This is a genomic window from Pseudomonas sp. LFS044, from assembly GCF_047978245.1.
Classification (GTDB): domain Bacteria; phylum Pseudomonadota; class Gammaproteobacteria; order Pseudomonadales; family Pseudomonadaceae; genus Aquipseudomonas.
Window position 1 is genome coordinate 57129 of record NZ_JBFPFX010000016.1, and the last position, 57671, is coordinate 114799.

Below are 57671 nucleotides of genomic sequence, written 5' to 3' on the forward strand. Positions count from 1 at the left end.
TATTGCACCAGCTCAAGCAGCTGGGGGTGCAACTGGCGATCGACGACTTCGGTACCGGCTACTCGTCACTGAGTTACCTCAAGCGCCTGCCGCTGGACATTCTCAAGATCGACAAGTCATTCATCCGCGGCCTGCCAGACGACCCTCACGATGCCGCCATCGCCCGCGCCATCATCGCCCTTGGGCGCAGCATGCAGCTGACCATCATTGCCGAAGGGGTGGAGAACCAGGCACAGCAGCGCTTCCTGGCTGCCGAGGGGTGTGAGCAGATTCAGGGTTACATCGTCAGCCTGCCGCTACCGCCGGACGAATTTGCAGCGACGTTTCTTCGTTTAGCACTATCCGATCTTTCGGATGGCACGCTTTCGAAACCCTCGTTATAATCCCGGCACTTACTGAGGGCCTATAGCTCAGTTGGTTAGAGCAGAGGACTCATAATCCTTTGGTCCACGGTTCGAGTCCGTGTGGGCCCACCAGACATGAAAAAGCCGCGCAAATGCGCGGCTTTTTCATGTCTGGTGTTCGGCAACCCTATCAGGCTTGCCCGGCCCTTGGCTGTAACGTGGTTTGGCGCGGGTTGTAGAAGGTGTTGTTGGCCGGAATATCCCGCGTTACCAGGGACATGGCGCCGATCACCACGTTGTCGCCGATGCTGATCCGGTCGGCCACGATGCAGCTATTGGCGCCCAGACTGACGTTGTCGCCAATGCGCAATGCATACTGGTCCAGGCCAAGCGTCTTGATGCCGATCGAGCAGTTCTGGCGAATGAAAAAGTTGCGCCCGATGTTCACGTGGCGGGTTATCACGACGCCCGGCAAGTGGGCAATGCGCAGGCCTGGGGCGATTTGCGCGCCAATGTCGATGTCCACCGCGTACTTGAGGTTGAGACGTTGCTGCATGCGCCGGGCATGGCGCCTGCCCAGGCCGCCGCGGGCATCGAGGTATTGGGCCAGGCGGTAGGCGAAGAGAAAGCGCAGCTTGTTGTCCTTGCGCGCTCGGCGCAGGACGTTGAAAAACAGGCTGACGCGGCGCCCGGGCCTTTTCTTGTTGGAGACTTCCTGTCGCCAGCATTCCAGCAAGGTTTCGAAGTTCACGCGGTGGGTCCAGTACAGTCGGCCGGTTATCATGCCGCATTAAAGAGGGCGGCGCAGCACGCTTTGCCTTGCCCTGCCTGCCACCGGCTGGCTAGGCTAGCAAGCCCCCTGTAGAGACTTGCCATGTCGGACTCCCGCGCCATCACCCTCGACGAAACCGATCGCCAGCTGATAGCCCTGCTGCAGATCAACGCCCGCGAAAGCGTCGCCACCCTCGCCCGCCAACTGGGCATCGCTCGCACCACCGTCAACTCGCGCCTGGCCCGGCTGGAGAAAGGCAAAATCATCACCGGCTATGGCGTGCGCCTGGGCCAGCGCCTGATCGACGGCGGCCTGCAGGCTTATGTCGGGATCAAGGTGCAACCGCGCTCCGGCAAGGAAGTAGTACGACGCTTGAGCGCCATGGGGCAGGTTCAGCAATTGTGCGCAGTGAGTGGCGAATTCGATTATGTGGCCTGGCTGCGGACCGATTCACCGGAGCAATTGGACCAACTGCTCGATCAGATAGGCAGCGTCGAAGGTGTGGAGAAGACGACGACGTCGATCATCCTCAGCAGCAAGGTGGATCGCGGGTAGCCCTACAGAAGGATGCATCGTCGAAATGCGCCTTCAATTAGTCATTTCGACCAAAAAAGCTGCGATTAGCCGATACTTTTCATCTTAATTACGAGCGCCGCGCTTCATAAAATGACCACCAGGCATCTCCTATACTCAGGCTCCGCCCTCCGCGCAGCCGCTCTGGCAAGGTCACTTCATGAACAAGAACAACCGCCACCCCGCCGACGGCAAAAAACCCATCACCATCTTCGGCCCGGACTTCCCCTTCGGCTTCGATGACTGGCTGGAGCATCCGGCCGGGCTGGGCAGCATCCCGGCCGAACGGCACGGTGAGGAAGTCGCCATTGTCGGTGCCGGCATCGCGGGGCTGGTGGCGGCGTACGAGCTGATGAAGCTGGGCCTCAAACCGGTGGTGTACGAAGCGTCGAAGCTGGGTGGGCGGCTGCGTTCACAAGCCTTCAACGGCACCGACGGGATCATCGCAGAGCTGGGCGGCATGCGCTTTCCGGTTTCTTCAACGGCCTTCTACCACTATGTGGACAAGCTGGGCCTGGAGACCAAACCCTTCCCCAACCCGCTGACACCGGCCTCGGGCAGCACGGTGATCGACCTGGAAGGCCAGACCTACTACGCCGAGAAGGCCGCCGACCTGCCTGAGCTGTTCCACGAAGTGGCCAACGCCTGGGCCGACGCGCTGGAGAGCGGTGCTCAATTTGCCGAGATCCAGCAGGCAATCCGCGACCGTGACGTACCGCGCCTCAAAGAACTGTGGAACACGCTGGTCCCCCTGTGGGACGACCGCACCTTCTACGACTTCGTCGCGACTTCGCGCTCGTTCGCCAAACTGAGCTTCCAGCACCGCGAGGTGTTCGGCCAGGTCGGCTTCGGCACCGGGGGGTGGGACTCGGACTTCCCCAATTCGATGCTGGAAATCTTCCGCGTGGTGATGACCAACTGCGACGATCACCAGCACCTGGTAGTGGGCGGCGTGGAGCAGGTGCCGCAAGGTATCTGGCGGCATGTGCCCGAGCGCTGCGCCCATTGGCCAGAGGGCACCAGCCTCAGCTCACTGCACGGGGGCGCGCCGCGCACCGGGGTCAAACGCATCGCTCGCGCCGCAGATGGCCGGCTGGCGGTCACCGACAACTGGGGTGATACCCGCCATTACGCCGCCGTGCTCGCCACCTGCCAGACCTGGCTGCTGACCACCCAGATCGACTGCGAAGAATCGCTGTTCTCGCAGAAGATGTGGATGGCCCTGGACCGCACCCGCTACATGCAGTCGTCGAAAACGTTCGTGATGGTCGACCGGCCCTTCTGGAAGGACAAGGACCCGCAAACCGGCCGCGACCTGATGAGCATGACCCTCACCGACCGCCTCACCCGGGGTACCTACCTGTTCGACAACGGCGACGACAAACCCGGGGTGATCTGCCTGTCCTACGCGTGGATGAGCGACGCCCTGAAGATGCTCCCGCACCCAGTGGAAAAACGCGTTCAGCTGGCACTCGATGCCTTGAAGAAGATCTACCCGAAGACCGATATCGCCGGGCACATCATCGGCGACCCGATCACCATTTCATGGGAAGCCGACCCGCACTTCCTCGGCGCGTTCAAAGGCGCACTGCCGGGCCACTACCGCTATAACCAGCGGATGTACGCGCACTTCATGCAACAGGACATGCCTGCCGAACACCGCGGCATGTTCATCGCCGGCGATGACGTGTCGTGGACCCCTGCCTGGGTCGAAGGCGCGGTGCAGACCTCGCTGAATGCGGTGTGGGGTATCATGAACCACTTCGGTGGCCAGACCCACCCGGACAACCCCGGCCCGGGCGACGTGTTCGACGAAATCGGGCCTATCGCCCTGGCCGACTGAGACAAGGAGGCAACATGCGCATCGCTCTGTTCCAGGGCACACCCAACCCGCTGGACGTGCCTGGCAACCTGCAACGGCTGCGCCACCAGGCGCAACGGGCGGCTGAGCGCGGGGCACAGTTGCTGGTGTGCCCGGAGATGTTCCTCAGTGGTTACAACATTGGCCTGGAACAGGTCGAGCGGTTGGCTGAGGCCGACGATGGCCCGTCAGCCATGGACGTGGTAGAGACTGCCCAGGCGCACCGCATCGCCATTGTCTACGGCTACCCAGAGCGTGCCGACGACGGGGCAATCTACAACAGTGTGCAACTGATCGATGCCCATGGCCGCAGCCTGTGCAACTACCGCAAGACGCACCTGTTCGGCGAGCTGGACCGCGCGATGTTCAGCGCCGGCGCCGATCACTTCCCGGTAGTGGAGCTGGAGGGCTGGAAGGTCGGGTTGTTGATCTGCTACGACATAGAGTTCCCGGAGAATGCCCGGCGCCTGGCGCTGGGCGGGGCCGAGCTGATCTTGGTGCCGACGGCGAACATGACGCCCTACGACTTTGTTTGCCAGGTGACCGTGCGCTCGCGGGCGCAGGAAAACCAGTGCTACCTGGTTTACGCCAACTATTGCGGGGCCGAGGGCGAGATCCAGTATTGCGGGCAAAGCAGCATCATCGGGCCCGATGGCAGCTTGCTGGCCATGGCTGGGCGCGAGGAGTGCCAGTTGCTGGCAGACCTGGAGCATGAGCGGGTGCACAAGGGGCGCGAGGCGTTTCCGTATCTGGCTGATCTGCGCCAGGAACTGCACCTGCGCAGGGGCTGAGTGACGCCCCATGCCAGACGCCACACGTCACCTCACCCTGGCCAACGGCCTGCAACTGCGCCTGCGCCATGCCCCGCGGCTCAAGCGCTCGGCCGCAGCGTTGCGGGTGCATGCTGGCAGCCACGATGCCCCGGCACGATGGCCGGGGCTCGCGCACTTTCTTGAACACCTGTTCTTCCTCGGTACCTCTCGTTTTCCACTGGATGACGGCCTGATGCGCTACGTCCAGGCCGCAGGCGGCCAGGTCAACGCCAGTACCCGCGAACGTACTACCGATTTCTTCTTCGAAGCCCCCCCTGCGGCCCTGGCCGGAGGGCTGGAGCGGCTGTGCCAGATGCTTGCCGAACCGGACCTTGGCATCGAGCGCCAGCGCCGCGAACGGGACGTCATACACGCAGAATTCATCGCCTGGTCGCGCAACCCGCAAGCGCAGCAGCAATTTGCACTGCTGCAGTCGGTTGCACCCGGCCATCCGCTGAGCGCCTTCCAGGCCGGCAACCGGCATACCCTTGCCCTGCAAAACCCAGCCTTCCAGCAAGCCCTTACAGGCTTTCATGAGCATTTCTACCAAGGTGGCCAGATCACCTTGAGTGTGTGCGGCCCGCAGCAACTGGATGAACTGGAGCAGCTCGGCAGGCAGTTCGCTAACGTGTTCGCCTATGGGGAGCGTGCTCGACAAAGCTTGCCTGCAGCCCTCCCACCGACGGGCACGGGGTGGGTGTTCACCCACCAAAACCTGCCCCCCTGTGCGGAGCAAGCGCTGGAGCTGTTGACCGCCTGCCTGAGCGACAGCAGGCCGGGCACTTGGCTGGATGCCCTGCGCCAGCGCGGCTGGCTACAAGGGTTCAAGGCGCAGATGCTGTATGCCTTCGCGGGGCAAATGGTCTGGCATATCGACCTCAAACTCAGCCCGGACGCTTGCCCAGGCGAAGCAAGTGCCTTGCTGCACGGTTGGTTCGGCTTCATCAGGCAACTGGACCCGGCCCAACTCAACGCCGAGTTCGGGCTGCTGCAACAGAGCCACGAGCGCAATGCCAGCCCGCTTGAGCTCGCCCGTCGCGACTGTGCAGGCCGGCCCTTTGCGGCATTGGATGCTCAAGCGCTGCATGCGCTTGGCGCATTGCTCGATGGCCTGCAGTGCACGCAGCATGGGCTATGGCAACTTCCACCGGCCGACCCTTTGCTGCTGGCCGGCTTGCCCGCCGCCACGGCCTGGCCTTTACCGGCGGCGCTGAAGGTCAGCCAGCAACTGCCCCCGATACGCCAATACGCAGCAGTTTATCTACGCTGGCAGCTACCGTCGGCACTGCGTCAGCGCTTGTATAGAGTGCTCGCGCGGGCCCTGCTGCCGCTGCAGGAACGGTGCGAGCGCGCATCCTTGCAACTGCAATTCAGCGCCGCGGGCGAGCACTGGCAACTGCGCTGCGCCGGCCAGCCAGCCGCTGTGATCCGCGCTGTCGAGCATGCCATGACGTGCTTGCATTCACCCGGTAACTGGCAGCTGCCTTGCGAACAGGAACCCGCGCTGATCCCGATCAGGGCCTTGCTCAAGCAACTACCCGAGGCAGTGCTCGGCACTGCGCCAATGCCGCTGGCACCCGGCACACTTGATCAAAAGGCACTGGATGACGCCTGGCAACACAGCCAATGGCAGGGTCTTGCCGTTGGCTTCGACGCCGCCGCCCTGCTGTCTTTAGGCGCGGTGCTGCGGGGCTGCCCAGGGCATGCAGGCTCAGCACCGCCTGATCCCAGCTGGCGCGGCCATCGCTGGCACCACGCCAAGGTGCCGGGCAGCGAGCATGCATTGCTGCTGTTCTGCCCATTACCCGCCAGGCAACAAGCCTGCGGCCGCCTGCTTGCCCAGTTGCTGCAGGGCCCTGTGTACCAGCGCCTGCGGGTTGAACTGCAACTCGGCTACGCGGTTTTCAGTGCCTTTCGTCAGATAGAGGGCATCGGGGGCCTTCTGTTTGGCGTGCAATCGCCCCACGCCAGCCAAAGCGAAATTCTCGAGCATCTGCTGACTATTCTGCGTCAGGGCGTAACCCTCGACCCTGCAACCTGCCAGGCGTTGGCCGGGCAATTTGATGAGAACGCCATGCCTGACGCCGACGTCGCCGAATGGGTATGGCAGACATGTCTCGCTACACAACCCGACGATCTGCAGGCGTTACGCTGTTCTATGCTGGGGGTGCGCCAAGCTGATCTGGACGACCTGTTACGCGGCATGCTCGACACCGATAGCGCCTGGCTGTGCCTGGCAAATGCCGCCGCACCCAATGGGTCATGGCAATGATGACAAGAGGATTATTACGTTTCACGAAAGGGCGCTTATCGAATAATTAACCTTTCGGTACATAATTTTCTTGTAAGATAACGCTATCTCAGCCACTGGAACCTCTTGCGCGAGGTGACGCCAAACAAAGTAGCTGAACCCTCTACCTTACCCAGAAGGAGCAAAACCATGTGGACCAAACCTGCATACACTGATCTGCGTATCGGCTTCGAAGTGACCATGTACTTCGCCAGCCGCTAAGCCCTGCTTGCGTTACGACGCCTCGGCCCGCCGGGGCGTTGTCGTTTTTTGCACCAGGCTTCAGCACAGTTCGGATAGAGAGCAGCCATGTACATCCAGATTCTCGGCTCCGCCGCCGGCGGCGGCTTCCCGCAGTGGAACTGCAACTGCGTCAACTGCAAAGGCTTTCGCGATGGCAGCCTGCGCGCAACGGCGCGTACCCAGTCGTCGATAGCCCTGTCCGATGACGGTGTGCACTGGGTCCTGTGCAATGCCTCGCCAGACATCCGCGCCCAACTCCAGGCCTTCGCGCCGATGCAGCCGGCCCGCGCGCTGCGCGACACGGGCATCAACGCCATCGTCTTGCTCGACAGCCAGATCGACCACACCACCGGCCTGCTAAGCCTGCGCGAAGGCTGCCCGCACCAGGTGTGGTGCACCGACATGGTTCACCAGGACCTGAGCACCGGCTTCCCGCTGTTCAACATGCTCAGCCACTGGAACGGTGGCCTGCAGTGGAACCGCATCGAACTCGAAGGCAGCTTCGTCATCGACGCCTGCCCCAACCTCAGGTTCACCCCCTTCCCCCTGCGCAGCGCCGCGCCGCCGTACTCGCCGCACCGCTTCGACCCACACCCGGGCGACAACCTCGGCCTGCTGGTCGAAGACACCCGCACCGGCGGCAAGCTGTTCTATGCCCCAGGCCTGGGCCAAGTCGACGAAAAGCTGCTGGCGATGATGCACGGCGCCGACTGCCTGCTGGTCGACGGCACGCTGTGGGAGGATGATGAAATGCAGCGCCGCGGTGTCGGCACCCGCACCGGCCGTGAGATGGGCCACCTGGCGCAGAACGGCCCCGGCGGCATGCTCGAGGTGCTGGACGGCTTCGCGCGCCAGCGCAAGGTGCTAATCCACATCAACAACACCAACCCGATCCTCGATGAAGACTCCCCGGAGCGCGCCGAAGTACAGCGCCGCGGTGTAGAAGTCGCCTTCGACGGCATGAGCATCGAGTTGTAAGGAGGGTCGATGAGCGACGCACTGCCACTGTCGCCTGCCGAGTTCGAGCAGGCCCTGCGCGCCAAGGGCGCCTACTATCACATTCATCACCCGTACCACGTGGCGATGTACGAAGGGCGCGCTACCCGCGAGCAGATTCAGGGCTGGGTGGCCAACCGCTTCTACTACCAGGTGAACATCCCCATGAAGGATGCCGCGATCCTGGCCAACTGCCCGGACCGTGAAGTGCGCCGCGAGTGGATCCAGCGCCTGCTCGACCACGATGGCGCTCCCGGCGAGGATGGCGGCATCGAAGCCTGGCTGCGCCTGGGCCAGGCAGTCGGGCTTGATCCCGACCAGCTGCGCTCCCAGGAGCTGGTGCTGCCCGGTGTGCGCTTTGCCGTCGACGCCTACGTCAACTTCGCCCGCCGAGCCAGCTGGCAAGAGGCCGCCAGCAGCTCGTTGACCGAGCTGTTCGCCCCGCAAATTCACCAGTCGCGGCTGGACAGCTGGCCGCAGCACTACCCGTGGATCGACCCGGCCGGCTACGAATACTTCCGTACCCGCCTGGGCCAGGCCCGGCGTGATGTGGAACACGGCCTGGCCATTACCCTGCAGCACTACACCACCCGCGACGGCCAGGAGCGTATGCTGGAAATCCTGCAGTTCAAGCTGGATATCCTTTGGAGCATGCTCGATGCCATGAGCATGGCCTACGAGCTGAACCGCCCGCCGTATCACACCGTCACCCAGCAACGGGTATGGCACAAGGGGATCGCCCTATGAGTTTTGATCGCAAGCTAGTACCGAACTGGCGCCCTGGCTACCGTTTCCAGTACGAACCGGCGCAGAAAGGCCACGTGCTGCTGTACCCCGAAGGCATGATCAAGCTCAACGACAGCGCTGCGCTGATCGGTGGCCTGATCGACGGCAAGCGCGATGTGTTGGCGATCATCGCCGAGCTCGAACAGCAATTTCCTGGTGTGCCCGAAGTCGCTGATGACATCGAGCAATTCATGGAGGTGGCCCGTGGCGAACACTGGATCACCCTCGCCTGAGGTGCCGGTCGGCCTGCCGCTGTGGCTGCTGGCCGAGCTCACCTACCGCTGCCCGCTGCAGTGCCCGTACTGCTCCAACCCCCTGGATTTCGCCCAGCAGGGCAAGGAGCTGAGCACTGAACAGTGGTTCAAGGTGATGGCCGAAGCCCGGGAGATGGGCGCAGCGCAGATCGGCTTTTCCGGCGGTGAGCCGCTGGTACGCCAGGACCTCGCCGAGCTGATCGGCGAAGCGCGGCGCCTGGGTTACTACACCAACCTGATCACCTCCGGCATCGGCCTGACCGAAGCGCGCATTGCCGCCTTCAAAAAGGCCGGCCTGGACCATATCCAGATCAGCTTCCAGGCCAGCGACGAGCAGGTCAACAACCTGCTGGCCGGCTCGAAGAAGGCCTTTGCACAGAAGCTGGAAATGGCCCGGGCGGTGAAGGCTCACGGTTACCCGATGGTGCTCAACTTCGTCACCCACCGGCACAACATCGACAAGATCGACCGTATCATCGAACTGTGCGTCGCGCTGGAAGCGGACTTTGTCGAGCTTGCCACCTGCCAGTTCTACGGCTGGGCGCACCTCAACCGCCTTGGCCTGCTGCCAACCCGCGAGCAACTCGAACGTGCCGAGCGCATCACCAACGAGTACCGCGCCAAACTCAAGGCCGCTGGCAACCCGTGCAAGCTGATCTTCGTTACACCCGATTACTATGAAGAGCGCCCCAAGGCCTGCATGAACGGCTGGGGCAGCCTGTTCCTGACCATCACCCCGGACGGCACCGCCCTGCCCTGCCATAGCGCGCGCCAGTTGCCCGTGCAGTTCCCCAATGTGCGCGACCACGACCTGCACCACATCTGGTACGACTCGTTCGGCTTCAACCGTTTCCGTGGTTACGACTGGATGCCCGAGCCCTGCCGCTCGTGCGACGAAAAGGAGAAGGACTTCGGTGGCTGCCGCTGCCAGGCCTTCATGCTCACCGGCGATGCCAGCAACGCCGACCCGGTGTGCGCCAAGTCGGCCGACCACGGCATCATCCTCAAGGCCCGCGAGGAGGCAGAGACTGCAAACCTCGCCATCGAAGAGATGACCTTCCGTAATGAGCGCAACTCCCGTGTCATCGCCCGCGGCTGAACTCACTGCCGCCCAGGCGGTAGCCGCCGGCACCGACTTTGCCGAACTCAAGGCAGGCACCATGGGCCTGTTCTGGAACGAATTCCGCCCCGCCGATGGCGCCTGTCGGGTCTGGCACTGGCGTGACCAGCAGGCCCGCTGCCTCACGCCCGATGGCTTCAGCGTGCGCAGCCGGGTGTACGAATACGGGGGTGGCAGCTTCTGCCTGAGTGATGACGGGATCATCTTCGTCAACGAGAAGGATCAGCAGGTCTACCGCAAAGGGCTGGACGCAACACCACCATTACCCTTGACCCACAATGAACAGTGCCGCTACGGCGACCTGCAATGGCATGAGGGCCAGGTACTGGCGGTCGAGGAGCGCCATGGCGAGGGTGTCGAGCATCGCCTGGTGGCCTTGGTCGAAGGCAGTGCTGAAGTACTCGCTGAGGGTGCTGATTTTTATGCATCGCCGACGATCAGTGCCGATGGCCAACGCCTCGCCTGGGTCGAATGGGATCGCCCCGCTCAGCCCTGGACGGTCACCCGGCTGATGTGTCGCGCACGGCAAAGCGACGGTAGCTGGGGCGCGGCACGCTGCATCGCGGCGCACGACGAGTCCCTGCAACAACCGCGCTTCGACGCGCAGGGGCGCCTGTACTGCCTGTCCGACCGCAATGGCTTCTGGCAACCCTGGGGCGAGCTCGATGGCGGTTGGCAGCCCTTGCCCGCCAAACCTGCAGACCACGCCGCCGCGCCCTGGCAACTGGGTACCTGCACCTGGCTGGCCCTTGGGCCGCAAAGCTACCTGGCCAGCTGGTTCGAAGGTGGCTTCGGGCAACTGGGGCTGCGTAATGTCGACGGCCAGGTGGAACGTTTCGCCAGCGCCTATAGCCGCTTTCGCAACCTTGCCATGGATGCCGAGTACATCTATGCCATCGCCGCCTCGCCGATCAGCCCGCCAGCGGTCATTGCCATCGACCGGACCAACCACGAGGTGCACATTCTGGCAGGGGGCGCCGAGCTGCTGCCGGCCGAGTGCATAAGCCTGCCGCAGTCGATGCTCTACGAAAGCGCTGGCGCATTTGCCCGCGGGTTCCTCTACCCGGCTGTGGGTGCCAAAAGCCCCACGCCGTTGGTGGTGTTCATCCACGGCGGCCCGACCTCCGCTTGCTATCCGGTGCTCGACCCACGCATCCAGTACTGGACCCAACGCGGCTTCGCCGTCGCCGACCTGAACTACCGGGGCAGCACCGGCTATGGCCGCGAGTATCGCCAGGCATTGCATTTGAGCTGGGGCGAAAGCGACGTGCAGGATGCCTGCGCGGCGGTCCAGCATCTGGCCGAACGTGGCTTGATCGATGCCGGCAAAGCCTTCATTCGCGGTGGCAGTGCCGGCGGTTACACCACCCTTTGCGCCTTGGCTTTCGCTGATGTATTTCGCGCCGGTGCCAGCCTTTACGGGGTCAGCGATCCGGTTGCATTGGGCCGTGCCACGCACAAGTTCGAAGGCGACTATCTGGACTGGCTGATCGGCGACCCGCAACAGGATGCCGAGCGCTACCGCCAACGCACGCCGCTGTTGCATGCCGCGCAGATCAATGTACCGGTGATTTTCTTCCAGGGTGAACTGGATGCGGTGGTGGTGCCGGAACAGACTCGGTCGATGCTGGACGCATTGAAGTTGAATGGCATTGAAGCCGTGGGGCATTTCTATGCCGGGGAGCGGCATGGGTTCCGCAAGGCCGAGAACCTGGCGCATGCACTGGAAGAAGAATGGAAGTTCTATTGCCGGGTGCTGGGTGAATAACAGGCCGGGGCCGCGTTGCGGCCCCGGCATTTCACCGCTTGGCGATGATGTACACCGCATGCACGATGCCTGGAATGTAACCCAGCAAGGTCAGCAGGATATTCAGCCAGAATGCCCCGCCGAACCCCACTTGCAGAAACACGCCCAGCGGCGGCAGAAGGATGGCGATGATGATGCGAATGAAGTCCATGCGTGTCTCTCCTGAAAGGGTCTAAACAGAGACTAGCTGGGCATCACAGAGGTTCCACAGGTAAGCGCCAGGCAAAAAAAACGCCCCGGGCCAAATGAAACAGGCCAGGGGCGATGCGCAGAAACGCCAGACGGTTCGTAGAATTCGTTACGCCGATACTTCGCGGCGGGCATGCTGCTGCGCATGCAAGCGGGCAAAGGCCCGGGCCAGGCGCAGCAGCATTTCATCGATGTTGCCTTTGCTCACGGTCAGCGCAGGCGAAAAGCGCACCACATCCACCTGCGGCGCATTGAGCAGCAGGCCCTCATGCAAGGCTGCCTGCACCAGGTCCTTGGCCAGGTGCTCCTGCAACTGCAAAGCCCACAGCAGGCCTTGGCCACGCACTTCGCCTTGGCCGTAGCGGCCAGCCAGCCGGCTCAAGCCATCGCGCAGGTGCCGCCCGCTGTCTTGAACCTGCTCGAAGAAGCCCGGCTCCAGCACGGTATCCAGCACGGCCAGGCCAGCAGCGCTCATCAGCGCATTGCCATGGTGGCTGCCTTCCAGTTCGCCCGGCTCGGCGCAGCAGGCAGTACCGCGGGCAAGCAAGGCAGCCAGCGGAACGCCTCCACCCAGGCCCTTGCCCAAGGTGATGATGTCGGCGCGCACACCATAGGTTTCTTCGGCCAGCAGCGCGCCGCAGCGGCCAATGCCGGTCTGTACTTCGTCAAGGATCAGGAGGATGCCCAGTTCGCGGCACAGCTTCTCGACGCCTTGCAGGTAGTCCCGGGTAGCGGGAATGACCCCGGCTTCACCTTGAATGGGCTCCAGCATGATCGCCACGGTGCGCGAGTCCACTTCGGCATGCAGCGCCGCCAGGTCGTTGAACGGAACCTTGCTGAAACCCGGTAGCCCCGGCTCGCAGCGGTTGCAGGGCAGCGGGTCGGATGCCGACAAGGCGCCCAGGCTGCGGCCATGGCAGCCCTGGCTGGCGGTGATGATGTGATAGGCGCCGCCGCGGTGCAGCTGGCCCCATTTGCGCGCCAGCTTGATCGCGCCTTCGCAGGCCTCCGCACCACTGTTGAGCAAGTACGCCTGCTCGCTGCCCGTGCTCTGGCACAGCCGGTTGACCAGCGCCAGCAGGCCCCGGCTGTGAAAACCTGCCCCTGGGTTGAGCAGCGCCTGGGCCTGGTTGCCCAGCGCCTTTACCAGCACCCCAGGGCTGTGGCCGAGGCTGTTGACCGCACAACCCTGGGTGAAATCCAGGTAGGCGTGCCCTTCGTCGTCCCACAACCAGGAACCTTGACCACGCACGAACACTTGGGCGGCACGTTCGGTGCTCGGCATCAGGCGCTCGCGTGACAGCAGCGGCGCGTCCGCCACAGGCACCGGGGCGCGCTTGGGCTCGGCCACTTCGGCAGGGGCCGAGCGACGCAGGTTGAACAGGTTCATCGGGGCTCCAGCCAGGCACGGTAAGGGGGGCCAGCATCCGGTCTTTGCGCCGGCGCTTGATATTTTGTCTTGCCTATCAAAAGTGTTTTTCAAACGGAGTAACAATGCGCTGATTGACTGCTGTAACCCGTTGGAATACGGCGATAGACTAGGCTTCGGCGGCGCATGCGGCCATTCCGTTTTTCCAGCTTTTTCGATAAGTGTTACTTATGGATTTTCGCCAACTGCGTTATTTCGTCGCGGTGTATGAAGAAGGCCATGTCGGCCGGGCGGCCGAGCGCCTGTCGTTGTCCCAGCCAGCGCTCTCGCAACAGATCCGCCAACTGGAGCACAGCCTCGACCTGAGCCTGTTCGAGCGCAGCAACAAGCGCCTGCTGCCCACCCTGGCCGCCCACACTTTGTACAACCATGCCCTGCCCCTGCTTGACGGCTTGCAGCGCGCCCATGAGGCGATGCGCAACTTCAAGGGCCAGTCGCTACGCACATTGGCCATCGGCGTGCTGCAGACGGTGCGCCCGAGCTTGGTGCCGCAGTTGCTGGAACGGGTGCGCAAAGCCCAACCGCACCTTGTGGTGCAGATCTATGAGTTGTCAGGGCTGGAAATCGAGCGGCGCCTGCTCAATGGCAACCTCGACATCGGTATCAGCTACCTGCCGCCGCGCCAGCCGGGGCTGCATGGATTGCTGCTGTACGAAGACGAACTGCAGTTGGTCATCCCGGACACTCATCCCTTGAAGGATTTCAAGAAGGTGTCGATCAGGCAGGCTGCAGAGTTGCCGATGCTGATGCTCGGCGAGGAATTCCAGATCCGACAGATCTGGAAGGAACAGTTGGCCAGCCAGGGGCGTCGGCCGCAGGTTCAAGCGGAAATGAACAATATGGGCGGCATTCTCGACAGCCTGGGCCACACTGCGCTGGCCACTATCTTGCCTGGCCGGGCCAAGGATGCCGCCGAAGATGACCAGGGTTTGCTGTGGAAGCCATTGAGCGAACCGCGCGTGCCACTGAAAGTGGGCCTGGTGTTCCGCGACGCTCAGCGTCAACAGGCATCGGTGGAGTTGCTGCGCACGCTGCTCGAGGAGGAGACTGACGCCAGGCAACTGAGCGCCTCGCCACTGGATGTGCTTGGCTGAAAAAGACGCGCACAAAGAAAACCCCGCCTAAGCGGGGTTTTCCAGACTGTTTCCCTGTGACATCCCTATCGCCCCGCCATCCTGGCAGGAAATCCTTCGTTGTCCCTGTTCTGTCCTTTGCGCTTCCTGCGCAACGTCCATGTGGAAATAGTAGCTATGGATCCAATCTGATACCAGTGGCGAAAAGTCACCGCGTCACGTAGGAAAATGCTTACAGGCAATATGGTGGCATATCAAAACTGCTCGGCGTCCAGCAAGTACAACGACTCGCTGCCTGCCTTCACCGAAGCCACCAGCGAATCCACCCGTGGCAACAGGCGCGCAAAGTAGAAGCGAGCGGTGCCCAGCTTGGCAGAATAGAACGCTTCATCGCCCTCACCGGCCTTGGCAGCACGTGCCATCAACGCCCACATGTAGGCATATGCCACATAGCCAAAGGCGTGCAGGTACTCCACCGATGCCGCACCGATCTCGTTCGGGTTGCCCTTGGCCTGTTGCAGCACCCACTCGGTCAGCCCGTCGAGCTGGTCGAGGTAAGCCCCCAGCGGCTTGGCAAACTCATCGAGTTCTCCATGCGCAGTGGCAATGAACTGGCGAACCTCGTCGGAAAACACCTTGTAGTAAGCGCCACCGCTGGCCACCACCTTGCGCCCCATCAGGTCCAGGGCCTGGATACCGTTGGTGCCTTCGTAGATCTGGGTAATGCGCACGTCGCGCACCAGCTGCTCCTGGCCCCACTCGCGGATGTACCCATGACCACCGAACACCTGCTGGCCATGCACCGCGCACTCCAGGCCCAGATCGGTGAGGAACGCCTTCGCCACCGGGGTCAGCAGCGCCACCAGCTCTTCACTGCGCTTGCGCGTGGCGGGCTCCTCGCTGTACTTGGCGCTGTCCAGTTGCATGGCCACGTAGGTGGAGAATGCACGGCCACCTTCAATCAACGCTTTCATGGTCAGCAACATGCGGCGCACATCGGGGTGGACGATGATTGGGTCGGCAGCCTTGTCCTTGGCTTGCGGGCCGGTGGGGGCGCGGCTTTGCAGGCGGTCCCGTGCGTACTCGACGGCGTTCTGGTACGAGCGCTCGGCCGTGGCCAGGCCCTGAATACCCACACCCAGGCGCTCGTAGTTCATCATGGTGAACATCGCCGCCAGGCCTTTGTTCGGCTCGCCGACGATGTAACCGACGGCGTCGTCGAAGTTCATCACGCAGGTCGCCGAGGCCTGAATGCCCATCTTGTGCTCGATCGAGCCACAGGTAGCCGGGTTGCGCGCACCGAGGCTGCCATCATCGTTGACCATGAATTTCGGCACCAGGAACAGCGAGATACCCTTGGGCCCGGCCGGTGCGTCCGGCAGCTTGGCCAGCACCAAATGGATGATGTTCTCGGTAAGGTCGTGCTCGCCACCGGTGATGAAAATCTTCGTGCCGCTGACCTTGTAGCTGCCATCGGCCTGGGGCTCGGCCTTGGTGCGGATGATCCCCAGGTCGGTGCCGGCATGCGGCTCGGTCAGGCACATGGAGCCGGCCCACACGCCGGCGTACATGTTCGGCAGGTACTTTTCCTTCAGTGCCTCGCTGGCATGGGCATTGATCGACAGGCAGGCGCCGGCGGTCAGCATCGGGTAAAGGCCGAAGGCCAGGCTCGACGCGTTGACCATTTCTTCGACCTGAGCCGAGATTGCCTTGGGCATGCCCATGCCGCCGAACAGCGGGTCGCCGCCCACGCCCACCCAGCCACCTTCGGCGTAGGTGTTGTAGGCCTCGATAAAGCCCGCTGGCGTGCGCACTGCGCCGTTGTCCCAGTGGCAGCCCTCTTCGTCAGCCGCGCGGCTGAGCGGGGCGATGGACTTGCTGGTGACTTTGCCAGCCTCTTCAAGTACGGCAATGGCCGTCTCGGCATCGACTGCCTCGGCCAGCTCGGGCAGTTGCGCCCACAGTTCTGCCACGTTGAAGACTTCATTCAGAACGAAGCGCATGTCGCGCAGCGGCGCTTTATAGTCAGCCATGACAACCTCTCGCTAGTCGGGTCGGGGCGGTCTCCAGGGACCGCGGCACGGGGTTGAATCCAGTGTAACCGAACAACTTTTGCGAGACATAGGGTCATCACGCGACCATATAGTCAATTACGGTCACGCGGTACGTACCGCCCCGCGCCGTGATTGTTGCCCATGAACCATGACACAGTTGCGCCCAGCACCCTTGGCGCTGTACAGCGCCTGGTCGGCGCACTTGAGCACCTCTTCGGGGTTGCGGTGCTCGGCCAGGCGTTCGGCGACGCCGATGCTGATGGTCACCGACACGGTGCCACTGGCACTGCCACTGCGCCGCTGGCGGCCGGCGGAGTCATCCTGCGGGCGATTGTTCTGGTCACGCAGGTGCATGGTGTAGTTGGCGATCATCTCGCGCACCGCTTCCACATGGGGCACGCATTCTTCGGCCGTCTTGCCGGCGAATACCAAGGCAAATTCTTCGCCGCCATAGCGGTAGGCGCGGCCACCGCCTGTCACCTTGGCCAGCCGGCTGGCCACCAGGCGCAGCACCTGGTCACCGACGTCATGGCCATGGGTGTCGTTGAATTTCTTGAAGTGGTCCACATCGGTCATGGCAATCACGTAGTTGCGCCCCAAGCGCTGCATGCGCTCATTCAGCGCGCGACGCCCGGGCAAGCCAGTCAACTCATCGCGAAACGCCATCTGGTAGGCCTCGTGGGAAACCGCCGCAGCGATCATCAGCATCACCTGGCTGCACATGATGTTCAGCGTGAAAGGCAGGATGAAGGTTTTGGGCAGCATCCAGAAGATGCCGATCAAGCCAATGATCTGCGCCGCGTGCAAAGGCCTTGGCTCCCGCAGGTACTGCACCACCAGCAGGATGAACACACCGATGAACAACGGGTAGACCATCTGTATCAGGCTCATCCACTGGCCATGCAGCGACGGCCAGCGGATTTCCGCCAGCCACCCCAGCAACGCTTCGGGAAAACTCTGCTCAAGGGCCACGGCCACGCTACCGACGGCGAACAGCACGGCAAAGCGGGCGAGCAGGTCCTGGGCCAGGTGGGTACGCTCTTGCCAGGCGCCGAACAGCCCGTACAACGCGGGCAACAGCAGGCACACCAGGTGGAAGATTACCGCGGCGTCCTCGCGCACGCGGCCGTTGTCGCGGTAGTAGTCAGTTTGGGTATCGAGCAGAAAGTAGGCAATGTACACCGCGACCATCAGAAACAGCTCGCGCTGGCGCCGATACACAGCGCAATAGGCGCCGCCCAGCAGCAGGACCAAGGTGGGCAAGACGTTGAACAGTGACGTGAAGAAGACGCTGAGGTCTCTTACGTAAGCCGCCGCAAGCCCTGCCAGCAATAGAATCAGCGAAGGCAGGAAGTGGCTCGCGCGTACAGCGTTTAAACGAAACAAGGGTAATCTCCGACCCGGCAGATCAATAATGGCATTGTGCCTTTACTTCATCGGCAGCGCACATGAATTGATGAATACACCGGTGTGTTAACGGCAGCGGGGGCGGAGGGCTTGAGCTTTTCTTGTAACCGGTTTTTGGGGCCGCTACGCGCCCCATCGCCGGCAAGCCGGCTCCCACAATGTCCGCGGCGCTGCAAAACCAGTGGGCGCCGGCTTGCCAGCGATGGAGCGCGAAGCGGCCCCCAAAAACGCGAAAACCCGCCTGCCCACAAGGCAGACGGGTTTTCGACGGGCTGAAGGCTTAGATCGACAGACCGAAGTCTTCTTCTTTCATCGCCATCAGGTTGCCGGCACCGGACAACATGGTTGCCACGTGAGTGCGGGTGCGCGGCAGGATACGCTGGAAGTAGAAACGCGCAGTCTGCAGTTTGGCGGTGTAGAACGCCTCTTCGGAAGTACCGGCAGCCAGCTTCTCCGCGGCCAGGCGGGCGATGTCGGCCCAGAAGTAAGCCAGGCACGCATAACCCGAGTACATCAGGTAATCCACCGAAGCGGCGCCCACTTCCTCGCGGTCCTTCATGGCAGCCATGCCCACTTTCATGGTCAGCTCGCCCCACTCCTTGTTGATCGCAGCCAGCGGCTCGACGAACTCCTTGATCGCCTCGACACCTTCCTGCGCCTGGCAGAACTTGTGCACGATCTTGGTGAAGCCCTTGAGCGCTTCGCCTTGGGTCATCAGCACTTTACGGCCGAGCAGGTCGAGCGCCTGGATGCCGGTGGTGCCTTCGTACAGCATGGAGATACGGCTGTCGCGCACGTTCTGCTCCATGCCCCACTCGGCGATGAAGCCGTGGCCACCGTAGATCTGCACACCATGGTTGGCCGACTCGAAGCCGACTTCGGTCATGAAGGCCTTGGCGATCGGGGTGAGGAAGGCCAAGAGGGCGTCGGCCTTCTTGCGCTCTTCCTCGTCCTGGCTGTACTTGACGATGTCCACCTGCTTGGCAGTGAAGTAGACCATGGCGCGGTTGCCTTCGGCGAAGGCCTTCATGGTCAGCAGCATGCGGCGCACGTCCGGGTGCACGATGATCGGGTCGGCAGCCTTGTCGGGCGCTTTAGGGCCGGTGAGCGAGCGCATCTGCAGGCGATCACGGGCGTACTTGAGGCCACCCTGGAAAGCCACCTCGGCATGCGCCAGGCCTTGCAGCGCCGTGCCCAGGCGAGCGGTGTTCATGAAGGTGAACATGCAATTCAGGCCCTTGTTGGCTGGGCCGATCAGGTAGCCGGTGGCGCTGTCGAAGTTCATCACGCAGGTCGCGTTGCCATGGATGCCCATCTTGTGTTCCAGCGAGCCGCAGCTCACACCGTTGCGCTCACCTACGCCGCCTTCGGCGTTGGGCAGGAACTTCGGCACGATGAACAGCGAAATGCCTTTGGTGCCGGCCGGGGCATCGGGCAGGCGGGCCAGAACGATATGGACGATGTTGCCCGCCATGTCGTGCTCACCGGCAGAGATGAAGATCTTGGTGCCCGACACTTTGTACGAACCGTCGGCCTGCGGCTCGGCCTTGGTGCGCAGCATGCCAAGGTCGGTGCCGCAGTGCGGCTCGGTCAGGCACATGGTGCCGGTCCACTCGCCGCTGACCAGCTTGGTCAGGTAGGTGTGCTGCTGCTCCTCGGTGCCGTGCGCCGAAATGGTGTTCATCGCGCCATGGGACAGGCCTGGGTACATGCCCCACGACCAGTTCGCCTCACCCACCATCTCGCTCAGGGCCAGGCCCAGCGACTCGGGCAGGCCTTGGCCGCCATGGGCAACGTCATGCGCCAGGCTCGGCCAGCCGCCTTCGACGAACTGCTCGTAGGCTTCCTTGAAGCCGGTCGGGGTCTTAACGCCGGACTCGCTCCAGGTACAGCCTTCCAGGTCACCGACACGGTTCAGCGGGGCCAGCACCTGCTCACAGAATTTCGCGCCTTCTTCGAGGATCGCGTCGACCATGTCGGGCGTCGCGTCCTGGCAACCCGGCAGGCTCTGATAGTGCGCCTCATAGCCGAGCAGCTCGTCGCGAACGAAGCGAATATCACGCAAGGGGGCTTTGTAATCAGGCATTGCGATGAACCTCTGTGATGAGTCCGGTGGGGAGACCGCTGATACCGACCAGCTCTTGCCGGCTTTCGGTCAAACAGTTGTTTGAAACTTACGTTTAGCACTGACGGATGTCAAGGAGGGACTATGGTGCCATTTATGCCGCGAAAGATGGCATTTACGCCATCGGCCTTTTTCGAGGCCATTTACGACTGTGGGAGCGGCCTCGCCCCGCGAATGCGTCAGCCCGGAACAGATTGCCTGTTCTGACACATTCGCGGGGCAAGCCCGCTCCCACAGAGGTTGCAGCGTGATAAGTCGATATCAGGCGTAGGTGTCGATGAACCGACCGAGCATTTCGTCGGAAGCCTTGGCGACCTTCGCACCCAGTTCGACTTCGGTTTTGCCCAGCGACAGTTGCACAGTGCTGGTGGCGAGGTCCATCTGCTGGCTGCGATCGACCGCGCGCAGGCGCTCGGCCTGATAGTCGCTCGACTGGCTGGTGGCGGCGCGCTCGACACTGTTGTTGGCGATCTGGCTGGCCGCCTGGTCGATGCGGTTGTGCCCGCTCTGGATGGCGCTGAGGCCCGCGTAGTACGCGGAGCTACCGGTGATTTCCATGTCAGGACTCCAATGACGCTGGATGTGATCAGTGGCAATTAAAGCAGGCCAGGGCACAAAAGGCCCGTTTAAATCCCTAATAGCTCAGTGCCAGCCAATAGACATGAGGCATGCTGCCTCAGTCCAGCAAGTCCAGTTGCAGGTGTTCGGCCACCGCATCGGCCGTCGCCACCTTGAGCTTGGGCACCCGCCCCAGGCACGGCGCGGGCAGCCGCTCGGCCAGGCTGGCCAGGTTCTCCTCCAGGCGCGCAGTACGCGGCTCGATGATATTGGCCACCCACCCCGCGAGCTGCAGGCCATCACGGGCGATCGCTTCCGCGCTGAGCAAGGCGTGGTTGATGCAACCAAGGCGCACGCCCACCACCAGGATCACCGGCAGTTTCAGGGCAATCGCCAGGTCGGACAGGTTGGCGTGATCGGAAAGCGGTACGCGCCAGCCACCTGCACCTTCGACCAAGGTGAAATCCGCATCCTGGTCCAGCACATGGCGCATGGCCTTCAGCAAGGCCGGCACTTCCAGTGCAACACCCGCCTCGCGCGCGGCCACATGCGGCGCGATGGCAGGTTCGAAGGCGAAGGGGTTGACCGCTTCATAGGCCAGCTTGACCGAGCTTTCGTCGATCAGCGCCAGGGCATCTGCGTTGCGCAGCCCTTTGGCAGTTGCGCTACAGCCGGACGCCACCGGCTTCGCGCCCAGCGTACTCAGGCCTTGCAGCCGCGCTGCATGCAACAGCCCGGCGGCAATGGTGGTCTTGCCGACATCGGTATCGGTCCCCGCGATGAAATAGGCCTGGCTCATGTCGCTCCTCTTACGCCTGTGGCTTGCGCAACACACCATAGACCACCTGATAGGTGGCTGGCAGCCCTTGCGGTTGACGGAATGCTTCGTAAGCCTGCAACAGCCCCTGCATACGGGCGCGGCCAGTCAGGCCTGATGGCCGCCCGGGGTTGAGATTGTGCGCACCAAGGGCCTTGAGTTCATGGGTCAGGCCACGGACATGCGGGTAGTGCAGCACATGTGCCTGCTGCTGCAGGCCGAGTTGTTCCAGGCCACTTGCCGCGCACAGGCGCTGATAGTCCTCGAAGCGGCGGAAGCGATTGACGTGCACCATGCCATCCACGGCCTGCCAACTGGCACGCAGCTCATCGAGGGTGCCGACACACAGGCTGCTGAAGGCCAGCACGCCACCTGGGCGCAATACCCGCCGGGCTTCTTCCAGCACGCTGGCGAACTGCCCGCACCACTGCACCGCCAGGCTGGAGAACACCAGGTCGACGCTATCATCGGCCAGCGGCAGGCGCTCGGCATCGCCCGCTACGTGATACTGCGCCCCGCCCTGCTCGTCACGGGCATGGCGTAACATGCCTTCGGCAATGTCCACAGCCAAACCACTGGCGGGTGCGAAGCGCTGAGCCAGCACGCGGCTGAAATAGCCGGTGCCACTGCCCAGGTCGAGCCAGCGCGATGGCGCCAGTTCGTCCGGCAGCTGCTGCAACAGGCTCACACCCACCGCACGCTGCAGGGCTGCCACGCTGTCGTAGCTGGCCGCTGCGCGGGAAAACGAAGCCGCTACCTGGCGCTTGTCCGGCAGTGCGCCGGGCAGGGTTGGACGGGAAAGGTCAGTCATCGCCACTCTCATGCAGGAAAATCTTGATGCCCGCCGCCAGTTCCTGTGGGTATTCCAGCAGGAAGGCGTGGGAACTGTCTTCAACCAGCCCGACCTCCACGTCGGGTAGCAACTCGCTCAGGGCTTTCGCCGCCTCGGCCGGGACCAAGGCATCGCTGCCAGCGAACAAGTGCAGTTGCGGCCCCCCATAGGCCTGCAGTGCCTCGCGGGTATCCAGCTGGGCCAATACTTCCAGCCCGTTGGCAAGGTAAAGCGGGTCTGTCTCCGGCACACCAACGCCCAGTTGGCGCAGCAGGGTGCGCGGTTGCTGGGCGCCGTCGCTGCACAAGCTGCGAAAGCGCTTGAGGGTCACGGAGGTATGGCTGCGGCACCCATCCAGGAAGGTCCCGAAGGTGTCATTGGCCATGCCGTATGGCCAATCGGCACGGGCCACGAAGCTTGGGTTGCTGGCCAAGGTCAACAGCCCGCAACAATGGTCGCCGCGCTTGCGCGCAAGTTCGCTGGCGAGCATGCCGCCCAGCGACCAGCCGCCCAGCCAGGTATCGCTGGGCAACGTGCGGTCAAGGTGGTCGACCCAAGCCTGAACATCGGCTTCGGCCAGCTCCGGCAGGGGCATCAGCTCGACCTGCAGGCGGGCGTCCTGGGCGCGCAGGCTGGCCGCCAGCGGCTCCAGGGCCGCAGTACCCAGCCCCCAGCCCGGTAAAAGGATCAGTCGGTTACGCATCGGCGGCCTCCAGCTGTGGATAACACTCGGCCAATGCATTCAACAATAGCTGCACCTGCGCCTCGCTGTGCGCGGCGCTCAAGGTAACCCGCAAGCGTGCGCTGCCGGCAGGCACGGTGGGCGGGCGAATGGCGGTAACCAGCAGGCCACGTTCGCGCAACATCTGTGACAGCCGCAGCGCCTGTGCGCTGTCGCCAATCAGGATCGGCTGGATCGGCGTCGGGCTGTCCACCAGCGTCAGGCCGATCGCTTCGGCACCCAGGCGGAACTGGCGGATCAACGCGCCCAGGTGCTCACGGCGCCAGGTTTCGCTGCGCAGCAGTTGCAGGCTCTTGAGTGTCGCGCAAGCCAGAGCCGGTGGCTGACTGGTGGTGTAGATGTAGGGCCGGGCAAACTGCACCAGCGCTTCGATCAGCTCCTCGCTGCCGGCGACAAAAGCACCCGCCGTACCGCAGGCCTTGCCCAGCGTGCCGATCAGCACAGGCACGTCTTCGATGCCCAGGCCGAAGTGCTCGACGATACCCCCGCCCTGTGCTCCCAAGGTGCCCAGGCCGTGTGCATCGTCGACCATCAACCAGGCACCGCGAGCCCGCGCGACCTCGGCCAGTGCGGGCAAGTCGGCAAGGTCGCCGTCCATGCTGAACACGCCGTCCGTGACCACCAAGGTATTGCCGGTGGCTTTGTCCAGGCGCTTGGCCAGGCTGGCCGCATCGTTGTGCAGGTAACGATTGAAGCGGGCACCACTGAGCAAACCGCCGTCCAGCAGCGAGGCGTGATTCAGGCGGTCCTGCAGCACCGTGTCGCCCTGCCCCACCAGCGCGGTAATAGCGCCAAGGTTGGCCATATAGCCGGTGGAAAACAGCAGCGCCCGGGGGCGACCGGTCAACTCGGCGAGCGCTTCTTCCACCTGGTGGTGAGGGGTGCTGTGGCCGATGACCAGATGCGAAGCGCCGCCGCCTACCCCCCAGCGCTCGGCACCCGCCTGCCAGGCGGCGATCACCTCGGGGTGGTTGGCCAGGCCCAGGTAGTCATTGCTGCAGAAGGCCAGCAATGGCTGGCCATCGACCACCACGTGCGGCCCTTGCGGGCTCTGCAGCAGTGGCCGCTGCCGGTAGAGGTCTGCGGCGCGCCGTTCGGCCAGGCGCGCCGCCAGATCAAAGGCCATGTCAGGCAGACGCGGCGTTATAGAACAGCTCGCTGCTGCGTTGCTCGACCAGCGCCTGCTCGATGGCGGCCTGGTGCACTTCGTCAGCATGCTCTTCGCGCGCTTCGGGCTTGATGCCCAGGCGAGCGAACAGCTGCATATCCTTGTCGGCCTGCGGGTTGGCGGTGGTCAGCAGTTTTTCGCCGTAGAAAATCGAGTTGGCGCCGGCCATGAAGGCCAGGGCCTGCATCTGCTCGTTCATCTGCTCGCGGCCAGCGGACAGACGCACGTGCGACTTGGGCATCAGCAACCGCGCGACCGCCAGCATGCGGATGAAGTCGAACGGGTCGACGTCTTCTTCATCAGCCAGCGGCGTACCGGCCACCTTCACCAGCATGTTGATCGGCACCGATTCCGGGTGCTCGGGCAGGTTGGCCAGCTGGATCAAGAGGCCCGCGCGGTCGTCCAGCGACTCGCCCATGCCGAGGATGCCCCCAGAGCAGATCTTCATGCCGGCATCACGCACATAGGCCAGGGTCTGCAGGCGCTCACTGTAGGTGCGGGTGGTGATGATGCTGCCGTAGAACTCCGGCGAGGTGTCGAGGTTGTGGTTGTAGTAGTCGAGGCCAGCCTGGGCCAGGGCCTGGGTCTGATCCTGATCGAGCTTGCCGAGGGTCATGCAGGTTTCCAGGCCCATGGCCTTGACCCCTTTGACCATCTCCAGCACGTAAGGCATGTCTTTTGCCGATGGGTGCTTCCAGGCCGCGCCCATGCAGAAGCGGGTCGAACCGATGGCCTTGGCCCTTGCGGCCTCCTCCAGCACCTTCTGCACTTCCATCAGCTTCTGTTTTTCCAGCCCGGTGTTGTAGTGGCCAGACTGCGGACAATATTTGCAATCTTCCGGGCAGGCGCCGGTCTTGATCGACAGCAATGTCGAAACCTGCACGCGGTTGGGGTCGAAATGCGCGCGATGCACGGTCTGCGCCTGGAACAGCAAGTCATTGAACGGTTGCTGGAACAGTGCCTTGACCTCGGCCAGTGTCCAGTCGTGACGTGTTGTTGCAGTTGTGCTGGCGCTCATCGGCGTTTCCTTGTTTAGGCTGTAGCTGGCGCCGGGACAGGAATGCCCACCAGCGCATCACGGATAGCTCGCATAGTCATGGAAGGCCTATGAACTGTCAACCTTGGTTAAAAGCACTGGTTTACAAGTGCATAAATATTAACCAATCGTGCTTGCTGTGCGATGGAGCTGCGCTGGCAGGACGCCTACCATCAATTCAGCGCCGCGGAGAACGAGCAGCAGCTCTTCCAGCGGATCGCCGCGTATTCGAAGCGCCTGGGCTTCGAATACTGCTGTTACGGAATCCGGGTGCCGCTGCCCGTGTCGAAATCGGCCGTCGCGATCTTCGACACCTATCCGGACGGCTGGATGGCGCACTATCAGGCGCAGGACTACATCAAGATCGATTCGACGGTCCGCGACGGTGCGCTCACCACCAACATGATCGTCTGGCCGGACGTCGACGAGGTCGCGCCATGCCCGTTGTGGGAAGATGCGCGCGAGGCCGGGTTGTCGGTCGGCATCGCGCAGTCGAGCTGGGCCGCGCGCGGCGCGTTCGGCCTGCTGAGCATCGCGCGCCATGCGGATCGCCTCACGCCTGCCGAAATCGACATGCTCACGCTGCAGACCCACTGGCTCGCGAACCTGTCACATTCGCTGATGAGCGGCTTCATGGTGCCGAAGCTCGCGCCAGCGGCAAGCGTCGTGCTGACGGCGCGGGAACGCGAAGTGCTGTGCTGGACCGCCGAAGGCAAGACGGCATGCGAGATCGGTCAGATCCTCGGCATCGCGGAGCGGACGGTGACTTTTCACGTCAACAACGTCCTCGTGAAGCTTGGCGCGACCAACAAGGTGCAGGCGGTCGTCAAGGCGGTCTCGGCGGGGCTCATCGATATGTTCTGATGAGCTGGCCGAACAGCCCTACCCTTTATGCGTAGCCTGCGAGCAGGAGCTGCCGTGGTTGAGTGAATACTGCCTGCGCTGTGCGCTGCCGCTACCCATGGGCGGGCTCACCTGCGGCCAGTGCAGCCGCCGCGCGCCGGCCTTTGAGCAGGTCGTCGCGCTTTGGCATTACGGCTTCCCCGTGGATACGCTGATCAGCCGTTTCAAGCACAACCGCCAATGGCCGCTGGGCCGTTTGATGGCCGAAATGTTGAGTTCTGGCCTGCAGCATCGCTATGCCGAAGGGCTGGCCAGGCCTGACCTGCTGTTACCAGTACCCCTGGCCAGGCGTCGACAGCGTGAGCGCGGCTTCAACCAGGCCGGCCTGTTGGCGCGCTGGCTGTCGAAGCGCCTGGCAATCGCCCTCAACGAACGTTTGCTGCAGCGCACCCGCGAGACACCGGCGCAGCAAAGCCTGGATGCCAAGGCGCGTCGGCGTAACTTGCAGCGGGCATTTGCCTTGGTCGACGAGGGCGTTATCGACGGCCTGCACGTGGCCGTGGTCGATGACGTACTGACCACCGGGGCCACCGCACAGGCCATTGCCGCACTGCTGCGCGGGGCCGGTGCGCGGCAGGTCGATGTGTATTGCCTGGCACGCACGGCAAAACCGGGGCAAGCTTGACGGGTCAGTCCCAGATAGGCGCCATCATGTCCTTGCCCGCTCTGCTCACCCAGCACATCGCCCGCCGCCCGCAACGCATCGCCCTGCTCCAGCACATCGCCGAGCAAGGCTCGATCACCCGCGCCGCCAAAGCCGCCAGCATCAGCTACAAAGCGGCCTGGGATGCCATCGACGAGCTCAACAACCTGGCCAGCCAGCCTCTGGTCGAGCGCAGCACCGGCGGCCGTGGGGGCGGCGGCGCACGCTTGTCGGCCGAAGGCGAACGCGTGCTGCGCCTTTATCAACGCCTGCAAACACTGCAGGCGCAAATCCTTGAAGCCGCCGAAGAGTCCAGCGACCTCGACCTGCTCGGGCGCCTGATGCTGCGTACCAGCGCGCGCAATCAGCTGCAGGGCAAGGTCAGCGGCCTGCGCCGTGAAGGCCGGCATGATTGCGTGAGCCTGGCGCTGGGCGGTGGCCTGCAGATCGAGGCGCTGATTACCCACGACAGCACCGCACGCCTGGAGCTGACCCTGGGTACAACGGTGGTGGCGCTGCTCAAGGCCGGGTGGGTTCAGCTGGTTGGGGCAGATGATGTACCAGAGCCAGGCAGTAACTGCCTCCCGGTCTGCATTGAAGAAGTGCTGGCGGATGAAAGCGGCCAGAGCGAGCTGCGATTGGCGCTGGGCAACGGCCAGACGTTGTGCGCACTTGCCGACACCGATTGGCTGGCCCAGCAGGGCCTGAAGGCGGGTAACGAGGCCAGGGTGCAGTTTCACCCGTCCTTCGTCCTGCTGGGCGTGCCGATCTAGGTCAGGGTGCATGGCTGAAGAGCAGGACAGTAACCAGCAGCATTTCTTGCGGGTACTGGCAGAACTGCTAATACCCAGCAGGCCTGCGCGACACTGCGATCGCTTGCGCCTGCGAACCGATTGGGGGAGGCTGAACGCTCAGAGCGTCATTACAATGCGGGCTCGATGCCCCATTCCCCTTGCGGAGCTTTCATGTCCCACCCTTTCGATACCCTCACCCCAGACCTGGTCCTGGATGCCGTTGAAAGCATCGGCTTTCTCAGCGATGCCCGGATCCTGGCGCTGAACAGCTACGAAAACCGCGTGTATCAGGTGGGCATCGAAGGCGAACAACCGCTGATCGCCAAGTTCTATCGCCCCGGGCGCTGGAGCGATGAGGCGATCCTTGAAGAACACCGCTTCACCGCCGAGCTCGCCGACTGTGAAGTACCCGTGGTCGCCCCCCTGCAGCACGATGGCCGCACGCTGTTCGAGCACCAGGGTTTTCGCTTCACGCTGTTCCCCCGCCGCGGCGGCCATGCACCGGAACCCGGCAACCTCGACCAGCTCTACCGGCTCGGCCAACTGCTTGGCCGCCTGCACGCAGTTGCCGCGACAAGGCCGTTCGAGCATCGCGAAGCGCTGGCTGTGGACAACTTCGGCCACGCTTCACTGCAAACCCTGCTGGAAGGCAACTTCGTCCCGCGCGAATTGCTGCCCGCATTCGAGTCCGTAGCCCGCGACTTGTTGGAACGGGTCGAGGACATCTACGCACGCACGCCACACAAGGTGATGCGCCTGCACGGCGACTTGCACCCAGGCAACCTGATGCATCGCGACGAGGTGTATCACGTGGTCGACCTCGACGACTGCCGGATGGGCCCGGCGGTACAGGACCTGTGGATGATGCTCGCCGGCAGCCGTGAAGAACGCCTCGGCCAACTGGCAGAGCTGATCGACGGCTACAACGAGTTCCACGACTTCGACCCGCGCGAGCTGCCACTGATCGAGCCCTTGCGCGCCCTGCGCCAGCTGCACCACTGCGCCTGGCTGGCACGGCGCTGGGATGACCCGGCATTCCCCCGCAGCTTCCCCTGGTTTGGCCAGCCGCGTTACTGGGGCGATCAGATCCTTGCCCTGCGCGAGCAAATGGCGGCGCTCGACGAGCAACCGCTGAAATTGTTCTAAATGCCCGCGAGGGTCTGTCTACAATAGGCGTCGCTGTATTTAGCTACCTAAGCAAGGATTCTGCATGCACGCCGCAAACCCGCGTCGCGGGTACATTCTTGGCCTTTCGGCCTACATCATCTGGGGCTTGTTCCCGCTGTATTTCAAAGCCATCCAGAGCGTCCCCGCGGTGGAAATCATCGTCCACCGGGTGCTTTGGTCGGCACTGTTCGGCTCGCTGTTACTGCTGGTCTGGAAGCACCCAGGCTGGTGGCGGGAGCTGCGTGACAACCCACGCCGGCTAGCCGTGCTGGCCCTGAGCGGCACCTTGATTGCCGGCAACTGGCTGACTTACGTCTGGTCGGTGAACAACGGGCGCATGCTCGAAGCCAGCCTGGGTTACTACATCAACCCGCTGGTCAACGTGCTGTTGGGCATGCTCTTGCTGGGTGAGCGCCTGCGCCGCCTGCAATGGCTGGCGGTGGGGTTGGCTGCGCTGGGTGTGGCGCAACAGGTATGGCAGGTCGGCAGCCTGCCATGGGTGTCACTGGTGCTGGCGCTGACCTTTGGTTTTTACGGGCTGATCCGCAAACAGGCACCGGTTGCGGCACTGCCGGGGCTGGTGGTGGAAACCTGGATGCTGGTGCCTCTGGCGCTTGGCTGGCTGTTGCTGCACCCCACCGCAATGAGCGCGCAGGGCGCCTTCTACACCAGCAGCGAGGCGCTGTGGCTGATGGCTGCGGGGCCGGTGACGCTGATCCCGCTGGTGTGCTTCAACGCCGCAGCCCGGCATTTGCCCTACACCACGCTGGGCTTCCTGCAGTACCTGGCGCCTACCCTGGTGTTGCTGCAGGCAGTGCTGTTGTTTGATGAGCATTTGTCTTCGAGCAGCCTGGTGGCATTCGTGTGCATCTGGGCGGGTTTGGCGCTGTACAGCGTCGATGCCTGGCTGAATTTACGCAAGCGCGCCTGATCAATAAATGATCAAAACTCTGCAGGCCACGCCGTTCGTGGCCTGGCAGAACATCTCCAGAGGTTATCCACACCCTCGTCCCCGTGGTTTGTGCACAAGCGACTGATTAGTGGACGTTTTTTGCTCAAATCGCCAGGAGCCTCGCCGTTATTGGGCTGGCGAGGTGCACCCCCAGCTTATCCACAGGGCCGTCCCCGTAAAACCGGGATAACGCGGCGGGCCGCTTCGCGCCCCGATCGCTGCCCAGCCGACGCGTCTGCGCAAACCCTGTGGGAGCCGGCTTGCCGGCGATAGGGTCGCGCAGCGGCCCCGCCCACAGCTCAATCCTCCGGCCGCAACTTCAACTCCACCATCAAATCATCCGCCAGGCTCTCCAGCTTCTGCTGCAGGTCATCCAGCGACAGGGTCAACGGCAGCGCCAGCAAGGCATCGGCATGGAACAGCGGCTCGCTGCTCATGGGCGCAGGGCGCACTTCGGTGGTAAAGCGCTCCAGGTTCACACCCTGCTCGGCCAGCAAACGGGTAATGTCACGCACGATGCCGGGCCGGTCATTGCCCACCAGCTCCATGGCAATCGGCTTCCAGGTACACGAAGGCTCGATGCCGCTCTCGGCGATCAACACGCGAATGTCGTATTGGCCCAACGCCTGCAGCGACTTCACCAGCTCATCGTAGTTTTCTGCAGGCACCGCCACCCGCAGGATTCCGGCGAACTGGCCGGCCATGCGCGACATACGGCTCTCCAACCAGTTACCGTTGTGGTCGGCGATGCACTGGGCAATGCGTTCTACCTGGCCGGCCTTGTCAGGGGCGATCACGGTCAGTACAAGATGATCCACAGGGGCTTCCTCTGCGTCGAGCCGCCCAAAGCGGCGCAAATAGGGGGATCGACTCAGTATAGGCAAGGCGCGGCAACCTGCCGCAGGGCCGTCCGCTGAACTAATCGTGTACTGTTTCAAGATTTATCTGGAACAATCCACCGGTTTTTTGCGAACATACCCACTCCCAGCGTGACCCGAAGCGACCACCCGGTCGCAGAGCGACGCTTTTAGTCTGATGTTTACCAGCCTGCTGCTTCATGTAGTATGCGCTGGCGCGGACTACAAAACGTCGTTTCGATGTCTGCCAAGGCGCCTGTGAAAATACGCCAACCGCCCGCCAGCCTGCCTGGCGAGCCGCACCCAGCCGCTCTCGTAGTGGCGAGAGCATGAACTGGTGCCGTGTTTAGAGAAGCGCTACAGGCTTAATACAGAAGAGCGAAAGCGAAATAGCTGAGCAAAGGTGAGGCAAGCAATGACTGGATACGTTCAAGTCGGTGGCCTTCAGGTCGCCAAGGCCCTGTACGACTTCGTCAACAACGAAGCGATCCCTGGAACCGGCGTCAAAGCTGATGCGTTCTGGGCCGGGGCAGAAAAGATCATCAACGACCTCGCCCCCAAGAACAAAGCCCTGCTCGCCAAGCGCGACGAGCTGCAAGCCAAGATCGACGCCTGGCACCAGGCACGCAAAGGCCAGGCCCACGACGCCGTAGCCTACAAGAGCTTCCTCCAGGAAATCGGCTACCTGCTGCCACAAGCCGACGATTTCCAGGCCACCACCCAGAACGTGGACGAAGAAATCGCCCACATGGCCGGCCCACAGCTGGTCGTGCCGGTGATGAACGCGCGCTTCGCCCTGAACGCCGCCAACGCCCGTTGGGGTTCGCTGTACGACGCGCTGTACGGCACCGACGCCATCAGCGATGAAGGCGGCGCCGAAAAAGGTCAGGGCTACAACAAGGTGCGTGGCAACAAAGTCATCGCCTTCGCCCGCGCCTTCCTCGACGAAGCCGCGCCGCTGGCTGCAGGCTCCCACGTTGACTCCACGGCCTACCGTATCGAGGGTGGGAAGCTGATCGTCGCCCTGAAGGGTGGCAGCAACAGCGGCCTGCGTGATGACGCCCAGCTGATTGGTTACCACGGCGACGCCGCCGCGCCGACTGCTGTGCTGCTCAAGCACAATGGCCTGCACTTCGAGATCCAGGTCGACGACAGCACCCCGGTCGGCAGCACCGACGCCGCCGGCGTCAAAGACATCCTGATGGAGTCGGCGCTGACCACCATCATGGACTGCGAAGACTCGGTCGCCGCCGTCGATGCCGACGACAAGGTCATCGTTTACCGCAACTGGCTGGGCCTGATGAAAGGCGACCTGGCCGAAAGCGTAAGCAAAGCTGGCAAGACCTTCACCCGCACCATGAACCCCGACCGCGAGTACACCGCGCCAAATGGCGGCAGCGTCACCTTGCATGGTCGCTCGCTGTTGTTCGTGCGTAACGTCGGTCACCTGATGACCAACCCGGCGATCCTCGATGCCCAGGGCAACGAAATTCCGGAAGGCATCCAGGACGGCCTGTTCACCAACCTGATCGCCCTGCACAACCTCAACGGCAACACCACCCGCAAGAACACCCGCACCGGCAGCGTGTACATCGTCAAGCCGAAGATGCACGGCCCGGAAGAAGTGGCGTTTGCCGCTGAAATCTTCAGCCAGGTCGAAGACCTGCTGGGCATGCCGCGCAACACCGTCAAGGTCGGCATCATGGACGAGGAGCGCCGTACCACGGTCAACCTCAAGGCCTGCATCAAGTCGGCCGCCGAACGCGTGGTGTTCATCAACACCGGCTTCCTTGACCGTACCGGTGACGAAATCCACACCTCGATGGAGGCCGGCGCCGTGGTGCGCAAGGGCGCCATGAAAAACGAGAAGTGGATCGGTGCCTACGAAAACAACAACGTCGACGTGGGCCTTGCCACCGGCCTGCAAGGCCGCGCGCAGATCGGCAAGGGCATGTGGGCCATGCCGGACCTGATGGCCGCCATGCTCGAGCAGAAGATCGCCCACCCGCTGGCCGGCGCCAACACCGCCTGGGTGCCGTCGCCGACTGCAGCCACCCTGCACGCGCTGCACTACCACAAGGTCGACGTGCAGGCCCGTCAGCGCGAGCTGGCCAGCCGTACTCCGGCTTCGGTCGACGATATTCTGAGCATCCCGCTGGCTGCCGACACCAACTGGTCGGAAGAAGAAATCCGCAACGAGCTGGACAACAACGCCCAGGGCATCCTCGGCTACGTGGTGCGCTGGATCGACCATGGCGTGGGTTGTTCGAAGGTGCCGGACATCAACAACGTCGGCCTGATGGAAGACCGCGCCACCCTGCGTATCTCGGCCCAGTTGCTGGCCAACTGGCTGCGCCATGGCATCGTCAGCCAGGAGCAGGTGGTAGAGAGCCTCAAGCGCATGGCTGCAGTGGTCGACAAGCAGAACGCCAGCGACGCCCAGTACCGCCCGATGGCGGCGAACTTCGACGACAACGTGGCCTTCCAGGCAGCGGTGGAGTTGGTGCTCGAAGGTGCCAAGCAACCGAACGGTTATACCGAGCCGGTGCTGCACCGCCGCCGCCGCGAGTTCAAGGCGCGTAACGGCCTCTGATCCGCAAAGGGCCGCGTTGCGGCCCAATCGCCGGCAAGCCGGCTCCCACAGGTAGAGCACCGGCCTCAAGGGCTGTACTGTACCTGTGGGAGCCGGCTTGCCGGCGATGGGGCCCGCACCGAGAACACAGCTATTCGAGCTTCAATTCCTTCTTCACCAGCTGCAACAGCTTCCCCAGATCCACTGGCTTGAGCAGAAAATCCACTACCCCCAGGTGCATCACGTCTACCGCCTCCTTCACATCGGTGTCGCCCGACACCACGATGATCGACAACGCCGCCCGCTCCGTCTCTCGAATCTGCCGAATCAGTTCCAGGCCATCCTCGGGCTGCATGCGCAGGTCGGTGATCATCAAGGAGATTCGCGGTTCATAATGCAGCTTGAACATCGCCTCCTGAGCCCCGTCGGCCTGCATGCACTCAATGCCCCTGCTTTTCAGGTAAAGGCTCAGTGCCTCGCTATTCACCGGGTTGTCATCGACAACCAGCACCACCGGCTTGGGCGCTATAGGTGCACTCAAACCGGCCAATGCCTCGCGTTCTGCGTCACTCAGGATGTCGTCATGCTCAACCATGTTCGTCTCATCAAATAGATCTTGCTCACCGGTAAGACCGCGGCATGCGAAATTGATCACACCAGGCTCATAGACTTACGTCCAATGGGCACCACACGGCCGTCAGCCGACCATGGGGGCCGAGAACAACAAGGCCGCACCTATATATAGATATATATAGTTCGGCGTAGCGATACGGTCAGTTTCATGAGCAAAAAGGACGCCTACAGCCAAGCGGGCAGAACAGCAGTGCTGCAGAACATTCAAGGCACTCTGCAGTTCTTGCAGCGCTTCCCGCCGTTCAATCAGATGGAGCAAAGCCACCTGGCGTTTCTGGTGGAACAGTGCCAGCTGCGCTTCCATGCGCGTGGTGAAAGCATCATCAAGCCCGCCGACGGGCCGGTGGAGCACTTCTACATCGTCAAGCAGGGCCGCGTGGTCGGTGAGCGCCAGCACCTGGTCAAGCCAGGCGTTGAAACCACCTTCGAAATCACCAGCGGTGAATGCTTCCCGCTGGCCGCGCTGTTGGGGGAGCGCGCGACCCGCACCGAGCACCTGGCGGGTGAGGACACGTTCTGCCTGCAATTGAACAAAGCCGCCTTCATCCGCGTTTTCTCGATGTCTGCAGTGTTTCGCGATTTTGCCTTGCGCGGCGTCAGCAGCCTGCTCGACCAGGTCAACCAGCAGGTGCGCCAGCGCGCCGTGGAAACCCTTGGCACCCAGTACTCGCTGAACACCCCGCTGGGCGAACTGGCCATGCGTCACCCGGTGGTCTGCACCCCCGACATGCCCCTGCGTGACGCTGTGCGGCTGATGCACGAGCAGCAGGTCGGCAGTATCGTCGTGATCGACCCGCAGCGTTACCCGGTGGGCATATTCACCCTGCGCGACCTGCGCCAGGTGGTGGCCGCGGCCGATGCCGACCTGGGCGCGCCGATCGACCGGCACATGACCGCCAAACCGTTCTACCTCAGCCCGCAGGCCAGTGCCTTCGATGCCGCCATGGCGATGACCGAGCGGCACATTGCCCACGTCTGCCTGGTCGATAACCAGCGCTTGTGCGGCGTGGTTTCAGAGCGCGACCTGTTTTCCCTGCAGCGGGTCGACCTGGTGCACCTGGCCCGCACCATCCGCCACGCCCCGCGGCTGGACTCGCTGGTGTCGCTGCGCGGCGAGATCGGCCAACTGGTCGAACGCATGCTCGCCCATGGCGCCTCCTCGACGCAGATCACCCAGATCATCACCCTGCTCAACGACCACACGGTGTGCCGGGTGATCGAGCTGGCCCTGGCCGAGCGTGGCGACCCCGGCGTGCCGTTCAGCTGGCTGTGCTTCGGCAGCGAGGGGCGCCGTGAGCAAACGCTGCATACCGACCAGGACAACGGCATCCTCTTCGATGCCGCCGACAGCGCTGAGGCCGACGCCATACGCACGCGCCTGCTGCCGCTGGCGCAGTCCATCAACCAGAGCCTGGCCCAATGCGGCTTCACCTTGTGCAAGGGCAATGTCATGGCCGGCAACCCCGAGCTGTGCCTGTCACGCACCGAGTGGGCACGGCGCTTCGCCGGCTTCATCCGCGAAGCCAGCCCGGAGAACCTGCTGGGCTCCAGCATCTACTTCGACCTGCGTGTGGTCTGGGGCGATGAACAAGGGTGCGAACAGTTGCGCCAAAGCGTACTGGAGCAAGTGGCCGACAACCGCATATTCCAGCGCATGATGGCTGACAACGCCCTGCGCCAGCGGCCACCGGTGGGCCGTCTGCGCGAGTTCGTACTGACCCGCCAGGGCAACGACAAGGCCGCCACCCTCGACCTCAAGGTCCAGGGCCTGACGCCCTTCGTCGACGGTGCGCGGCTGCTGGCCCTGGCCAATGGCATCGGCGCCTGCAATACCCTTGAGCGGCTGCGCCAGCTGGTCGAAAAAGGCGTTATCGCGCCACTCGATGGCGCGGCTTATGAAGAGGCCTATCACTTCATCCAGCAAACCCGCATGCAGCAGCACCAGCGCCAGAGCCGCGACAACCTGCCGTATTCCAACCGGCTCGACCCAGACAGCCTCAACCATCTGGACCGGCGCATCCTGCGTGAGTCCTTGCGCCAGGCCCAGCGCCTGCAAAGCAGCCTGGCCCTGCGGTACCAATTATGAGCCTGTTCGCCTGGCTACGGCCGGCCGCCCCCGCCCTGGACGACGCCTTGCATCAGCGCCTGGCCCGGTTGCCCAGGCCCGCGCCGCTGGGCGTTTGTTCACTGCGTGAACAGCGCTGGGTGGTGCTGGACCTGGAGACCAGCGGCCTGAACCCCAGCCGCGACCAGGTGCTGTCGATCGGTGCCGTGGCCATCGAGGACGGTGCCATCGACTTCTCCCAGCAGTTCGAGCGCACCCTGCATCGCCCGACCCAGAAGACCAACGCCAGCGTGCTGATTCACGGCCTCGGCCCCAGCGCCCTGGCCGCAGGCAGCGACCCGGCCGAGGCGCTGCTCGGGCTGCTCGAGTTCATCGGCGACAGCCCGGTGCTGGCTTTTCATGCCCCCTTCGACCAACGCATGCTGGCTCGGGCCGTGAAAGAAAGCCTGGGTTACCGCCTGCAACAGCCCTTCCTCGATGTTGCCGAACTGGCCCCTCTGCTCAACCCGGATACCGTGTTGCGCGAGGCCGGGCTGGACGACTGGGTGGCGCGCTTCGGCCTGCAGGTCGAAGAGCGCCACCACGCCAGTGCCGATGCGCAGGTGACCGCCGAACTGGCCTTGATCCTGTTCAGCCAGGCTCGCCGCCAGCAGCTCGACAGCCCGTTGCAGCTCGAACAGCGCCTGCGCACCTGGCGGCGACGTAACGTGCACAACCACGGCCTGTAGTGGCAATCCGATAAGCGTCCATTGCGCCCCGCCCCCCGCCTCTGCAACAATCGCGAATAGTTATCGTTAGTTAATGCATTCGTTCCGGGGGGAACACGGCTTGTCTTCTGTTCAGAGCCCACACGCCGAACTGGTCGGTGCGCTGTACCGCGATCATCGCGGCTGGCTGCTGGCCTGGTTGCAGCGCAGCATGGCCTGCCGCCAGCGCGCCGAAGACCTGAGCCAGGACACCTTCGTGCGCCTGCTCGGCCGCGCGCAGCTGGACTCCCCCCGCGAACCCCGCGCCTTCCTCGCCGCCGTGGCCAAGGGGCTGATGTTCGACCACTTCCGCCGCGCGGCGCTGGAGCAGGCTTACCTGGCCGAACTGGCGCGTTTGCCGGAAGCCGAACAGCCCTCACCCGAAATACAGCTACTGATCCTCGAAGACCTCAAGGCCATCGACCGCCTGCTCGGCAAGCTGTCGAGCAAGGCCCGGGCGGCCTTCCTGCACAACCGCCTGGATGGCATGGGGCATGCCGAGATCGCCGAACGCCTTGGCGTATCGGTATCGCGCGTGCGCCAGTACATCGCCCAGGGCATGCGCCAGTGCTACGTGGCCCTGTACGGGGAACCGACGTGAACAATGCACCGGTTTCCGCCGGGGTTCTGGAAGCGGCCATCGCCTGGAAAATGAGCCTGGGCGATGCCGCAGGCACGCCCGACGAGCGCAACGAATTCATGCGCTGGCATGCCGTCAGTGAAGAACATGCCCGTGCCTGGCGCCAGCTGGGCACCCTCGACCAGCGCGTAAGTGCCGCCGCAGGCCCCGCACGCCAAGCCCTGCAGCAATCGCGCGTCGGCCTGCGCCGGCGGGTGGCCAAGGTCGGCGGCGGTCTGGCCGGCATGTTCCTGCTCGGCTCGTTGCTGGCCTGGGTTGGCGCGCCGTCGCTGTCGGCCAGCTACTGGCTGGCAGACCAACGCACTGCAACCGGTGAACTGCGCACCCTGCGTTTGGAAGACGGCACGCTGCTGAGCCTGAACACGCACACCGCAGTGGATATCGATTACCAGGGCGACCAACGCGTGCTGGTGCTGCATCAGGGCGAGATCTCGGTGGAGACCGGCCATGACGACCCACGGCCTTTGCTGGTGCGCACCGACGATGGCCGCCTGCGCCCACTGGGGACGCGCTTCCTGGTGCGCCGCGAGGCAAACGGCACGCGCCTGGAGGTGATGCAGGCCTCGGTGGCTGCCATGCCGCTCAACAGCGGTGACGAGCAGGTGCTGCGCGAAGGCCAGCAAGTGCTCATGAACGCCAACGGCCTGGGCCAGGTCGGCCCGGTCGCGGCCGGTGCCGATGCCTGGACCCGCGGCATGCTGGTGGTCGACAACGTTCGCCTGGCCGACCTGTTGGAACAGCTGGGCAAGTACCGCAGCGGCCACCTGGGTGTGGCCGATGAGGTCGCCGACCTGCGCGTGACGGGGAGCTTCCCGCTGAACAACACCGACCTGGCGCTGGCCTCGCTGGTACCGGCGCTGCCGGTGAAGATCGAACGGCATACCCAGTGGTGGGTGAACGTGGTGCCCAAGTAAAACCGTAACGGCCTCTTCGCGGGACAAGCCCGCTCCCACAGTTTTCACTGCCTTGAGGGCAATGGAGTACCTGTGGGAGCGGGCTTGTCCCGCGAAGAGGGCGGCACACGCAACAATGAGTTAACTAATTCTCACTATTTTTCAGATTACCCCTGTCACTTCTGGAATCTCACTCGGCAAGGAAGCAGTTAGCACTTATCCGTCGAGGAGCCGCTGCATGTCCCGTGCTGTTGATCGTATCCTGCGCCCCAGCCTGATGGCCCTTGCCATCGCCCTGGCCGCGCCTTTGGCCAGCCCTGCCCTGTTCGCCGCCGAGCAATCCGCCCAGCGCGCCTACAACCTGCCGAGCGCCCCGCTGGCCACTACCCTGAATCAGATCGCCAGCCAGTCAGGCATTGCCCTGGCCATCGACTCGGCACTGGTCAGCGGCCGCAACTCGGCGCCGGTCAACGGCCAGTTCGACGGCCTCGGCGCCTTGCAGGCAGCCCTGCGCGGCACCGGCTTGCAACTGCAGCAGAGCAGCGTCGGCAGCTACAGCCTGGTGGCCGTGCCGGATGGCAGCCTGGCGCTGCCGGAAACCAGCGTGAACGCTAACAGCGACAGCGAGAGTGCCTGGGGCCCTGTGGAAGGCTACCTGGCCAAGCGCAGCGCGGCCGGCACCAAGACCGATACCGCATTGGTCGAGATCCCGCGCTCCATCTCCGTTGCCACCCGCCAGCAGATGAGCGACCGCGGCGTGCACAGCCTGGATGACGCCGTGCGCTACATGCCCGGTATCGTTTCTGCCAGTTTCGGCAGCGACACCCGTTATGACTGGATGCGCGTGCGTGGCTTCGAGCCCACCCAGTTCCTCGACGGCCTGCCACTGCCGCGCGGCGTGTACGCCAACCCCAAGGCCGAAACCTGGAACCTCGACCGCCTCGCCCTGCTGCGTGGCCCGGCGTCCTCGCTGTATGGCCAGACCCCACCCGGTGGCCTGCTGGACATGGTCAGCCGCCGCCCGCAGGCCGAAAGCGCCCACGAAATCGAGGTGCAATACGGCAGCGACAATCACCGCCAGATCAACTTCGCCAGCACCGGCAAGATCGATGACCAGGGCCAGTTCCTGTATGGCGTCAGTGGCGTGATTCGCGATGGCGGCACGCAGATCGACCATATCGACGACAAGCGCTACAACATCGCCCCGAGCCTGACCTGGAACATCGACGACGACACCTCGTTGACCCTGCTGACCCAGTTCACCCGCGACGATACCGGCGCCACCAGCCAGTTCCGGCCGATCCAGGGCACCAAGATCGACATGCCGTTCAGCAAGATCTCTCATCACAAGAATCTGGGTGACCCGGACTACGAGTTCTACGACCGTACCTACTACGCGCTGGGCTATGCGTTCGAGCACCGCATCAACGATGTGTGGCAGTTCCGTCAGAACCTGCGCTACACCAAGTCGGACCTGGCGTTCCAGACCATCACGCCCGGCAGCTATTACCAGCCCGGTGGCCCGGTGCAGGACGACGGCACCGTCAGCCGCATGTCCACCAACACCGACGAAGACATCAGCCAGTTCGCCGTGGACAACAACTTCCAGGCCGACTTCAGCACAGGGGGCATCAGCCACACCCTGCTGCTGGGCCTGGACCACCAGCGCGTCAACACCAACTACCTGTCGATCTTCGGTTTCAACGTGCCGGACAGCAACGTCCTCGATCCAGTGTACGGGCTGCCGATCACCCGTCCGGACCGTTCCACGGCGTTCTACGACTACAACCAGAAAACCCGCCAGACCGGCGTGTACGTCCAGGACCAGATGGCACTGAACAACTGGCGCCTGACCTTGGGCGGCCGTGAGGACTGGGTGCACACCGGCACCAAGTACTTCAACCAGGACGACGCCACCAATACCCAGCGCGACAAGAAGTTCAGCGGCAACGCTGCCATCAGCTATGTGTTCGACTCGGGCTTCGTGCCGTATCTGTCGTATGCCGAGTCGTTCCAGCCGGCGAGCAATGCCAGCGCCTCGGCAACCGAGTCGTTCAAGCCGACCGAAGGCAAGCAGTGGGAACTGGGCATCAAGTACCAGCCGCCGGGTTCCAATACCCTGCTTTCGGCAGCGGTGTATGACCTGACCCAGAAAAACGTCCAGGTAACCAACAACGTCGGTGGCGTGACCTTCACCAGCCAGACCGGCGAAGTGAAAGTGCGCGGCCTGGAGCTGGAAGCGGTGTCCGACGTCACCGAAAACCTCAAGATGACCGCGGCCTACACCCTGGCCAAATCCGAAGTGCAGGACGGCATCTACAAAGGCAATCGCCTGCAGCTGATGCCCAACCAGCAAGCCTCGCTGTGGGCTGACTACACCTGGCACACCGGCGTGCTCGACGGCTTCGGCATCGGCGGTGGCGCGCGCTACACCGGCAACACGTATGGCGACCAGGGCAACACTTACCTCGGCAAGGCCAATGCCTACACCGTGTTCGATGCCTCCGTGCACTATGACCTCGGGCGCCTGAACAACAGCCTCAAGGGCGCTTCGGTGGCGGTCAACGCCACCAACGTATTCAACAAGGACTACATTTCCACCTGCGACAGTTACTACTGCTACTACGGCGACGAACGCAGCGTCGTCGCCAGCGCCAGCTACAAATGGTGATGTACTGACGACACAAGTGCGCCGATCAAGCCGCCCCCCAGGGGGCGGCTTTGGTCTTTCTGGACGTCGAGAAACATAATGAAATGAAAAGCCAAACCATCCGCCGCTGGTCCTTCATCCACACCTGGAGCAGCCTGGTCTGCACCCTGTTCCTGCTGTTGCTGGCCCTGACCGGCCTGCCGCTGATCTTCCACCACGAGCTGGAACATTTGCTCGGCGATGCCCCCGAGCTGCGCGAAATGCCCGCCGATACCCCACACCTGGACTTGCAGCAACTGGTGGTCAAGGCCGAGCAGCACCGCCCCGGCGAAGTAATGCAGTACTTCGGCTACGACGAGGATGAGCGCAACGGCGTGGTGGCGATCACCGCCGCCACCGCGGGCACCGAACCCAATTCGTCACACACCTTCATGCTCGACGCCCGCACCGGTGAGGCCGTGGCCATGCCGGCGGCCAACGGCGGCTTCATGATGATCATGCTGCGCCTGCACGTCGACATGTTCGCGGGGCTGCCTGGCAAGTTGCTGCTGGCGTTCATGGGTGTGCTGTTCGTTGTGGCGATCATCTCTGGCACCGTGCTCTACGCACCGTTCATGCGCCGCCTGGCGTTCACCACGGTGCGCCACGACAAATCCCGCCGCCTGCGCTGGCTCGACCTGCACAACCTGATTGGCGTGGTGACCCTGGCCTGGGCACTGACCGTGGGTGTCACCGGGGTGATCAGCGCCCTGTCCGACCTGGTCATCGCCGCCTGGCGCAACGACAGCCTGGCGGCCATGGTCGCACCCTACCGTGACGCCCCGCCGCTCGACGAGCGGGCCCCGGCCAGCCGCCTGCTGGACATCGCCGAGCAGGCCGCGCCCGGCATGCGCCCAGACTTCATCGCCTTCCCCGGCACGCGGTTCTCCAGCGAGCACCATTACGCGGTGTTCATGAAGGGCTCCACGCATCTGACCTCGCACCTGCTCACCCCGGTGCTGATCGATGCGCGCACCCTGCAAGTAACGGCAGTCGGCGAACGCCCGTGGTACATGGACGCCATGGGGCTGTCCCAGCCACTGCACTTCGGTGACTACGGCGGGCGCCCCATGCAGATGCTCTGGGCGGTACTGGATATGCTGACCATCATCGTGCTCGGCAGCGGCCTGTACCTGTGGCTGAGCAAGCAGCGCAAAACCCGGGAGGTACGGACATGAGCCACGCCTCCCGATCATCCTGGCGGATCTTCGCCTGGCCGGCGGCCATCGGCGTGCTCGGTGCCGCCGGCCTGTTTGCCGCCTTGCTGGGCGACGGTGCCTGGGACGCCCTGGCCTGGCTGGGCCTCGGCGTGCCCGCCGTGCTCAGCCTGCGCGGGCTTTGCGGCCGATAACCGGCTACCGCTCCGGGCCTAGCCCAGCGCCCTAACGTTGCGTCTCCCTCATCAAAGGAGCGCATCATGCTACCGCTGGAACGTATCGAATTCATCGACCAGCAGATCATCGACCTGCTGGCGCCATTGCCAGCCGCCGACCGGCAATGGCTCAGCCGACAGCAACTGCAGGGCGAACTGGCAGAATACTGGGCCACCGGCGACCCCCAGGGCCGCTCGCGCAGGGTCCGCCTCACCGACCTGCGCCGCGCCCTGATGCACGCCGAGCTGACACTGCGCCAGGCCGACCAGACCTTGCCCGCCGCCGAGGTCGACACCCTCACGCTGTGTCTCGACCTGCCCAACGCCTGGCAACGGCGGCCCCAGCCAGTGGCCACGCGTGCCCAGGTGTATCGCCTGGTCCTCAGCCGTAGCCAGCCCCACAGCCGCGCGGTGCTGCCGGGCATGTTCGTGGTCGTCACCGGCAACGACGAGGCTGCCGAGCTCACCCCGGAGCAGGCCCGCGGGCCGGCGCTGCTGTACGGCCTGGCCCAAGGCATCGAGGCCTACAACACGCTGGCCGACTTGCACCTTGAGTTGTGCGAGCGCCTCGACGACCCGCTGCAGGGCCCACCCCTGTTGCGCCTACTGGTCGATGCCGAGCGTATGGACAACGCCGCCAAGGCCGACCGCCTGCGCTACGAGTGGTATGCCGATGACCCGGTGCAAGCCCAGGTCGACAGCCTGATCGAAGCGCAGCGCCTGCGCGTCAACCAGGCTTGGGCAGACGCCCAGGGTGCACCGGCAGTGGACACTCTGCGTGAGGCCCTGTCACTGGCGGCCGAAGCCGGTAAGCAAGCGTTGCTCGACACCCGCTACGGCCTGCTGCTGGAAAAAAACCTGCCCAACTGGTTGAGCGCCGCGGGGCCACAGGCGCTCTCGCACATCATGCAGGCCATGCAACAACTGGTGGCGGCCGGCAATCGCGTCGCCGCCCCAGGCATCCTCACGCTGGGCCAGTTCCGCCAGCAGGACAGCCTGCTGGGCTGGGCCCGCGCACGGGTCGAGGAACGCCTGCGTCACGATCACGGCCTGCGCTACACCGCTGACGACATCATGCTCCATGTCGTGCACAGCCGGCAGGCTGGGCCCCATCTGAACCCCTTCAACCCGTCCAGCTACGTTACCTGGCGAGGTTTCGAGCAGGTCGGCGGGCAGATGATCGAGCTGGTCAGGGAAAGTTACCCGCTGCACCAGCTGGCATTGCGCAACCTGAACTGGTTCGACTACGACTACTGGCTCACTGCTCGGGTAGATCACCGCCATGGCAAGCCGTTGCCCGAGGCGCTGAACCCCGCCTACATCAAGGCGATGATCAGGCACCTTAATGTCGGTGGCAGCTACGCTGATTACCTGAAGACCCAATTGCTGGATTCGCCGGTCGGGCGCTGGCGCCTGAACGCCCATGCCCTGATCAACCGCGCCCGCATGCGCGCCGAGGCGGCCAAGGCGCGTTATGCCGGGCACCTTGGCCGCGACCAGGGCGAACAGCGCTACCGCTGGGTGCGTCAGGTATTGGACCACCCCCATAATGCGCTACGCCCCCCGGTGGACGGGCAACGCATTACCGTGCGCCAACTGACCATCCAGGGCCATACCCTGCAAGGCGTGTTGCTGATCAATGCCGAAGGCGCTGGTTCGGGCGCTTTCATCCTTTACACCCCGGATGCCCCCGACCGTCGCGCCTGGCGCGGGCTTAGCAACGCCCGCGAACTGATGCGTTTGCTGCGCAATCAACCTGCCCTGCGCACCTATGTGGCGGGACGCCTGCCCCTGTTGCCTGCTGCACGCATCGAACAGCTGCTGAACAAAGGCCGGCTTAGCCCCGTATTGCGCACCCCAGCGATCGACGATGAGCTGTTTTTCGCCTGCTACAGGGCCGAGGTGCGTGGCTGGCTGGCCAGTGTCGATGCCAACAGCCGTACCACCGGGGAAGCCGATTTGCAGCAAGGCGTCGACCTGGCCTGGCGCCTGCTCGACCTGATCAGCCTGGTGCTGCCTGCGCGTGTGCAGGTTCCGCTTGCGCTGGGGCGCATGGCCATAGAAATCTGGGATGGAGCGCAAGCCTTTGCCGAGGATGACATCGACGGCGTGCTGACCCATACCTACAACGCCCTGGGCTTCGCCAACGATGCCGCTACAGGCGTGGTCAGCACCGGCCTGATGCGCCGCATGATGCGGGGCATGCCTATGCAACCGCCATTGCCGCTGCCCTCGCGTTACAGCATCACACCTGCGGTCGAGTACCTGCGCTTCAACATTGAAGGTGTGCACGGCGAAGGCGTATTCGAAAAAACATCGGCATTCGAAGGGCTGACCCTGTATTACATCCAGGACGCCCACGGCCGTTATTACAAGGTCTCGTTCGACGGCCATCGCTGGCGGGTCATCGACCCGACGCAACCCGACGCTTACCTGCAGCAGCCGGTCAAGCGCCTGGCCAACGGCAACTGGGTCATCGACTCACCGGTGCTGTGGTACGACGGCCTGCCTGACCTTGGGCAGTTGCTGGCCAGCTGCCACCTTCAACCGCCGCTGGAGGGTGAGACGGTGGATGTGGTGGCAGGGCTGTACCGGGCAGACGGCCAGCTGTACCTGCAAACCGCTGCCGGGCAACTGCCCGTGCGGGCGCACCTGCTCGCCGGGCGCTACCACCTGCTGATCCCCGACGCCCAGCAAGCCGGCGTGGTGCCGTGGGCGATCTTGCGCTGGCAAGACCGGCAATGGCGCATCCGGGTGCGCCAGGCCGGGCGCAGCAGCGATTGGCTGGCGCTGCCGCAGGCCTACTCGACGAGCCTTGGCAGCAGCCGGTCGAGGCGCTGATGCAGGGCGCTGCTGCTCGGCCAGTTGCGAAGCAGCCGCGCACGGTCGCGGGCGTAGGCTGGTGCAAAGCTGAGTTGCGTGGCGTGCTGGCACATCGCGTCGAGGTCGATCAGCGACCATTGGCCGTTGTGCCAGAACAGGTTGTGGCCCTTGAAGTCGCCATGGCTGATGCGCTCGCGGATCAGTTGCTGCATCACCTTGACCAGGGCGTCGACCTGTTCTTCCGGCGCCTCGCCGTTTTCCACATAGGGGGCGAAACACGCGGTGAGGTCCGGGCCATCGACAAATTCGGTGACCAGGTACGCCCGGCTGCGCAGGCCCATCACCCGTTGTTCCAGCACCGCCAGCGGGCGCGGTGTGGCGATGTCGAGAAACTCCAGGCGGTGCCCCTCAATCCACGAGTGCCAGGCCCGGCTCGGGCGCCAGAAGCGCTTGAACCAGTGGGCGGTGTTCTTGATGTTGTAGCGCTTGAGCACCAATGGGCGCCCGCCCACCTCGATGCGGGCCACGCTGGCGGCGCCGCCGGTCTTGTACAGGTGGCCCTGGTCGATCAGTGCGTCGGCCTGCTCCAGCACTGGCAGCAGCGCGTCGACTTCACCGCGGCGGATCGCCCGCAGGCCCGAAAGGCTGCGTTCGACACTGAACAGCGTGCACTCGCGTCCGGCCTTTTCGAGGTAGTCCTTCTGGCGCCAGTTGCGCACCTTGTCCACCTGCTTTTGCAAGGCTTCCATCGGCAGCGCGTGCTCGGCATTGGCCAGCAGATAATGCACCAGCAGTTCTTCGATGAAGGGCTCCAGGCGCTTGGGCAACTGGGCGAAAAACACCCCGAGGTTTTCCAGCACGCGCGGGCGTGACAACTGCTGGCCCGGCGTCTCGGCCTTGATGCCGGCGCCATCGATCAGGTACAGCTTGCCGCCGTGGCGCAGCAAGTTGTCCAGGTGCAGGTCTTCCTGCCACAGGCCCTTGGCATGCATCTGCGCCACCGCAGTCAGCGCTTGGCCAAGCACCAGGTGCTGCTCGTCGGCCAGCACCGGCAGGTGTTCTACTGCAGCCCAGGCATCGGCCAGGCTTTCGGCGCCGTCGAGGAATTCGAACAGCAGCCAACCGCCCTCACCTTCCCTGAGGCCGTCTGCCAGCAGTTTCGGGGTGGTCAGGCCTTGCTCGGCCAGCAGCTTCACACCCTCCAGCTCACGCTGGAAATGGCGCGCGGCATTGCTGCCTACCAACAACTTGGCCAACACCGGCGTACCGCGCCACACCCCGGCACCCACATAGCGCTGGCCCGGCAACACGCGCAGCAGGCTCAGCAACTGCAGCTCGGCGCTGCCCGCAGCATCGGCCAGGGTGATCGCCAGCGGCAGCGAAGGGCTGCGCCCGGTTTCTTTCAATTCAGACAAACGCATCAGCGGGCCTCCTTCTCACGACGGCGTTGCGTCAGGCGTTGCAGCCAGGTGTCCACCAGCGCGCTGTCGGCCGGCTGGCCAAGGTAGGCGGCCAACAGCTTGCGCACGTCCGCCTCGCCCCAGGCGCGGGCACGGCGCAACAGCGGCTCCAGGTCCTTGAGCCGGTCACGCTTGCCGAACAGCAACGGCCTGGTCTTCTCCAGGTCGATCAGTTGCGCGTCCCAGCCTTCGCGGCGTTGGCGCAGGAAGATGTGCTTGGGATAGAAGCAACCGTGCACCTGGCCGGCGCTGTGCAGCGTGCGCGCCAGCTGGCCACAGGCCTTGAGGATGCCATCGCGCGCCGCAGGGCTGAGCTGCGGCCACTGCGCCAGCAGGCTTTCCAGGTCACTCCAGTCGTCCAGGGCACGGGTCAGCAGAATGGCCCGGTGATGCCCGGCCTGCTTGCGCTCACCATAGAACACCGCTTGCAGGGCCGGGATGTGCAGCTTCTGATAACGGCTGATGTTGCGGAACTCGCGGGCGAAGGTCGGCTCGCCGAACGGGCGGTGCAAGGTGCGGGTCAGGTAGTCGCTCTGGCGCTTGAGGTAATAGCCTTTGCCCTCGAGTTCCAGGCGGTAGACGCTGCTCCAGCCGCCACGGCCGGTATTGGGTTCGTCCACGGCGTCCAGTTGCAGGGCCCACAGCGCCTCGAAGTCGTTCAGGCCATGGCGTTTGAGCAGCGCGAGATCCGCGCTGGCCAGGTAATCGGTCATTCCCTTCCCTCGAAGAAGCTCAGCACCTGGCGGATGCGCCGTTTGTCGCGCGCATTCAGGCGCTGGCGCCCGCGGTACTGCAGGTAAAAGCGCAGGCGTTGGGTTGCCGTCAGGTGGTATTTGGCGACCTTGTCCAGGCACGCCAGGTCCTTGATCAACCGGTGGCGCCACATGAAGCCGCGCCAGAAATCACCGGTCGGGCAGTCGATGAAGAATAGTGTGCCCTGGTCATCGACCAGCAGGTTGCGCCACTTCAAGTCATTGTGGGCAAACCGGTGCTCGTGCATCACCCGGGTATGCCGCGCCAGCTGGCTGCTGACGTGCTCGACCCAGGCACGGTCGGCCAAACGGGGGTCATTGCGCTCGGCCAGTGCCGACAGGTCTTCGGTGCGCGGCAACTCGCGGGTGATCATCGCCCCGCGGCCAAAGGCCAGCCCCTTGCGCTCAAGGCCCCATGCCACCACTTCGGCGGTAGGGATGCCCCATTTGGCGAACTGCTTGAGGTTCTGCCATTCGGCCTTGATGCGCGGCCGGCCCAGGTAGCGGCGCATGTGCTTGCCGGCGCCGGTGTAACGCTTGACGTAATAATTGACCCCGTCACGCTCGATGCGGATGACTTCGCTGAGCGGGTCGCGGGTCAGGCGTTCACCCTGCAGGGCAAACACCGCGTCGAGGCTGCCGAAGTCCGCCGCCAGCTGCTCGTAGCCCGGCGCCAGTGTCCAACCCGCCATCAGAGTGCATCCCCATAGCGTTGCTTGCGGTCATAGAGTTTCTGCGCCTTGCGGTCGAGCCAGGCGAGCAGCGTGGCCTCCTGCGCGAGGATCTGGCGTAGCGGGCGCTGGAAGTAACCGCGCAGAAAGCGCAGCTTGTCGCGCCGGGTAAGGCCGATGTCCAGCGCCGAGAAGTACAGCGCGGCCAGATCCTTGTCGCGCCAGCGGCGGCTGATGGTGGCACGGGTCTGTGCGCGGTGCAGGTCGATCACCGACAGCTTGAAATCGTCCGCTGTTACCGGGCGGTCGGTGTGCAGCAGGAAGTGGCAGATGTAGCAGTCACGGTGGTTGACCCCGGCGCGGTGCATGCCACCGGTCATCTTCGCCACCTCGGCGATCAGCGCACGCTTGAGGCGTGGCTCGGGCGGCTGCTTGAGCCAATCGATGCTGAAGTCTTCCAGGCTGATGGTCGGCGCCAGCTCTTCGGTCACGATGAACGAATGCTGCGTGGCCGGGTTGCTGCCGCGCTCTCCGTAGGCGACCGCAGTCATGGTCGGCACGCCCACTTCATGCAGGCGCTGGATGGCCCGCCATTCCTGGCCGGCACCGAGCACGGGCAGCTTGGCGGTGAACAGGTTCTTGAAGATTTCACCCCAGCCGATACCCCGGTGGATCTTGACGAAAAACCCCTCGCCATCCACTTCGGTGCGCAGCGTACGGCGGCCCTCCAGCTCGCGGTAAACCTCGCCTTGCAGGGCTTCGACCGCATCGAAGGCATCACGCCCGGCCCACAGGCGTTTGAACGGTTCGGCCAGTATCAGCTTCATGCGCGCTCCTGCCCCAGAATCACGTCGGCGGCGTGCTGCGGCATGCTGTACAGGTCGGCCGTATCGGCGAAGGCCAGGCCATTGCGCGACCAGTCGGCACGCGCCTGCTTGTCATCGAGCATGCGTTGCAGGTAGGCATTGAGCTGCTCTTGCTCGAACGGCTCGTCCAGCACCAGGCCGCAGTCGGCCTCGGCGATGTAATGGGCGTAGCCGCATACCTTGGACACCAGCACCGGCAGGCCGGCCACCAGGGCTTCGAGCAGCACGGTACCGGTGTTCTCGTTGTAGGCCGGGTGGATCAGCAAGTCGGCACCCAGCAGGAAACGCGGGATATCGCTGCGGCCCTTGAGGAACTGCACCTGCTCGCCCAGGCCCAGGGTGGCGCTTTGCAGCTGGAACACCTTGGGGTCGTCCTGGCCGATGACCATCAACCGGGTGCGCTTGCGCAGCGCAGACGGCAGCGCGGCCAATGCCTTGAGGCTACGGTCCACACCTTTGGTCTTGAAGCCGGAGCCGATCTGCACCAGCAGCAGGTCGTCTTCGCCCAGGTTGAACTCCTTGCGGAATTCGGCGCGAATCTCGGCCGCGTTGGCTGGCGCCCGACGGTCCGGGGAAATGCCCGGCGGCAGCAGATGGAAGCGCTCGGCGGGGGTGCCATAGTGCTTGATGAACAGCGGCTGCTGCACCTCGGAAATCATCAGCACCTCGGTGCGAGAATCCTTGGCGAACACGGCCCGCTCATACTCGGCAAAGTGCCGGTAGCGGCCCCAGCGGCGGTAGATGCCGCCCCGCAGGGTCTGGGCCTTGTCCTCGAAGCAGCCGTCGGCGGCGTAGTACACATCCAGCCCCGGCATCTTGTTGAAGCCGATCAGCCGGTCGACCGGGCGCTTGGCGAGGTCAGCTTCCATCCAGGCGCTGAGCTTCTCGTTGCGACGGTGGTTGAACAGCGCCTTGACCGGCGCCACCAGCACCTCGAAGCCGGGCGGAATGTCGCCTTCCCAGATCAACGTGTACACACGGATCTGGTGGCCCCGCTTCTGGCATTCCAGGGCAATGCGCATGAAATCGCGCTGCAGCCCGCCGAAGGGGAAATATTTGTAAAGCACAAAAGCCAGTTGCATCAACGGACATCCTCAGCCAGCAGCAACGCGCTCAAGCGGCTCGCCACATGCTCGGGATTCAGGCGAGTGAAGCACAGCGGCCACTCGCGTTTGAGATCGAACCGACGCAGGTCGTCGGCGCTCGGTTTGTAGGTGCACTTTTTCTGCAGGCACGGTGCGCAGGGGAAATCGCTGGCCTGGTGAACCTGCACGCGGCCATAGGCGCCGGTGAGGCCCGGGTTGGTCGGGCCAAACAGCGAAATGGTCGGCACATCCAGCGCTGCGGCCAGGTGGCCCAGGCCGGTATCCACCGCCACACAGGCCTTGGCCGCCGCCAGTACACGGGCGACGCCGGCAAGGTTCAACTTGGGGAGTACCTGGCAATTGTTCAAGCCCTGGGCGATGCGCTCGGCGCGGTCCTTCTCGGCCTGGTTACCCCATGGCAGGCGTACCTGCAGCTTGCGCTGGCCCAGGCGCTCGGCCAGTTGCCGCCAGTAAGCCTCGGGCCAGTGCTTGGTCGCCCACGTGGTGCCATGCAAGAACACCACGTAAGGTGCCGCCGGCGGCAGTTGCAGGCGGTCGAGGTCCAGGCCGTAGTTGCCGATGCCTTCGGGCAGGTCGTAGGCCAGGGCCATGGCGAACAGCTGGCGAACACGCTCTACCGCGTGCTGGCCGGTGGCGACCGACAGGCGCCGGTCATAGAAGCGGCTGGCCCAGCCCTCACGCGCCGAATAGCGGTCCAGGCCGGCAACCGGCGCCTTCACGAAACGCGTCAGCCAGGCCGATTTCACCAGGCCCTGGGCATCGATCACCAGGTCGTACTTGCGCTCGCGAACACGTTGCTTGAACGCCTTCCACTCGCCGCTCTTGATGGTCTGCCAGATGTTCTTGCGCCAGCGGCGGATGGCCACCGGGATGACCTGGTCGACCGCCGGGTGCCAGCTGGGGATTTCGGCGAAGCCTTCTTCCACCACCCAATCGAACCGGATGCCCGGGATGGCGTGGGCGGCATCGGTCAGCGCCGGCAAGGTGTGAATCACATCACCCAGCGACGAGGTCTTGATGATCAGTACCCGCACTTAGTCGACCTCGGCCACGGTATCGATCAGGTTCGGCCCACCCAGGCTGTGCAGGGCGGCGATGACTTTGCCAGGCTCAAGCAGACGCAGGCAGTTGTAGTGGCCGAAACGGCAGGTGCGGTCGAAGCACGGGCTGCACTCGATGCCGGTGCGCACGATCTCCACCTGTTCGGCCAGCGGCGGGGTGAAGCCTGGCGACGTGGAGCCGTAAACCGCTACCAGCGGGCGGTTCAACGCCGCCGCCACGTGCATCAGGCCGGAGTCGTTGGACACCACGGCATCCGCGCAGGACATCAGGTCGATGGCCTCGGCCAGCGAGGTTTCGCCCGCCAGGTTGTAGGACTCTTCGCGCAAACCCGGGATCAGCCGGTCGCGGATCTGTTCGCCGACCGGGTGATCGTTCTTCGAGCCGAACAGCCACACCTGCCAGCCCTGACGAATCATGGCGTCAGCCACCTCAGCGTAGTGCTCGGCCGGCCAGCGCTTGGCCTCGCCGAACTCGGCACCCGGGCACAGCGCCAGTACCGGGCGGTCCAGCGCCAGGTCGAACTTGGCCAGGGCGGCCTCGCGGCTCCGCGCTTCGATCTGCAGGGCCGGCCGTGGGTACGGCTGCGGCAGCTCGGCACCCGGCGTGTAGGCCAGGGCCATGAAACGCTCGATCATCAGCGGGTAGCGCGCCTTGTCCAGCTTGCGCACATCGTTGAGCAGGCCAAAGCGCATCTCGCCGCGCCAGCCGGTGCGTTTGGGGATGCCGGCAAAAAACGGCACCAGCGCCGACTTCAGCGAGTTGGGCAAAAGGATCGCCTGGTCGTACTGGCCGACCAGGGACTTGCCGATGCGCCGGCGTGTCGCCAGCTCCAGCGCGCCATGGCCGAGCGGGAAGCTCAAGGCCTGGCGCACTTCGGGCATGCGCTCGAGGATCGGCCGGCTCCACTCGGGCGCCAGCACATCGATCACGCAGTCGGGATGCTGCTGTTTCAGGCACTGGAACAGCGTCTGCGCCATCACCATGTCGCCGACCCAGCTTGGGCCAATGATCAGTATTCTCATGCTTAGTCCAGAAACGCTCGGGGAGGCTGCAGGCTGCGGTACAGCCTGGCCTCCCCTCTTTATATTCAGGCTATGTGGCGTGCAGTGTACCACCCGGGCCGCTTCGCGCCCCAATCGCCGGCAAACCGGCTCCCACAGGGGGAACACAGGCCCAGGTACTGCAAGGTACCTGTGGGAGCCGGCTTGCCGGCGATTGGCCCTCAAGTCAAACCGAGCTGCGTCCAAATCCGCCGCACTTCGCGGCGTTCATCGGCAAACTGCGCCGCATCGATCACCCCGGCCTGCTTCTGCAGGGCCTGGCGGTGCGAGGCAGAGCGAAACGCCTTGTACACTTCACGCAACAGAACCGCATCACTGGCCGGCATCAAACCTGCCTGCTCCAGCTCTTCGAGAATGCGAATGTTATCGGTCCAGCGCAGTAGGGCCGGATGGTCGTGGGACCAGGCCAAAGCGGCGTATTGCACCATAAATTCGATATCGACGATACCGCCGGCATCCTGCTTGATATCGAACGCCACACCGGCATCGAACGCATTCGCGGCGGTACCGGCAGCAGTGGCCTTGGTGCCCAGGTTGCCGCGCATCTTGGCGCGCATCTCGCTGACTTCCGTGCGCAGTTTGTCGAGGTCCCGAGCCTGGCCCAGGACCTTGGCGCGCACGCCCTCGAACGCTGCCGCCACTTGCTTGCAGCCCACCAGCACACGGGCGCGCACCAACGCTTGATGCTCCCAGGTCCAGGCCTCGTTCTGCTGGTAACGCTCGAACGCGCTCAGCGAGCTGACCAGCAGCCCCGAAGCACCGGACGGGCGCAGGCGCATGTCGACGTCGTAGAGCTGGCCGGAGTTGGTCTGGGTGGTCAGCAAATGGATGATGCGCTGGCCCAGGCGGGTAAAGAACTGCGCGCTGTCGATCGGCTTGGCGCCGTCGGTTTCCGCCTGCGGGTCGCCGTCGTGGATGAACACCAGGTCCAGGTCCGAGCCGTGGCCGAGCTCCAGGCCACCCACCTTGCCGTAACCGATGATGACGAAGCCCGTGTCACACAAGCTGCCATCGCTGCGTTTTGGCTGGCCGTGGCGCGCCACCGTCTGGCGCCAGGCCAGGGCCAGCACCTGATCGAGGATGGCCTCGGCCAGCCAGGTCAGGTAGTCGCTGACTTTCATCAGCGGCAGGTTGCCACTGATTTCGGAGGCGGCCACGCGCAGGCTGTGGGCCAGCTTGAAGTGGCGCAAGGCCTCCATCTGCTGTTCCAGGTCGTCCTCGGGGATGCGCGTCAGGCGTTCGCGCAGCTCGGCGGCCAGCTCCGGCGCCAACGGCGGGCTGAACAGGCGGCCCTCATTGAGCAGTTCGTCGAGCAGCAGCGGGTAACGGGCCATCTGTTCGGCGATCCACGGGCTGGCGGCGCACAGGGTCAGCAGGCGGCGCAAGGCACCGGGGTTTTCGGTGAGCAGCACCAGGTAGGCGGAACGCCGCGCCACCGCTTCGACCAGCGGCAGCACACGTTCCAGCACCAGGTCCGGGTTGTCATGCTCCACGGCCTGGGCCAAAAGCCTGGGGATAAAAGCATCCAGGCGCTCACGGCCAATACGCTGTATCGAGCGCAATTGCGGGCTGGCGCGCAGGCCGGCCAGGCGGCGCAAGGCTTCGGCAGGCTGCTTGAAGCCGGCCTCTTGCAACTGGCGGCCAGCGGCCTCCTCATCCTGCGCCTGTTCCCACAACGGCGACCACTCGCCGCCTACAACCAGTTCGCCCTCGCCGTCCTCGTCATCCGGGTCGGCGATGACCTGACGGAAATGCCAGTCGACACGGCCGCGCCAGTGCATCAACTGGTCATGGAAGCTCTGCCAGTCGGCAAACCCGAGGATAAAGGCCACCCGCTCACGGTCGGTTTCGTCATCCGGCAGCATCTGCGTCTGGCGGTCGGCGATGGCCTGGATGGCATGCTCGGTGTACCGCAGGAATTCATAGCCTTCACGCAGCTCGCTAACCACCGCCGGCGGCAGGTAACCCTGGCCTTCCAGGGTCGCCAGCACCTTGAGCAGCGGCCGCTGCTGCAGGCTCAGGTCGCGCCCACCATGGATCAGCTGGAAGGCCTGAGCGATGAACTCCACTTCCCGGATGCCCCCAGCGCCGAGCTTGATGTTCTCGGACATGCCCTTGCGCCGCACCTCCTGCTGGATCAGCTGCTTCATGGTGCGCAGGGCTTCAATCGCGGAGAAGTCCAGGTAGCGTCGGTAGACGAATGGTCGCAGCATGTCCTGCAACTGCGCGCCAGCGGCCTGGTCGCCGGCCACCACCCGCGCCTTGATCATCGCGTAGCGTTCCCAGTCGCGACCCTGGTCCTGGTAGTACTGCTCCAGGGCATTGAAACTGAGCGCCAGGGCACCGGCCGAGCCATAAGGGCGCAGGCGCATGTCGACGCGGAACACGAAGCCATCGACGGTGACCGGGTCCAGGGCCTTGATCAGGCGCTGGCCCAGGCGGGTGAAGAACTCCTGGTTGTCCAACGACCGCTTGACCCCTTCGGTCTCGCCGCCTTCGGGGAAGGCGAAGATCAGGTCGATGTCCGACGACAGGTTCAACTCCACCGCCCCCAGCTTGCCCATGCCCAGCACCACCAAATGCTGTGGCTCGCCGCTACGGTTGCCGATCGGCGTGCCGAATTGCTGGCAGTGGCGCGGGTACAGCCATTGATAGGCTTCGTCGATGGCGGCGTCGGCGAGGTCGGACAGGTCGCGGCACGTCTCGCCCAGCTCGGCCTGGCGGGTGACATCGCGCCAGATAATGCGCAGCTGCTGGCGGTTGCGCTCGCGGCGCAGGTTGCGCGCCAGCTCGTCTTCGCTCTGTGCAGCCTGGGCCGCTGCCGCGATGTACCCACGCAGCTCGCCGGGTGCATAGCGGCGGTCCAGTTCACCACTGGCCAGCAGCGCGAACAGCATGGCCGGCTCGCGCTGGGCCAGGCCCATGACGAAGTCGCTGGCGGCAGCCACCTGGTCGAACTGTTGCCGATGAGCGGTACTCCAGGCGTTCAGGTCGAGCTCAGGGTGGCTGGCCAGCGCGTCCAGCAGAAACTGCTGGTTACGTGCGACCAGCGGTTGCAGGGTAGCGGGCAGTTCGAGCGGCAAAGGCAGGCGCATGGTCTATCCTTGATCGGCGTGAAAGTGGGAGGAAAAAGCGGCCACGGTAGAGCCGGACCCCGGTTGGACTGTCGTACAAAAGTTGGAAATAGCTGAAAAAAACCAATCAGTGGCAATAAACATCAAGAATCACCCGCTCTCGGCACAGCGCCAACCAACATGAACGTTTTTCCTCACAAGCCAAGGTGCGACCAAACGTCGCATTTGTGTAGTTTTACTACTACCCCGTTCGTGCAAAAGCATGAAATGCGCAAGCAAATGTAGTAAAACTACACGCCGCCGGGTCACACTCCGGTAATCCAAGAATTCACGACGTCTGCCCATAAGGCCAGTCGCAAACTCAGGCCCCCGATTCTGGTGGCCTTTCCGCCCTGGAGCAAGCCATGCAAGACCTCGATCCAATCGAAACCCAGGAATGGCTGGAAGCCCTGGAGTCGGTCCTCGACAAAGAAGGCGAAGACCGCGCTCATTACCTGATGACCCGTATGGGCGAGCTGGCCACCCGCAGTGGCTCACAGCTGCCGTACGCGATCACCACGCCATACCGCAACACCATCCCTGTCACCCACGAAGCACGCATGCCTGGCGACCTGTTCATGGAACGCCGCATTCGCTCGATGGTGCGTTGGAACGCGCTGGCCATGGTGATGCGCACCAACCTGAAGGACTCGGACCTGGGCGGCCACATCTCCAGCTTCGCCTCCAGTGCCACCCTGTATGACATCGGCTTCAACTACTTCTTCCAGGCCCCGACCGAAGAACACGGCGGCGACCTGATCTTCTTCCAGGGCCACGCTTCGCCAGGCGTCTACGCCCGTGCCTTCATGGAAGGGCGCATCAGCGAAGACCAGATGAACAACTTCCGTCAGGAAGTGGACGGCCAAGGCCTGTCTTCGTACCCGCACCCATGGCTGATGCCTGACTTCTGGCAGTTCCCGACCGTTTCCATGGGTCTGGGCCCGATCCAGGCGATCTACCAGGCGCGCTTCATGAAGTACCTGGAAGCCCGCGGCTTCATCCCGGCCGGCAAGCAGAAGGTCTGGTGCTTCATGGGCGACGGCGAGTGTGACGAGCCGGAATCCCTGGGCGCAATCGCCCTGGCCGGCCGCGAGAAGCTGGACAACCTGATCTTCGTCATCAACTGCAACCTGCAGCGCCTCGACGGCCCGGTTCGCGGCAACGGCAAGATCATCCAGGAACTCGAAGGCGTGTTCCGTGGCGGTGGCTGGAACGTCAACAAAGTCGTCTGGGGCCGCTTCTGGGACCCACTGCTGGCCAAGGACACCAACGGTGCCCTGCAGCGCCGCATGGACGAAGTCATCGACGGCGAGTACCAGAACTACAAAGCCAAAGACGGCGCGTACGTTCGTGAGAACTTCTTCAATACCCCGGAACTCAAGGCCATGGTCGAAGACCTGTCCGACGACGAGATCTGGAAGCTCAACCGTGGCGGCCACGACCCGTACAAGGTCTACGCGGCTTACCACCAGGCTGTGAATCACAAAGAGCAGCCGACCGTCATCCTGGCCAAGACCATCAAGGGTTACGGTACCGGTGCTGGCGAAGCCAAGAACACCGCGCACAACACCAAGAAGGTCGACGTCGACAGCCTGCGCCACTTCCGTGACCGCTTCGACATCCCGGTCAAGGATGCCGACCTCGAGCACCTGCCGTTCTTCAAGCCCGAAGAAGGTTCTGCCGAAGCCCGCTACCTGGCCGAGCGCCGCGCAGCCTTGGGTGGCTTCGTACCGCAGCGCCGTGCCAAGAGCTTCAGCGTACCGACCCCATCCCTGGAAACGCTGAAAGCGATCCTGGACGGCTCGGGCGACCGCGAAATCTCCACCACCATGGCCTTCGTGCGTATCCTCGCGCAGCTGGTCAAGGACAAGGAAATCGGCCAGCGCATCGTTCCGATCATCCCGGACGAAGCCCGTACCTTCGGTATGGAAGGCATGTTCCGCCAGCTGGGCATCTATTCGTCCGTCGGCCAGCTCTACGAGCCAGTCGATAAAGACCAGGTGATGTTCTACCGCGAAGACAAGAAAGGCCAGATCCTCGAGGAAGGCATCAACGAAGCCGGCGCCATGTCGTCGTTCATCGCTGCCGGTACCTCGTACAGCTGCCACAACCAGCCGATGCTGCCGTTCTACATCTTCTACTCGATGTTCGGTTTCCAGCGTATCGGCGACCTGGCCTGGGCCGCTGGCGACAGCCGCACCCGTGGCTTCCTGATCGGCGGTACTGCCGGCCGTACCACCCTCAACGGTGAAGGCCTGCAGCACGAAGATGGTCACAGCCACCTGATGGCGGGCACCATCCCGAACTGCCGCACCTATGATCCGACCTACGGCTACGAGCTGGCGGTGATCATCCAGGACGGCATGAAGAAGATGACCGAAGAGCAGCAGGACATCTTCTACTACATCACCGTGATGAACGAATCCTACCAGCAGCCAGCCATGCCGGCCGGTGTCGAGGAAGGCATCATCAAGGGCATGTACCTGCTGGAAGAAGACACCCGCGAAGCCGCGCACCACGTACAGCTGATGGGCTCCGGCACC

Annotated in this window: 49 protein-coding genes and 1 tRNA gene (2 of these 50 cut by a window edge); 28 read left to right on the plus strand and 22 right to left on the minus strand. The window is 63.9% G+C overall.

Features of this window, described 5'->3' with window-relative positions:
• Together ACNQPL_RS15270 and ACNQPL_RS15275 are read left to right on the plus strand one after the other, a co-directional pair.
• On the plus strand, positions 1–383 hold the 3' end of the coding sequence (locus tag ACNQPL_RS15270) for an EAL domain-containing protein (protein WP_416467161.1). 3361 nt of this gene lie to the left of the window's left edge; the window shows 383 of its 3744 coding nt (coding positions 3362–3744); its start codon lies beyond the left edge, outside the window; its stop codon occupies positions 381–383.
• Between the two features lie 16 nt (positions 384–399).
• Positions 400–476 (plus strand) — tRNA-Ile (locus ACNQPL_RS15275).
• A 58-nt stretch (positions 477–534) separates the two neighbouring features.
• On the opposite strand, the gene ACNQPL_RS15280 is transcribed toward ACNQPL_RS15275, so the two are convergent.
• Complete coding sequence (locus tag ACNQPL_RS15280) at positions 535–1095, minus strand: serine acetyltransferase (RefSeq protein ID WP_416467162.1); 561 nt, start codon at positions 1093–1095, stop codon at positions 535–537.
• Positions 1096–1218: 123 nt separating this feature from the next.
• Here ACNQPL_RS15280 and ACNQPL_RS15285 point away from each other — a divergent pair, with 123 nt between their 5' ends.
• From ACNQPL_RS15285 to ACNQPL_RS15330, 10 genes are all read left to right on the plus strand, one after another.
• Positions 1219–1671, plus strand: coding sequence for an Lrp/AsnC family transcriptional regulator (locus ACNQPL_RS15285; RefSeq protein ID WP_416467163.1), 453 nt, complete (start codon positions 1219–1221; stop codon positions 1669–1671).
• Positions 1672–1849: 178 nt separating this feature from the next.
• Positions 1850–3532 carry an NAD(P)/FAD-dependent oxidoreductase gene (locus ACNQPL_RS15290; protein ID WP_346613643.1) on the plus strand — a complete coding sequence of 561 codons (1683 nt, stop codon included), beginning with the start codon at positions 1850–1852 and terminating at the stop codon, positions 3530–3532.
• 14 nt (positions 3533–3546) lie between these two features.
• Positions 3547–4341, plus strand: coding sequence for a carbon-nitrogen hydrolase family protein (locus tag ACNQPL_RS15295; protein WP_416467164.1), 795 nt, complete (start codon positions 3547–3549; stop codon positions 4339–4341).
• Positions 4342–4351: 10 nt separating this feature from the next.
• A complete protein-coding gene (gene pqqF, locus ACNQPL_RS15300) occupies positions 4352–6634 on the plus strand; it encodes a pyrroloquinoline quinone biosynthesis protein PqqF (protein WP_416467165.1) in 2283 nt (760 codons plus the stop codon).
• A 168-nt stretch (positions 6635–6802) separates the two neighbouring features.
• The gene (gene pqqA / locus ACNQPL_RS15305; protein WP_008365141.1) at positions 6803–6874 is read left to right on the plus strand and encodes a pyrroloquinoline quinone precursor peptide PqqA; all 72 of its coding nucleotides are present in this window, start codon (positions 6803–6805) and stop codon (positions 6872–6874) included.
• An 87-nt stretch (positions 6875–6961) separates the two neighbouring features.
• Entirely contained in the window at positions 6962–7873 is a 912-nt protein-coding gene (gene pqqB, locus ACNQPL_RS15310; RefSeq protein WP_416467166.1) for a pyrroloquinoline quinone biosynthesis protein PqqB, read from the plus strand.
• A gap of 9 nt (positions 7874–7882) precedes the next feature.
• Positions 7883–8638 (plus strand): pyrroloquinoline-quinone synthase PqqC, encoded by a 756-nt coding sequence (gene pqqC, locus ACNQPL_RS15315; RefSeq protein ID WP_387530411.1) that lies wholly within the window; start codon positions 7883–7885, stop codon positions 8636–8638.
• Positions 8635–8910 (plus strand): pyrroloquinoline quinone biosynthesis peptide chaperone PqqD, encoded by a 276-nt coding sequence (gene pqqD, locus ACNQPL_RS15320; protein ID WP_387530408.1) that lies wholly within the window; start codon positions 8635–8637, stop codon positions 8908–8910. The genes pqqC and pqqD overlap by 4 nt, the downstream gene beginning before the upstream one ends.
• Positions 8882–10030 carry a pyrroloquinoline quinone biosynthesis protein PqqE gene (gene pqqE / locus ACNQPL_RS15325; protein WP_416467167.1) on the plus strand — a complete coding sequence of 383 codons (1149 nt, stop codon included), beginning with the start codon at positions 8882–8884 and terminating at the stop codon, positions 10028–10030. The genes pqqD and pqqE overlap by 29 nt, the downstream gene beginning before the upstream one ends.
• Positions 9996–11819 carry a prolyl oligopeptidase family serine peptidase gene (locus ACNQPL_RS15330; protein WP_416467168.1) on the plus strand — a complete coding sequence of 608 codons (1824 nt, stop codon included), beginning with the start codon at positions 9996–9998 and terminating at the stop codon, positions 11817–11819. Before pqqE ends, ACNQPL_RS15330 begins: the two co-directional genes overlap by 35 nt.
• A gap of 31 nt (positions 11820–11850) precedes the next feature.
• On the opposite strand, the gene ACNQPL_RS15335 is transcribed toward ACNQPL_RS15330, so the two are convergent.
• Together ACNQPL_RS15335 and ACNQPL_RS15340 are read right to left on the minus strand one after the other, a co-directional pair.
• Positions 11851–12009 (minus strand): YqaE/Pmp3 family membrane protein, encoded by a 159-nt coding sequence (locus tag ACNQPL_RS15335; RefSeq protein ID WP_003177654.1) that lies wholly within the window; start codon positions 12007–12009, stop codon positions 11851–11853.
• A gap of 147 nt (positions 12010–12156) precedes the next feature.
• Positions 12157–13437, minus strand: a complete 1281-nt coding sequence (locus ACNQPL_RS15340) for an aspartate aminotransferase family protein (protein WP_416467169.1) — start codon at positions 13435–13437, stop codon at positions 12157–12159.
• Between the two features lie 209 nt (positions 13438–13646).
• Here ACNQPL_RS15340 and ACNQPL_RS15345 point away from each other — a divergent pair, with 209 nt between their 5' ends.
• Positions 13647–14570 (plus strand): LysR family transcriptional regulator, encoded by a 924-nt coding sequence (locus ACNQPL_RS15345; RefSeq protein ID WP_346613634.1) that lies wholly within the window; start codon positions 13647–13649, stop codon positions 14568–14570.
• Positions 14571–14803: 233 nt separating this feature from the next.
• Here the strand turns inward: ACNQPL_RS15345 and ACNQPL_RS15350 are convergent, their stop codons facing one another.
• The 9 genes from ACNQPL_RS15350 to bioB all read right to left on the minus strand — a co-directional run bounded on the left by ACNQPL_RS15350 (position 14804) and on the right by bioB (position 25270).
• Positions 14804–16582 (minus strand): acyl-CoA dehydrogenase C-terminal domain-containing protein, encoded by a 1779-nt coding sequence (locus ACNQPL_RS15350; protein WP_416467170.1) that lies wholly within the window; start codon positions 16580–16582, stop codon positions 14804–14806.
• Positions 16583–16705: 123 nt separating this feature from the next.
• Positions 16706–17989 carry a diguanylate cyclase gene (locus ACNQPL_RS15355; protein WP_416467171.1) on the minus strand — a complete coding sequence of 428 codons (1284 nt, stop codon included), beginning with the start codon at positions 17987–17989 and terminating at the stop codon, positions 16706–16708.
• Between the two features lie 301 nt (positions 17990–18290).
• The gene (locus tag ACNQPL_RS15360) at positions 18291–20096 is read right to left on the minus strand and encodes a phenylacyl-CoA dehydrogenase (protein ID WP_416467172.1); all 1806 of its coding nucleotides are present in this window, start codon (positions 20094–20096) and stop codon (positions 18291–18293) included.
• Positions 20097–20396: 300 nt separating this feature from the next.
• Positions 20397–20693, minus strand: a complete 297-nt coding sequence (locus ACNQPL_RS15365; RefSeq protein WP_346613630.1) for a pyrroloquinoline quinone biosynthesis protein PqqE — start codon at positions 20691–20693, stop codon at positions 20397–20399.
• A gap of 118 nt (positions 20694–20811) precedes the next feature.
• Positions 20812–21492, minus strand: a complete 681-nt coding sequence (gene bioD / locus ACNQPL_RS15370; RefSeq protein ID WP_416467173.1) for a dethiobiotin synthase — start codon at positions 21490–21492, stop codon at positions 20812–20814.
• 10 nt (positions 21493–21502) lie between these two features.
• Complete coding sequence (gene bioC, locus ACNQPL_RS15375) at positions 21503–22321, minus strand: malonyl-ACP O-methyltransferase BioC (protein WP_416467174.1); 819 nt, start codon at positions 22319–22321, stop codon at positions 21503–21505.
• Positions 22314–23045, minus strand: a complete 732-nt coding sequence (locus tag ACNQPL_RS15380; RefSeq protein ID WP_346613627.1) for an alpha/beta fold hydrolase — start codon at positions 23043–23045, stop codon at positions 22314–22316. Before ACNQPL_RS15380 ends, bioC begins: the two co-directional genes overlap by 8 nt.
• Complete coding sequence (gene bioF, locus ACNQPL_RS15385) at positions 23038–24210, minus strand: 8-amino-7-oxononanoate synthase (RefSeq protein WP_346613626.1); 1173 nt, start codon at positions 24208–24210, stop codon at positions 23038–23040. Before bioF ends, ACNQPL_RS15380 begins: the two co-directional genes overlap by 8 nt.
• A 1-nt stretch (position 24211) precedes the next feature.
• Positions 24212–25270 carry a biotin synthase BioB gene (gene bioB, locus ACNQPL_RS15390; RefSeq protein WP_346613625.1) on the minus strand — a complete coding sequence of 353 codons (1059 nt, stop codon included), beginning with the start codon at positions 25268–25270 and terminating at the stop codon, positions 24212–24214.
• Between the two features lie 162 nt (positions 25271–25432).
• On the opposite strand from bioB, the gene ACNQPL_RS15395 reads away from it, so the two are divergent.
• The 5 genes from ACNQPL_RS15395 to rarD all read left to right on the plus strand — a co-directional run bounded on the left by ACNQPL_RS15395 (position 25433) and on the right by rarD (position 29726).
• Positions 25433–26152 (plus strand): autoinducer binding domain-containing protein, encoded by a 720-nt coding sequence (locus ACNQPL_RS15395; protein WP_243567400.1) that lies wholly within the window; start codon positions 25433–25435, stop codon positions 26150–26152.
• Positions 26142–26816: a ComF family protein gene (locus tag ACNQPL_RS15400; RefSeq protein WP_416467198.1), complete on the plus strand. Its 675-nt coding sequence runs from the start codon at positions 26142–26144 to the stop codon at positions 26814–26816. The genes ACNQPL_RS15395 and ACNQPL_RS15400 overlap by 11 nt, the downstream gene beginning before the upstream one ends.
• Positions 26817–26842: 26 nt before the next feature.
• Positions 26843–27607, plus strand: a complete 765-nt coding sequence (locus ACNQPL_RS15405; RefSeq protein ID WP_416467175.1) for a TOBE domain-containing protein — start codon at positions 26843–26845, stop codon at positions 27605–27607.
• Positions 27608–27799: 192 nt separating this feature from the next.
• Complete coding sequence (locus tag ACNQPL_RS15410) at positions 27800–28774, plus strand: serine/threonine protein kinase (protein WP_416467176.1); 975 nt, start codon at positions 27800–27802, stop codon at positions 28772–28774.
• A 64-nt stretch (positions 28775–28838) separates the two neighbouring features.
• The gene (gene rarD, locus ACNQPL_RS15415; RefSeq protein WP_416467177.1) at positions 28839–29726 is read left to right on the plus strand and encodes an EamA family transporter RarD; all 888 of its coding nucleotides are present in this window, start codon (positions 28839–28841) and stop codon (positions 29724–29726) included.
• 320 nt (positions 29727–30046) lie between these two features.
• Here the strand turns inward: rarD and ACNQPL_RS15420 are convergent, their stop codons facing one another.
• Positions 30047–30565 carry a glycine cleavage system protein R gene (locus ACNQPL_RS15420; RefSeq protein ID WP_346613620.1) on the minus strand — a complete coding sequence of 173 codons (519 nt, stop codon included), beginning with the start codon at positions 30563–30565 and terminating at the stop codon, positions 30047–30049.
• A 454-nt stretch (positions 30566–31019) separates the two neighbouring features.
• On the opposite strand from ACNQPL_RS15420, the gene ACNQPL_RS15425 reads away from it, so the two are divergent.
• Positions 31020–33197, plus strand: coding sequence for a malate synthase G (locus ACNQPL_RS15425; protein ID WP_346613619.1), 2178 nt, complete (start codon positions 31020–31022; stop codon positions 33195–33197).
• A gap of 130 nt (positions 33198–33327) precedes the next feature.
• On the opposite strand, the gene ACNQPL_RS15430 is transcribed toward ACNQPL_RS15425, so the two are convergent.
• Positions 33328–33771: a response regulator gene (locus ACNQPL_RS15430; RefSeq protein ID WP_346613618.1), complete on the minus strand. Its 444-nt coding sequence runs from the start codon at positions 33769–33771 to the stop codon at positions 33328–33330.
• Positions 33772–33957: 186 nt separating this feature from the next.
• On the opposite strand from ACNQPL_RS15430, the gene ACNQPL_RS15435 reads away from it, so the two are divergent.
• From ACNQPL_RS15435 to ACNQPL_RS15470, 8 genes are all read left to right on the plus strand, one after another.
• Positions 33958–35895, plus strand: coding sequence for a putative nucleotidyltransferase substrate binding domain-containing protein (locus ACNQPL_RS15435; protein WP_416467178.1), 1938 nt, complete (start codon positions 33958–33960; stop codon positions 35893–35895).
• Positions 35892–36602, plus strand: coding sequence for a PolC-type DNA polymerase III (locus ACNQPL_RS15440; RefSeq protein ID WP_416467179.1), 711 nt, complete (start codon positions 35892–35894; stop codon positions 36600–36602). The genes ACNQPL_RS15435 and ACNQPL_RS15440 overlap by 4 nt, the downstream gene beginning before the upstream one ends.
• A gap of 73 nt (positions 36603–36675) precedes the next feature.
• Entirely contained in the window at positions 36676–37221 is a 546-nt protein-coding gene (locus tag ACNQPL_RS15445) for an RNA polymerase sigma factor (RefSeq protein ID WP_416467180.1), read from the plus strand.
• Complete coding sequence (locus tag ACNQPL_RS15450) at positions 37218–38174, plus strand: FecR domain-containing protein (RefSeq protein ID WP_416467181.1); 957 nt, start codon at positions 37218–37220, stop codon at positions 38172–38174. The genes ACNQPL_RS15445 and ACNQPL_RS15450 overlap by 4 nt, the downstream gene beginning before the upstream one ends.
• 217 nt (positions 38175–38391) lie before the next feature.
• On the plus strand, positions 38392–40824 hold the full coding sequence (locus ACNQPL_RS15455; protein ID WP_416467182.1) for a TonB-dependent siderophore receptor: 2433 nt from the start codon (positions 38392–38394) through the stop codon (positions 40822–40824).
• Between the two features lie 83 nt (positions 40825–40907).
• Positions 40908–42020, plus strand: coding sequence for a PepSY-associated TM helix domain-containing protein (locus ACNQPL_RS15460; protein ID WP_416467183.1), 1113 nt, complete (start codon positions 40908–40910; stop codon positions 42018–42020).
• Positions 42017–42193, plus strand: coding sequence for a hypothetical protein (locus ACNQPL_RS15465; RefSeq protein ID WP_346613611.1), 177 nt, complete (start codon positions 42017–42019; stop codon positions 42191–42193). Before ACNQPL_RS15460 ends, ACNQPL_RS15465 begins: the two co-directional genes overlap by 4 nt.
• A gap of 66 nt (positions 42194–42259) precedes the next feature.
• Entirely contained in the window at positions 42260–45055 is a 2796-nt protein-coding gene (locus ACNQPL_RS15470) for a dermonecrotic toxin domain-containing protein (protein WP_416467184.1), read from the plus strand.
• Here ACNQPL_RS15470 and ACNQPL_RS15475 read toward each other — a convergent pair.
• From ACNQPL_RS15475 to glnE, 8 genes are all read right to left on the minus strand, one after another.
• Positions 45016–46458: a lipopolysaccharide kinase InaA family protein gene (locus ACNQPL_RS15475; protein WP_416467185.1), complete on the minus strand. Its 1443-nt coding sequence runs from the start codon at positions 46456–46458 to the stop codon at positions 45016–45018. The genes ACNQPL_RS15470 and ACNQPL_RS15475 overlap by 40 nt on opposite strands.
• Positions 46458–47210, minus strand: a complete 753-nt coding sequence (locus tag ACNQPL_RS15480; protein ID WP_416467186.1) for a lipopolysaccharide kinase InaA family protein — start codon at positions 47208–47210, stop codon at positions 46458–46460. The genes ACNQPL_RS15475 and ACNQPL_RS15480 overlap by 1 nt, the downstream gene beginning before the upstream one ends.
• Positions 47207–47941: a lipopolysaccharide kinase InaA family protein gene (locus ACNQPL_RS15485; RefSeq protein ID WP_346613607.1), complete on the minus strand. Its 735-nt coding sequence runs from the start codon at positions 47939–47941 to the stop codon at positions 47207–47209. Before ACNQPL_RS15485 ends, ACNQPL_RS15480 begins: the two co-directional genes overlap by 4 nt.
• A complete protein-coding gene (rfaP, locus tag ACNQPL_RS15490) occupies positions 47941–48747 on the minus strand; it encodes a lipopolysaccharide core heptose(I) kinase RfaP (RefSeq protein WP_346613606.1) in 807 nt (268 codons plus the stop codon). The genes ACNQPL_RS15485 and rfaP overlap by 1 nt, the downstream gene beginning before the upstream one ends.
• Positions 48744–49868: a glycosyltransferase family 4 protein gene (locus ACNQPL_RS15495; RefSeq protein ID WP_346613605.1), complete on the minus strand. Its 1125-nt coding sequence runs from the start codon at positions 49866–49868 to the stop codon at positions 48744–48746. Before ACNQPL_RS15495 ends, rfaP begins: the two co-directional genes overlap by 4 nt.
• On the minus strand, positions 49868–50926 hold the full coding sequence (gene waaC, locus ACNQPL_RS15500; protein ID WP_346613604.1) for a lipopolysaccharide heptosyltransferase I: 1059 nt from the start codon (positions 50924–50926) through the stop codon (positions 49868–49870). The genes ACNQPL_RS15495 and waaC overlap by 1 nt, the downstream gene beginning before the upstream one ends.
• Positions 50927–51976 carry a lipopolysaccharide heptosyltransferase II gene (gene waaF / locus ACNQPL_RS15505; RefSeq protein WP_346613603.1) on the minus strand — a complete coding sequence of 350 codons (1050 nt, stop codon included), beginning with the start codon at positions 51974–51976 and terminating at the stop codon, positions 50927–50929.
• A 200-nt stretch (positions 51977–52176) separates the two neighbouring features.
• Complete coding sequence (gene glnE / locus ACNQPL_RS15510; RefSeq protein ID WP_416467187.1) at positions 52177–55110, minus strand: bifunctional [glutamate--ammonia ligase]-adenylyl-L-tyrosine phosphorylase/[glutamate--ammonia-ligase] adenylyltransferase; 2934 nt, start codon at positions 55108–55110, stop codon at positions 52177–52179.
• 383 nt (positions 55111–55493) lie between these two features.
• On the opposite strand from glnE, the gene aceE reads away from it, so the two are divergent.
• Positions 55494–57671 carry the 5' portion of a pyruvate dehydrogenase (acetyl-transferring), homodimeric type gene (aceE, locus tag ACNQPL_RS15515; RefSeq protein ID WP_346613601.1) on the plus strand. It continues 468 nt past the right edge of the window, so 2178 of the gene's 2646 nt are visible here — the first part of the coding sequence; its start codon is at positions 55494–55496; the stop codon falls past the right edge of the window.

Excerpts from the sequence above, each read along its gene's own strand:
- ACNQPL_RS15285 (WP_416467163.1), top strand. The coding sequence starts at position 1,219 with ATGTCGGACTCCCGCGCCATCACCCTCGACGAAACCGATCGCCAGCTG.
- bioF (WP_346613626.1), bottom strand. The coding sequence starts at position 24,210 with ATGGCCTTTGATCTGGCGGCGCGCCTGGCCGAACGGCGCGCCGCAGAC.
- ACNQPL_RS15410 (WP_416467176.1), top strand. The coding sequence starts at position 27,800 with ATGTCCCACCCTTTCGATACCCTCACCCCAGACCTGGTCCTGGATGCC.
- ACNQPL_RS15460 (WP_416467183.1), top strand. The coding sequence starts at position 40,908 with ATGAAAAGCCAAACCATCCGCCGCTGGTCCTTCATCCACACCTGGAGC.
- ACNQPL_RS15455 (WP_416467182.1), top strand. The coding sequence starts at position 38,392 with ATGTCCCGTGCTGTTGATCGTATCCTGCGCCCCAGCCTGATGGCCCTT.
- pqqC (WP_387530411.1), top strand. The coding sequence starts at position 7,883 with ATGAGCGACGCACTGCCACTGTCGCCTGCCGAGTTCGAGCAGGCCCTG.
- ACNQPL_RS15440 (WP_416467179.1), top strand. The coding sequence starts at position 35,892 with ATGAGCCTGTTCGCCTGGCTACGGCCGGCCGCCCCCGCCCTGGACGAC.
- ACNQPL_RS15360 (WP_416467172.1), bottom strand. The coding sequence starts at position 20,096 with ATGCCTGATTACAAAGCCCCCTTGCGTGATATTCGCTTCGTTCGCGAC.
- ACNQPL_RS15465 (WP_346613611.1), top strand. The coding sequence starts at position 42,017 with ATGAGCCACGCCTCCCGATCATCCTGGCGGATCTTCGCCTGGCCGGCG.
- ACNQPL_RS15435 (WP_416467178.1), top strand. The coding sequence starts at position 33,958 with ATGAGCAAAAAGGACGCCTACAGCCAAGCGGGCAGAACAGCAGTGCTG.
- ACNQPL_RS15475 (WP_416467185.1), bottom strand. The coding sequence starts at position 46,458 with ATGCGTTTGTCTGAATTGAAAGAAACCGGGCGCAGCCCTTCGCTGCCG.
- pqqD (WP_387530408.1), top strand. The coding sequence starts at position 8,635 with ATGAGTTTTGATCGCAAGCTAGTACCGAACTGGCGCCCTGGCTACCGT.
- glnE (WP_416467187.1), bottom strand. The coding sequence starts at position 55,110 with ATGCGCCTGCCTTTGCCGCTCGAACTGCCCGCTACCCTGCAACCGCTG.
- ACNQPL_RS15290 (WP_346613643.1), top strand. The coding sequence starts at position 1,850 with ATGAACAAGAACAACCGCCACCCCGCCGACGGCAAAAAACCCATCACC.
- bioD (WP_416467173.1), bottom strand. The coding sequence starts at position 21,492 with ATGAGCCAGGCCTATTTCATCGCGGGGACCGATACCGATGTCGGCAAG.
- ACNQPL_RS15345 (WP_346613634.1), top strand. The coding sequence starts at position 13,647 with ATGGATTTTCGCCAACTGCGTTATTTCGTCGCGGTGTATGAAGAAGGC.
- pqqB (WP_416467166.1), top strand. The coding sequence starts at position 6,962 with ATGTACATCCAGATTCTCGGCTCCGCCGCCGGCGGCGGCTTCCCGCAG.
- ACNQPL_RS15430 (WP_346613618.1), bottom strand. The coding sequence starts at position 33,771 with ATGGTTGAGCATGACGACATCCTGAGTGACGCAGAACGCGAGGCATTG.
- ACNQPL_RS15485 (WP_346613607.1), bottom strand. The coding sequence starts at position 47,941 with ATGGCGGGTTGGACACTGGCGCCGGGCTACGAGCAGCTGGCGGCGGAC.
- rarD (WP_416467177.1), top strand. The coding sequence starts at position 28,839 with ATGCACGCCGCAAACCCGCGTCGCGGGTACATTCTTGGCCTTTCGGCC.
- ACNQPL_RS15380 (WP_346613627.1), bottom strand. The coding sequence starts at position 23,045 with ATGCGTAACCGACTGATCCTTTTACCGGGCTGGGGGCTGGGTACTGCG.
- ACNQPL_RS15335 (WP_003177654.1), bottom strand. The coding sequence starts at position 12,009 with ATGGACTTCATTCGCATCATCATCGCCATCCTTCTGCCGCCGCTGGGC.
- ACNQPL_RS15330 (WP_416467168.1), top strand. The coding sequence starts at position 9,996 with ATGAGCGCAACTCCCGTGTCATCGCCCGCGGCTGAACTCACTGCCGCC.
- ACNQPL_RS15480 (WP_416467186.1), bottom strand. The coding sequence starts at position 47,210 with ATGACCGATTACCTGGCCAGCGCGGATCTCGCGCTGCTCAAACGCCAT.
- ACNQPL_RS15365 (WP_346613630.1), bottom strand. The coding sequence starts at position 20,693 with ATGGAAATCACCGGTAGCTCCGCGTACTACGCGGGCCTCAGCGCCATC.
- ACNQPL_RS15350 (WP_416467170.1), bottom strand. The coding sequence starts at position 16,582 with ATGGCTGACTATAAAGCGCCGCTGCGCGACATGCGCTTCGTTCTGAAT.
- waaF (WP_346613603.1), bottom strand. The coding sequence starts at position 51,976 with ATGAGAATACTGATCATTGGCCCAAGCTGGGTCGGCGACATGGTGATG.
- ACNQPL_RS15405 (WP_416467175.1), top strand. The coding sequence starts at position 26,843 with ATGTCCTTGCCCGCTCTGCTCACCCAGCACATCGCCCGCCGCCCGCAA.
- ACNQPL_RS15495 (WP_346613605.1), bottom strand. The coding sequence starts at position 49,868 with ATGCAACTGGCTTTTGTGCTTTACAAATATTTCCCCTTCGGCGGGCTG.
- ACNQPL_RS15340 (WP_416467169.1), bottom strand. The coding sequence starts at position 13,437 with ATGAACCTGTTCAACCTGCGTCGCTCGGCCCCTGCCGAAGTGGCCGAG.
- rfaP (WP_346613606.1), bottom strand. The coding sequence starts at position 48,747 with ATGAAGCTGATACTGGCCGAACCGTTCAAACGCCTGTGGGCCGGGCGT.
- ACNQPL_RS15295 (WP_416467164.1), top strand. The coding sequence starts at position 3,547 with ATGCGCATCGCTCTGTTCCAGGGCACACCCAACCCGCTGGACGTGCCT.
- bioC (WP_416467174.1), bottom strand. The coding sequence starts at position 22,321 with ATGACTGACCTTTCCCGTCCAACCCTGCCCGGCGCACTGCCGGACAAG.
- ACNQPL_RS15395 (WP_243567400.1), top strand. The coding sequence starts at position 25,433 with ATGGAGCTGCGCTGGCAGGACGCCTACCATCAATTCAGCGCCGCGGAG.
- ACNQPL_RS15470 (WP_416467184.1), top strand. The coding sequence starts at position 42,260 with ATGCTACCGCTGGAACGTATCGAATTCATCGACCAGCAGATCATCGAC.
- ACNQPL_RS15445 (WP_416467180.1), top strand. The coding sequence starts at position 36,676 with ATGCATTCGTTCCGGGGGGAACACGGCTTGTCTTCTGTTCAGAGCCCA.
- bioB (WP_346613625.1), bottom strand. The coding sequence starts at position 25,270 with ATGAGCGCCAGCACAACTGCAACAACACGTCACGACTGGACACTGGCC.
- ACNQPL_RS15425 (WP_346613619.1), top strand. The coding sequence starts at position 31,020 with ATGACTGGATACGTTCAAGTCGGTGGCCTTCAGGTCGCCAAGGCCCTG.
- pqqF (WP_416467165.1), top strand. The coding sequence starts at position 4,352 with ATGCCAGACGCCACACGTCACCTCACCCTGGCCAACGGCCTGCAACTG.